Raw genomic sequence first — 56,539 nt, 5'->3', positions numbered from 1 at the left:
TGGCCGCCCTCGACGGCCGCGACCCCACGGCGAGCGCCCGCGCCGGCGAACTCCTCGTCCTTCAGGGCGTGTACGAGACCACCCGCCAGGCACAGGACGCCCTCGACCGCACTCCACGCGCCGCCGGTGCGCCCGCTCGCTGGAGACGATGGTCGGCCCTGTGGACCGTCACCCTGCGCATGGCCCGTCTTCTCGGCATTCTCGCGCCGCCCGCAGAGAACCAGGAAGCGGGCCGGCGCCTACGGGGGCTCGCCGTTCAGGCTTGGCGGTGGCTGCTCCTCGGTATGGTCTTCCTGGTCGGACTGGTCGCACCCCTGGTCTGGCTCCCGTACATGGCGGTGGTCTACCGGCGTGCCGACGCCCGCCTGGCGGACCGTGTCCTCGCCTACTACTTCGGCGCCGCCGTTCCCGCCCCGCGCCGGGCCTCCCGCCTCGAACCGGAAGTGCTGGGGGCCGTATTGCGTGCCCTCCTCTCGCTCCTCGTACCGATCGTCCTGACCGCCGTGGCCTTCCTGACCGGCCTGCGTATCGCCCAGAGCCGCTGGCCGGTCCTCGGTATCACGCTGGCCACGGCGTCCGCCGGGGTCGGTGCGCTCTGGTACTGGCGCCGCCACCGGCGCCCTTGACGGCCCGTCAAAGCACCGTAGGGCGGGCGCCGGACGCTCTTACCGACGCTTGCGCACAGCCACCGGAGGTGGCGTGCGCGGCGCACCGCTTCGCCCGGTCGCCGCCGGCTTCGGCATCCTGACGTTGCCCGGCGTCCTCGCCCCCGCGATCGGGTCCGTCGGGCCGCAGGACAAGCCCCAGCTACTGGCCGCAATGGCCAGGGGTTCCGGAGGTGGCGGAGCGGCCTGAGAGGATGATGCGGACCATCACACGAACTTAGGGTGAAGCATGCTCGCACTCATACTTCCCGTCGTCGTTCTGCTCGCCATCGGCGGTTGCGTCTGTGTCTTCTGGGAGGCCCGAGGTGACGCTCCGCGCTGGGCCCGTGGTGTGGCCAAGGCGACGTTGCTCGGAAGCGAGCTGGCCCGCAGCGCAAGCCGGAGCTCCCGCTCGCCGCGTAGCAGTGGGGACGGGTAGCTGTCTCGCCCGGGGTTGTCTCGCACCGGCGGGTACACGACCGTCATGCGGCCCAGTGGTCAAGGCGATGCGAGCTCGCCCGCCGTCCTGGGGACCCAAGGCCAAGGTGCTGGACGAGAAGCGCAAGATCGAGCGGCTGAGTGCGGCGGGAGAGGCCGCCAACGCGCGGGCCATCACGTTCGAGGTGCCCGCCGGCGGAGACAGATGGACGGGATTCTGGCTGGGGCCTCAGCCCTTGGACCAGGCGCGCAGCTGCGCGGCGAGCTCTTGGACGCGGGCCCCCTTGTGCTTCGCGCGCATGACGAGCGCGAGGGCTTCCTCCTCCCTGGTCCCAGGTAGTGCCGTTGATGCCAAGGAACGTCTCGGCCATCAGCCGGGCATGAGCGGCGCGTCGACTCCAAGACGCTCTTCGAGCTGGTGAAGTTGGCGTTCGGGGTGGCGGGCGGGGCGCTGGTCGCCGTGGAGATGGCCTACCGCAGGCAACGCGTCGGCCGCGGCCATCGGGTGCGACCCCAGGATCCCGCGCCGCTGGGCCTATCTCGTCCCGAACCAGGACTCCCCCGTGCCCGCCGGAACCTGACATGGCGTCTGCAGGCACCAATCTCCGGTGCCGCCAGGCGGCGCGTGAGCGCCATGAGGTCGTCGGGCGGGGAGATCCGGCTCCCCCGGCTTTCCTCATCGAAGTGCGTGGTCGATGTCAGGGTGCTGGCACGCCACCAGGGCACGCCCACAGAACAGCCGGGGGGGGACAGCCGTCCGCGATCTCCCCACCCGGGCTCCGTGCGTTTCCAGCCCGTCTCACCGTTCGGCGCAGTCGCGGACGGTGGCGGTGCCAGACCGGACGATCCAGATGCCGCTGCCGGGTGGGCCATGGTCCGAGCGGACCTTGAGGTCTTCGCTGTCGATGACCGGCGGCCACCGCGTGGTGTGTTCGGACCAGCGGACACCACCGAGGTCGATGCCGGTCAGGTCGATATCGCTGAGGTCGGCAGTGGTGAAGTCGTCCAGGAGCGCGGACAGCCGGTCCGCATCGGCCTTGAGGGGTTCCCGGTCGAGTGCCAGGCCGATGGCCCGGCCCACCTCGGCGGTATGAATGGCGACGATGACGCCGCGCGCGTGGTCCATGTCGCGGTTGCGGCCGAAACCGAAGGCGAGGGCGAGGTCAAGGGCACGGACGAGGTCGCGGGCCCGACCGCGGGCGCGGGCGAGGTCGTGGGCACGATCGAGGTCTCGGGCACGGTCGAGGGCGCGGGCGAGGTCGCCGGCGCTCTGGTGGACGCGGGCAAGCTGAAGGGGAGGTGGGCCTGGGAGGTCGAGGGATTGGGCGATGGCGAGGGCGCACAGGATAACGCTGTCGAAGTCGTTGTATCTGTCAAGGGCGCCAGGGACTTCGAGGGCACGGATGATGGCGAGTTCGAGGGTGAGGTATCGGGCGCCTAAAAGGTCTCGGGCGATGCCGTGGCGGAGATCGAGGTCGAGGTCGAGCTGCAGTGCGATGGCGAGGTCCAGGGCGATGGCGCGGGCGAGGTGTCGGGCGAGACCAGGGGCGAGATCATGGACGTTGGCGATGTCGTGGGTGTGCGCGAGTGCTTTCCTGGCCGCCTCGACGTCGCGGTTGTTGCGAAGGGCCATGCGCTCTGCGGGGCTGAGCGCGCGCGGGTGGACCGGCGTTTCGATGAGGTGGTGCGGCGTATCGGGGGTGTCGGCTGGTGGGGTCCGGGGAGTGGGGAGGATGGCCGCAAGGCCTGCTTCGGCGTCGAGGACGGTGTCGAGATTGTCCGTGGCGGTGTCGTGGTGGGAGTGGAGGAGGATTTCACGCAGGCCCGCCTCGGTGTCCAGGAGGTCGTCGAGAGCGCGGGTCAGGGCGTGCTGGTGCTGGACGAGCCACTGCTGCACGGCCTGGTCGTGGCCGTGGGGCTCGGGGCGACGGGTCACTGGTCCTCCTTCCGCGTTTTGAGGTAGGCGGCTGCGGTGCGGCGGGCCTTTTTCAGGTTGGCGCGTACGTTGTCGACGGGCAGACCGAGGTGGTGGGCAATGTCGGTGGGGGTGAAGCCTGCCAGTGTCCAGGCCATGACCTGACGCTGCTTCATCGGCAGGCTGCGTAACAGGGACAACGCGTCATGCCGGGCCTCCCATTCCGCGATGGCGTCGGGACGAGGCACCAGGGAGGTGGGTTCGGGCATGTCGTCGACCGGCTCTTCGACGGAGGCAACGCTGCGCACGAGCGCGCGTGAGGCGGCTTTGTGGACCCAGGCCCTCGGATGGGTGAGGCGCGTCCAGTTCCGGTAGGCATCGGTCATCACCTCCTGGGCGATATCCGCGGCCGCCTGCACGCAAGCACCGTGGTTGATCAGGAAACCGGTCAAAGGGCGGATCTTCTCGCGGTAGAAGGCGGAGAACTCCGTGTCCGTCTGCTGTCGGACACGGTCGCGTTGGACGGGCGGATCAAAAGGCCCTGGCGCAACTCCAGGTCGGTCACTGTCCGCCGGGTCGAGGGTGCTCACGCTGCCGGGTCCTCCCCCGCAACTGGAGTGCGGGTGATCTTCACGTGCAGACGGTGCCCGTCACCGTCTTGATCATCGAGCTCCACCTGGCCGCCCGGAGCCACCGCCGCGGTGACCTGAACGAGGTAGCGCTGCCGCTGCTGTTCACGCCCTGCCCGCCCGCGCAGGCGAATCCAGAGTGCCAGCACCGTGCAGACCTTGGCGATAGCGGCCGCGACGATGACGGCCATGGTCGGGTCCACCAGGGGTCCCCCTTGCTCCTCAATACGGACCCGTCCTTGAGGCCGGGCACCAGCTAAGGGGGCGAGAAGCGCATGATCGTGAACTCGTGGACCGAACAATTGATACCGCAAGTCTTCGGCGCCCTCGCCGCCCTCACGCTGCGGCCATACTGCCGCTCCCGCTCGTCCTGCCCCGCCTACACGGGCCCGACCGCACATCCTTTCCCGTACTGGGCGCACCTGGTCGACACCCAGATCCAGGCCTGCGTGGACGGCAACGCTTGAGCACTGCTCGGCGCCCGGACGAGCGGGCCCGCGGTGCCGGTCATCGGTACTGTCCCCTTGCATGGGGGTAGACATCAGTGTGCTGATCGCCGACTGGTCATGGCTGGGCGAGGTTTCACCCGAGGCGAGGCTGACGCGGTTGCGGAACGCCTGGTACGCCGACGAGACCGGGCTGTGCAACCACGACGCACCGGTGATCGAAGGCGGCTGGTGCCGGCCACGAGGACCTCGCAGTGCCTCCTTCGCCGTCTACGAGTTCCGGGGCACCCTCGGTTCGTTCAAGGCCCACTTCTGGGCCGGGGAGCGGTGGGAGTCCGTACGCGATCACGCCGATCCGCTGCTGCGTGGCGAGTTGGACGCCTTGCTGCTCGGACTGATCTGGGCAGGACCGGACGGTGGGGCGGAGCACGTGGATCCGGGCTTCTTCTGCGATGACCCCGCCCTCACCTGCGGCGTGCTGCTCGCGCGCTCGCCGGACCGCGTGCGGGACCTGGCCGGGGCATGGGAGCGGGTACGGCCGTGGCTCGGCGGGCTGCGTGCGGCCTACGGCGAGCACGCAGCCGTGCCCCAGGGATGGGTCGGGGATTTCGACACGTTCGCCGGTCTGCTGGACGACTGGGGCCGTGTCTTGTCCGAAGCCGTCCGGCGGGGCTGGGGCGTCGTAGGGCTGAGTGAGTAGGGCGGCGCCGGCGGCTCTCCCCCGTTGTCCGGGTCCCTCTCCACGTCGCGCCGCCGGGCTTGATCCACGTCACGCCGGCGTCGGTGCGGGCATCGTATGTGCCGCGGCGAAGGCCCCGTCATGGTGCACCAGTGCCGGTGCGTTGCGGCGCACGGTCCCCGACTCGACCTCCCCGACGATCAGGAGATGGTCGCCGACCCGCTGGCGCAGCGTCACCCTGGCCGTCAGCCAGGCGGGGGCCTCATCGAGTACCGGGAGGCCGTCTTCGCCGTACGCGGTCCATGCCACGTCCTGGAAGCGGTCGACGCCGCTGCGCGCGAACTGATGGGGCCAGCGCGGCGTCCTGCGTGCCCAGCACGTGGACGGCGAACCGGGTGGCGTCGTCGACCGCCCGTGCGGTGGAGGCGGTGAGTCCCAGGTAGAAGGAGACCAGGGGCGGCCGCAGGGACACGGAGGTGAAGGAGGTGGCCGTGAAGCCCGCGGGGCCGGGGACAGTGATCACGGTGACCCCCGCGGCGTGGCGCCGCAGCGTGTAGGGGGCACGGGTGTGCGCGGACACGTCCTTGATGAAGCCCTCGTACCAGCGGGCCTCGGCAGCGGGGTCCGGCGCCGGATCGTCGCCCTCGTCGAAGAGGATCCCGCACACGCGACGCCATTGCACGAAAGGCCGCAGTCCGTGCCGCAGCAGCCGGAAGACGGGCTCGGAGCCCCAGGCCCACGGGCAGGCGGCGTCGGTGAACTCGGTTGCCGTGACGCGGGGTTGGACCCCGGATGCCGACGGCGTGAGGGTGCCCGCGTCCGACGACGGGATGCTGGCGTCCGGCAGCGGAACGCTGGCTTCCGGCGGCGGCGCGCTCACGCGGGGACGCCCGCGGAGACCTCGTGTTCCGCTGCGCCGCCATCGGCACCATCGCCTGCGGGGTCCGTGCGCTGGCCGTCTGCGGGCTTCGTGCCGCGCTCGGCGAGCGCACCGATGCTCGTACCCTCCAGAAGCGCCCGCGCTGCCGCCTCGGCGGCACGGTACAAGTCCGGCAGCGCGCTGGCTGCGGCCGGATAGTCGAGCCCTTCGGGGCGCTCGCCCCGGACCGTGAAGAACTCGCCGTCGACGGCGGTCATCACCTCGCCGACCGTGATCGAGTGGGTGTCGCGCGCGATCCAGTATCCGCCCTCACAGCCACGCTGGCTGCGTACGAGACCGGCCGACCGCATGTTCCTGAACACCGACTTCAAGAAGCGGAACGGAATGTCCTGTGCCGACGCGATGGCCTCACACGTCAGTGGCCGCGCGCTGTCGGCGGCCAACTCGACCAGCGCCCGCACCGCATAGTCCGCCTTGGCAGAAATCTGCATGTGCACCGTCTTCCCGAAGTATCCGTACGTGCCGACCGCCCCGCGCGGACCGCTGAACGGCCGCCCCGGTGACACCCCGGCGACAATGGACACATCTTTGACATCCATTCACCCGGCTCTCTACGGTCGCCCAAGGATCTTGGGCACGCCGTCGGCCAAGCACCCCCGACACGGCCCGCCACGGCCGTCGACGGTGACCGACACCGCCGAGCGCCCGCGCCCTTCCGTCCAGGCCTCACGGCCCGCCCCGACGAGCAGGATTCCCATGGCCCCGCACCCCGCGCCCACGCCTCCCGACGACGAGTCGGCCGCCAGCGCCCATCGCGACGCGTTCCACCCGGACCTCCCCGACCGCGAGGCCGGTGCGCTGCCCCTGAGCGCCCGCCTTCACCACATCCGCGCCGATGCGCTCGACGGCGACACCGCACAGACGGGCGGCATGCGGCGCTTCGCCGCGATCAGCGGCGGGAGCGTCGGCTCCGAGCGCATCTGGATGGGCCAGACCCACGTGGCCCCGGAGACCGCATCCTCCAACCACCACCATGGAGCGTCCGAGACCGCCATCCATGTCATCAAGGGGCACCCGGAGTTCGTCTTCCTGGACGACTCCAGCGGGACACCCCAGGAGATCCGGATCCGCACGGCTCCGGGCGACTACATCTTCGTTCCCCCCTACGTGCCGCACCGCGAGGAGAACCCCAGCCCCGACGACGAGGCCGTCGTGGTCATCGCCCGCAGCACGCAGGAGGCGATCGTGGTGAACCTGCCGGAGCTGTACGTCCTGGGCAGCGCATCCGGCACGGAAGGCTCACAGGGCACGGCAGGCTCTTAGGACACGGCAGGCTCGGAGCGCACGGCAAGATCGGAGAGCCCGGAGGCGCCGAGTACACCAACGGCCCACTGGGGTGGCGGGCATGTCTCGGCAGTCGCAAAACCCTTTCCCCCGTGCCGACTTCACCGTTCCGCCGGCCCTTTCCGGCGAGGGGTTCCGAGGCTCCGCCAGTGGCACGAGGATTCCTCCGGACCCGAGGTCACTGGCGCGCACCCGGGGCGCCGCACGCCGGGTGCCTGCCCCCACCCGGAGCGTCCGGCGCACCTCACCCGCCTCCAGCTTTCCCGTCATGGGCGAGCCAGGAGGGTTTCGACGCCCGGGACCGTTCCCTCTGGCCAGTGCACGCGACGCAGGGGGACAGCAAGGCCGCCCACCGTGGCGTACTCCCCCTGCTCTTGCCCCTCCCCCAAAAGGCCACCACCTGGCCGCCTTCGGGCAGCGGCTGCTCCATCTGGCTCGACACTCTCGTGGCCGGGGAGTCCTCCCCTTCCAGACCTCCAGCCACCTTCACCCCGTCGGCTACACGATCCGGGATGGCATGATTGATCGACTGACGGACCGGATACTCCGCGTCCGCGCTGGGGGGACTTTCATGCGTACGCGTACTGCTGCTGTTTCGGCCTTTTTGATCCTGTGCACGGCGATGGGCTCGGCGGCGTGCTCGTCACCGCCGGACGACAACCCGTCGTCGCGTCCCTCGGCCCCTGACGTCCAGCGCACGAGCCAGCGCCCAGCGGATGACGAGACCCCCCACGCCGATGCCCCGACGTGCGCGACGTCCAGCGAGAAGATCTCGGAAGACTGCGTGGTCGACATGGATATAGCCGAGATGGACGAGGCAACTCCCGCCACCAAGCCGCCTGCGACGCAGGTACCCCCGACGAAGTGACCCGACCGCTGGGAGCCGGGGACCCGGCTCGACCGGGCCAACGTCGCAGGCACCAGAGCTGAGAGCGCCGTCGGCAGTTTCGTCGGCGGCTCCCGCACGCGCGGTTCACCACGCGGCTCTGTCACGCCTGGGAGCGAGCGAAAGCTGATCTCGTCAGCGAGGCTGATGTGCCTCGGGGGCGGGGCTGGCGGGCACCTCACCGGGCGTGCTGTTGGATTACCTGCGTCCCGTCGGGTGCGGCGCGGACGAGTTCCGCGTCGCTGTGCAGTGCCTGTACCAGGGTCCGCACTGCCTGCTGGAGGTTTCCGGCGGGCGGCATCGGCGGCGCGGTGCCCTCGACTGCACGGTCGGCGAACCCGGTATCCAGATGCCCGAACCGGACGTCGAGGACGTGGATCCCGGCGGCGCGGGTTTCACGGCGGACGGCGTCGAGCCAGGCGCTCAGTGCCGCTTTGGACGCACTGTAGTCGGCCATGCCCGGCTGCGGGCGTTCCGCAACCACTCCGGTCACCGCGGCGATGGTGGCTCCGGGCTGCATGAGGCCGAGGGCGGCGCGCAGGAAGGCTGCGGGTGCCAGGGTGTTGACGGCCGCCAGGTGTTCGGCGGCGGCATCACTGATCTGCTGGGTGGCTCCGAACGCGACCGCACCGAACGCGGTGATCACTGCATCGAGTCCGTCCAGCGCGGCCGCGCAGCTGTGGACGGCGCGGGCGCAGGAGTCGGGAGCATAGGCGTCGAAAAGGGCGGTGGCGGCACTGGGGTGGGCCGCTGCCACCTGTGCCAGCCGGTCCGGGTCTCGCCCCGCGAGCGCCAGGCGGGCCCCGCGCCCGCCGAGTTCGGCGGCAAGGGCGCTGCCGATGGCTCCGCTGGCCCCGGCGATCAAAATACGTGCCCCGTTGATGTGCACTGGTCCTCCGGTGAGTGTGGCTTTTGCGCCCTTTTCTGCGGACCGGGCCGTCGCGGATGCGGCAGTGCCCTGGAGTTCACCGGTGCGGGTGCCGCAGGTTGCTCGGCGTCGCGCGAGGTACGAGATGGGGCTGTGGCCGGACGCGACTGCGGTGGGGCACGCGGGTCAGGGCCGTTTACCGTGCGGGCTCATCGTGTCTGAAGGCCCCCTCGATGTCCGGGATGGCACCGTGCACCGAGCTCAGCCCGCGTGCTCTTGGGCAGCCGGTGACGGTTGTTCAGGGCCAGGGCCCGGAGCCCACCCGCCGGATAGCCAACGGGAAACCGCACCGGAGCTGCATCAGGCCCGCAGCCGGGACGGACACCCTCGATCAGACGAGGGATCGACTGCGCACCGACGGTGCGCTGCGCAGTGCGCAACCTTCACTGCCGAGCTGCCCACGCGTCCAGGGCCGTCAAAGCGGCGATGTGCCGTGGTCACCCGCGGGGCCAACACTTTGTGCACTGGTGGTAGATGGCGACCACAGGGTGCCGTCCGTTACCCCGACCACCGCAGGTCACAGCGTTGCGCAGCCGACGACGATGAGGTCGGCCGCCGGATGCGCACTCGCCTTGTCCGGCGACCGCCAGCAGGGTGCGCACTGGCCGGTGGGGGCCATACGACGGGCGCCCGCCATCGACCGTCACCGCCAGTGCGCACCGAGGTCTCGAAAGGCGAGTGCGCACCGCCGGCCATGGGTTGCATTCAACGCTGCGCAGGGCCGCGGTGCACACGCCGCCGGCGGTCACTCCCCCATGATCGCCCGCCCCTTTGGAGATGCGCATCGCCCCGCTCGCGGTGGGGCGAGTCGCTGTGGTCGGGAGGGTGGTGCGGCCTACCACCCCGACCACTCATTCGTGACCCGTTCGCCACCATGGTCGGGCCAGCGTGGTCGGCAAACCGGTCGAGGCCGTGGGCTATCTCCAGGTAGCGCCCCGCCCTCGATCGCAGGGAAATCCCCTCGTGTTCCGCTCCCAGGCATCACCACCAGGCGCCGCGCCACCGCGGGTGACGCCGTCCAGCCGATCAGCGGTGGGTGCTCGGGCGGTAGACGCTGAGGTCGCCGTAGGCCGACAGGACATGGGCCAGGTCGCCGGGTTTGTCCCGCAGGGTGGCGTCCAGGAAGGCGAGCGTGGTTTTGGCGACGACGCGGGGGCTCTCGGTGCGGCCCAGGGAGCCGACTATCGAGGGCACAGGCGGCAGGTACAGGGGGCCGTCCATGAAGGTGAGGTGTGCGGCGCCGGGGAGGGTGAGCCGGTAGCTCGTGGCGGTGTTGAGCTTGAGGGTCTGGGTGAGGCGGGGCAGGTAGTGGGGGTCGGTTGCGGGCGTGATGGCCTGGGTGAGCGCGAGCGCCGGCCGATGGAGAGCGGGCGAGGTGGGGCCGTGGGGGTAGCCGTCCAGATCGATGATGGCGTCGAACCGGCGGTCCTGCCGGGCCGCTTGCAGGGCGGCGGCACCGCCCATGGAGTGGCCGGTGACCGCGGCCCGGCCGGTGTCCAGACGTCCGGTCAGCGGACCGGCGATCTCACCTCCGCCCAGACGGTCCAGCTGAGTGAGGACGAAGCTGAGGTCGGCGCGGCGAACAGTCGTCCAATGGGCCGCCAGCTTGTTGTCCTTGTCCCGATCGCCGGTGGAGGTGGTCTTGGTGTGCACTGTTCGGCCGTCGGAGAGGACGACGGCCGCCGAGTCGTACGGGTGGTCGAGGGCGGCGACCAGATAGCCGTGGCTGGCCAGTTCCTCGGCCCAGGCAGTGTTCTGGGTGCGTACTCCGCCCGATCCCGGAGAGAACAGTACGACCGGGAAGCGTCCGCCTCCGTCGGCCACCGGGGCGTTGAAGACCGAGCGGGTGTGGGCCCGGGGGATGCCGTCGACCAGGACGCCAGGCAGGCCGACCACGCGGGCGAGGGCGTCGGAGACGGTGCGCGCCTCGTGTTCGGTGCGTCCCAGGTACTGAGCCCGCTGTGTGCCTGCGGGGCTCTTCTGCGCGGGGTACCAGAGCTGGACCACGACCGTGCGCCGGTCGTGCCGATCGGCGGTGAAGGTCTCGGGACGGCGTGGGTCGGTCCACTGCACCACGCGGGTGCCGACCGCGAAACGGCCCGACGGCTCGGGGAACTCGGGTACGGGAAAGGCCCAGGCGGCCACCGGACCTGTGGCGATCAGGCCGACGCAGGCCACCGACCCGGGCAGGGCCAGCCACCACCGGGCCCGCCACGCCGGCCGTCCGGTGTGGCGTCGCAGCAGCGGGGAGAGGGCGAACGGCAACGCGAGGACCGTGCCTGCCAGTACGGGCAGCAGCTGCCAGCGGATGCCCGCGATACTCAGCGCGATCATGGACGGCACGAACACTGCCGCCGCCGCGATCGTGACGCGTGGGCGGAGCGCAGGGGGAAGCCAGCGAGCCATCACCAGCGCGATGGCACCCGGCAGGACAAGGACTTCCAGAAGGGACATGTGCAGTCCCATGAGGTTCTCGGTCACCGGGCCATGCTCGGCGCGGGGCACACGCTGCCACATCACCCTGGGGTCGCCATCGCCTACAGCCGAAGTCGCAATCCCCGGCACGCCCGTGTGCGAGATCTTGCCACCGTGGGGGGTGGCCGGGCTCCTCCTGTGGTCGTACCTGCGCGCATTCCCTTCCGACGGTGGTCTCATGCGTACCGCTGGATCGCGACCTACCGTGGCAGGTCTGCGGTACGTGCGGGCGGCGCGGGTCGGACATCGCTCCCGTACCCGACCCGGCTTCGGCTGTAGGCGGGGTGGCCCCGGCCCGGGGCCACGGTGGCGCTGATATCGACAGGGGCGTGGGATGACCGAGGCGGCCGTGGACACCGACAGTGCCCACTCGGTGCGCTACCGGGAGCGGGTGCCGGAGGCGAGAACAGCCGTATGGCTGACGCGGCACGCCGACCTGGCCTTGGCACGCACAGCGCGACCGATCAGAGCCGCGCGGCGCTGGATCTCCCGGCTGCCGCCCGTGGTGCGAGCGTCGCTGTTGCCGGCGCTGCTCCTGGTCAACGTCCTGACCACGCGCGCACCGCAGGAGCTGGCGGTGGCCGTTGCTCTCACCGCCGCCCTCGCGCTGCCGCTGATATGGCGGCGCCGGGCCCCGCTCACGGTGTTCGGCGCCGTGGCCGCCGCGGCCTTCGTCCAGTGGCTGACGGGCATCCAGCTGCCGGCGGACATCGCCTTGCTGATAGCTCTCTACACGGTGGCCGCGAACTCGGGCCGGCGCGGCATGCTCGTCGCCGGTGCCATCGTGGAGGCCGGGGCCCTGCTGGCCTGTCTGCGCTGGGCGGCGGAAGGCGCGTTCCTGACTCTCTTCGTCGCGCTGACCGCGATGATCGTCGCCGCCGCCGTCCTGGGAGTGAATGCGCGGACCACCCGCGCCTACCTCGCGGCCTCGGAAGAACGGGCCGCACGACTGGAACGACAACAGGACCAGCAGGCGCGGCTGGCCGTCGCCGAGGAGAGGACACGCATCACCCGGGAGATGCACGACATCGTCACCCACAACCTGTCCGTGATGGTCGCGCTCACCGACGCCGCCGTCTACGCGCAGCACCGGTCGCCCGACAAGGCCACCACCGCGATGCTCCAGATCTCCGAGACGGGCCGGCAGGCCCTGACCGACATGCGGCGCACCCTGGACATCCTGCGGGCCGACGAACCGGACGCGGAGCGCCATCCGTTGCCCGGGATCGCACAACTGGCAGCCCTCGCCGACCAGATGTGCGCCGCCGGCCTGCCGACCCGCGTCGAGGTCCAGGGCAGCCACACCCACATACCCGCCACCGCGCAACTGACCGTCTACCGTCTGGTACAGGAAGCCTTGACCAACACCCTCAAGCACACACACCCCGGCACCCACGCGAAGGTCCGGATACGGTGCTCGCCCAAGAGCATCACCCTGGACGTCACCGACAGGGGCCCCCGCCCGCCCCTTCCCGACGTCAGCCCATCCGGTCACGGCATCCCCGGCATGCGCGAGCGCGCGGCCGCCTACGGGGGGACATTGCAGGCCGGGCCGCTCCCGGGCGGCGGCTGGGCAGTCCGCACCCGCCTCGACCTCGGCAGCAGCGGAGCGGCGTCGGCATGACGATCCGCATCCTGATCGCCGACGACGAAGCGCTGCTCCGTATGGCCTTCAGCACGGTCCTGGAGACCCAGCCCGACCTGGCGCCGGTCGGCGAAGCCGCAGACGGCATGCAGGCCATACGCCTCGCCCGGAGCCTGCGCCCCGATGTCGTCCTCATGGACGTCCGGATGCCCGGGACCGACGGGATCGAGGCGACCCGCGAGGTCATCCGGATCTCCCCGCAGAGCAAAGTACTGATCCTCACCACCTTCGACCTCGACGAATACGCCTTCGCCGCGCTCAAGGCCGGAGCCTCGGGTTTCCTGCTGAAAAACACCAGGCCCGAGGAACTGCTCACCGCGATACGCAGCGTGGCGGCGGGCGACGCGGTGGTCTCCCCGCGGATCACCCGCCGCCTGCTGGAGAATGTCCGCCCACACATCCCCGACGGCAGCAGCGCCGACCACGACGAGCGGCTGAGCCGGCTCAGCGCCCGCGAGCGCGAGGTACTCCTCAAGGTCGGCTGCGGCCTGTCCAACACCGAGATCGCGGCCGCCCTGTACCTGGCGGAGGCGACCGTGAAGTCCCATCTGGGACGCGTACTGCAAAAACTCGAACTCCGCGACCGGATACAGGCCGTGATCTTCGCCTACGAAAGCCGCCTCATCCACCCGGCGTGAGGTCGGCAGGGAACGATTCGGCGCCGCGTTCACCTGACGGATCTACCCCCCGGCCTGCCGCCGGCAGACTCGTGCACAGGGCACCGCCGCCGATGGTGGGACCAACTGGGGTGTCTGCGTGTGCGTTCGCCGGCGAACCCGAGGGGGGCCAGGGACATAGGGTGGTTCAGCGCTATGTCGTGCTTCACACCGCCCGTCGGCGGATGCGGAGCACCAGCACGGCCAACAGGGCGGCGGTCAGCGCGAGGAACAGGCCGGCTTCCATGGCCTGCAAGGTCCAGAAGCGGCCACCGGGCTGGTATTGGTACCAGTCCTTGAGACCGTGCCGGTGGAGGTAGCCGGGCCAGTCGTCGCGGGGCATCCCCGCGGCCAGGGTGTCCGCCTCGACCTGGCTCAAGCGGCGCCCGTCCGGGGCAATGAGTCCGCGCGCCAAGACACGGTCCTGCGGGCCCGGTTGCAGCGCGCGGACATTGCTGGCCGTGGGATCGAGCGTCATCTGCCGGGGTGGCAGCAGCCGCATCCGCAGCTGTGTCTCCACCGGCACGCGCACGACGAGATACGCGGCGAGCGCCAGTGCCATCGCCGGGAACGTCCGGCGCAGCCAGGCGCCTGCCACGGCCCCGGCCGCGAACGCGAACAGCGCGTGCGCGGGAAAGACCAGGCCCTGGACGGAGAAGGCCATGTCGAGCCGGCCTTTGATCTTGGCGTCGGCCGAGAACCACCATGTGACCAGCCGGGACAGAGCAGCGGCGGTGACCACGACGGACGCTCCGACTGCGATCAACTTCCCGCACAACCAGCGGGCGCGCGGCACGGACTGGGCCCAGACCAGCTGCCAGGTGCCCTGTTCGTACTCACGAGCCAGCAGGGGTGCGCCGAGGAACAGCCCGGCGGCCGCGGGCAGGGCCACCAGCCAGGGGACCACGTTGTTGATGTAGGGCTGGTAGCCGTCGGCGATGTCCTGGAGGAAGGGGCTCCGGCAGCCGGTGCGTTGGGTCTGAAGACAATCGCCGACGCCGGAGGTGGCGAACAGGTGGTGCATGTCCAGGGCATGGGGAACCAGGGCCATCGCTGTGAGCGTGAACACCGCAAGCAGCAGGGCTGCGTCGGCACGGTGCTGGCGCCAGATGAGCCACCTCACCGCGGACTCCCCTCCTGGAAGGGGCGGGCTTGCGTGCGCGCCCGCTGGGAGTTTTCCAGATAGGCGTGCACGAGGTCCTCCAGACTCAGCGCATGCGCCTGCCAGCCGGGAGCGGTCGGACCTTGGCCGGTCCGGGCGACGACGTTGACGTGCCGCTCGCCGTGTACGACGGTCAATACGCCCTCTGCGGCGCGCAGGGTCTCCACGGTGTGGCCGTTGCGCGGGCCCACCAGCAGCCGGTGTCCGGCCAGGAGGCTGTCCAGGTCGTCCGCGAGCCGGATGCGTCCCTCGTCGATGAGGATCAGGTGGTCGCAGACCCGCTCCAGTTCGGTGACGACATGCGAGGAGAACAACACGGTGATCGTGTCGTCGGCCACCGCGGTCATCAAGGAGCGCAGGAACTCGCGCCTCGCCAGCGGATCCAGGCTTGCGAGGGGCTCGTCCAGAACCAAGAGGCGAGGCCGTTTGGCAAGGGCGAGGGCCAAGGCCACCTGGGCCTGCTGTCCGCCGGAGAGTTGAGCGGCCCGACGGTGCGGCGCGATGCCGAGGTCGGCGAGTCGGCGCTCAGCGTATGCCTGATCCCAACCGGGATTCAGTTCGCGCCCCAGGCGCAGCAACTCGCCCACCCGGAACCGCTTGTAGAGCGGATGTTCCTGGGCCACGAAACCAATTCGGGACAGGGCGGCGACCGTGTCCGTCGCGGCATCCTGCCCCAGCACGCTGACGGAGCCCGTGGTGGGGTGCAGTAATCCGGCGATCAGTCGCAACAACGTGGTCTTCCCGGCACCGTTGGGGCCGACCAGAGCCACCACACGGCCGCTGGGCAGGTCCAGGTCACAATCGTCCAGGGCAAGCAGTTTGCCGTACCTCTTGCTCAGACCTCGCGTACTGACGACGACGTCGGTCCTCATGCCACACCCTCCCCCCTGTCGTCGGTGCCCTTCCGCCGTCGAACAGCGGTGATCAGTGCGGTGACATCCGCGTCATCGAGGCCGGCCGCAGCAGCCTGGTCGAGCCAGTGCTCAAGACCTCGGCGCAGGACGGCGTAGCTGCCCGAAGACACCGCCGTACGGGGCGCCGCGGCGACGAAAGTACCCAGGCCGGGACGGCCGTGCACCAACCCTTCCTGCTCCAGCTGGCGATACGCCTTGGCCACCGTGTTCGGGTTGATCGCGAGGTCGGCGACCACTTCACGAATCAGCGGCAGACGGTCGCCGGGCAACAGATAGCCCAACAGCAGTGCGCCTCGCACCTGATGGACCAGCTGGAGGTAGGGGGGCACGCCCGAGGCGGAGTCCTGACGGAAGACGAACATGGCTTCCCCTCCATGGCTCTACTGCTTAACTAGGAAGCTAGTAGAAGTAGGCAACCAAGGAGACGAAGCGTCAAGGGGGCGCGTAGCAATCCCCCTTGAGCAAGACGCGGTGAGAAGCGGCCGCCGACGAACCGAGCCGCGCCGCGGCCGATCGCAGCAAGATCAGCTGGGGTGACGCAGGACAGCAATGTCACGCCGGCCACGGTGGCCAGGACCCCGCTCAGCGCGAGGTCGTTCTCTGTGGCACCTCTTGCGCAGGGCGCTGAAGTCTGGCCGAGCGGTCCGATGTCTCAGCAGCCGCAGCGCATCTGCGTGAGTGCGCGGGCGGTCGGTATATCCGGTCGCGCGGTGACGCCGATGGGGTAGCCTGTCTGGGATTTCGCGCGGCAGGTCGTCTGCCGCCCCGCTCGACGTGCTCGGCGTCGACACGCATCGCGTGCCCTGCCCGGAAGGAGGCGAGAGACATGGACCGTGCTGAATGCGTTGCGGCCATAGTTGCCTTCGGCCGTGTGCCCTCCCTCCCTTGCGGCGCGCGGTAGTTCTTCCCCCTTCTTGTTTCTTGTCCGCGGCATCTTCCTGAGATGCCGCGTCGTGAGATGTCCTGGCCCGCGCGGTTCGTCACCGCACTGGCCGCGGGGGCGCGCGCCCGTCGACGGGCCCTTCTTTTGCTGGTCAGCGTGATCTCGGCACTCTGCGCCGCACGACCAGCACGAGCACCGGCGTGAGTGACACGCATGTGGTGCGGCAGGCCCCGGGTGCTGTCCGCGGTTCCCGCTGCCCCGCCGCCCTGCCGTGTCCCCGTGCTGCGTACACCGGCCCGTCGTCACCACTGCGACCGTCCCTGGCCGGCTGTCTCGACAGCACTTCGACACGAAACGTGCGTGATCGCCATGAGCAAGAAACGTCCCGGAGAAGACTCTCTCCCGCCCGCCCTTTCCCCGGCCCCCGACCGCTCCCCCGGCCGCGAGGTTCCCGCCGCGCCACCGGCACCGGCACCGGCACCGGATCCGCAGCGTTGGTGGGCGCTGGCCGTCATCGCCCTCGCCCAGCTGATGGTGATCCTTGACGGCACCGTCGTGAACATCGCGCTGCCCTCCGCCCAGCACGCTCTCGGCATGTCGGACGCCGACCGGCAGTGGGTGATCACCGCCTACACGCTGGCCTTCGGCGGGTTGCTGCTGCTCGGCGGCCGGATCGCCGACCTGGTGGGCCGCAAGCGTGCCTTCGTCGTCGGCCTGGCCGGGTTCGCCGCGGCCTCCGCGCTGGGCGGCGCGGCCACCGGTCCCGGGATGCTGTTCGCGGCCCGAGCCCTGCAAGGGGCGTTCGCGGCGCTCCTGGCGCCCTCGGCGCTGTCCCTGCTGTCGACGACGTTCACCGACCCCAAGGAGCGGGCCAGGGCGTTCGGGGTCTACGGCGCGCTGGCCGGCGGCGGCAGCGCGGTCGGGCTGATCGTGGGCGGCCTGCTGACCGAGTACCTGAACTGGCGCTGGTCCCTGTATGTCAACGTGCCCATCGCGCTGGCCGCCCTGCTCGGCGCACCGGCCTTCCTGCGTGATCGCTCCGGCCGCCGAAGCGGTCGCCTGGACGTGCCGGGCGCGTTGCTGGGCTGCGGCGGGCTCGTCGCCCTCGTGTACGGCTTCAGCGAGGCCGAACCGCGCGGCTGGAGCGATCCGGCGGTGCTCACGCTGCTCGCCGCCGGCGTGATCTTGCTTGCGGGCTTTGTGGGGTGGCAGAGCCGTGCGGCCAGCCCGCTGCTGCCGCTGCGCATCGTCCGGGACCGTGTCCGGGCCGGGTCACTGGCGACGATGGCCCTGGCCACCATCGGCATGTTCGGCGTCTTCTTGTTCCTGACGTACTACCTGCAGGTCGTCCTCGGCTATCCCCCGGTGCGAACGGGTCTGGCCTTCGTGCCGATCTCGGCCGGCATCGTCATCGGCGCGACGCAGATCGCGGCGCGCCTGCTGCCCCGCACAGCGCCGCGCACCTTGATGTCGTCCGGCATGGTGCTGGCCGCCGTCGGCATGGTGCTGCTCAGCCGTCTGACCGTGCACGCGCAGTACGTGCCGCACGTGCTGCCCGCCCTGCTGCTGCTCGGTCTGGGCATGGGCCTGACCTTCATGCCGGTCTACGCGACGGCCACTGCGGGCGTGCCCGCGCAGGACGCCGGGGTGGCCTCGGCGGTCCTCAACACCGTTCAGCAGATGGGCGCTTCGCTGGGCACCGTACTGCTCAACACCATCGCCGCCGGCGCCACCACCCGCTACGTCCGCGCGCACGGGCACGATCCGTCCTCCGGCGGCGCAGCCCGCGACGCGGGCATGGTGCACGGCTTCTCCGTCGCCTACGGGTGCGCGGCGGGCGTCCTGCTGCTCGCCGCCCTGGTCGCGGCCCTCACCGTGCGGCACACGACGCCCAAGCAGGCCGGCGGCGACGCGCCGGCCTAGCCCGCCGAGGCCGTGTCCCGCCACCGTCCACCTCACTTTTCGAAGGATCCTCGATGAAACCCCTGACCGAGCACGACATCCGTACCTCGTTCGTCAACTGCTCCAAGGGCGAGGCCAAACGCCTGCCTCTGCCCAAGCACCTGGCGGACCTCGACCACTGGGACGACCTGGACTTCCTGGGCTGGTTCGATCTGTCCGCGCCCGATCGCAGGTATCTCGTCGTCGAACGCGCCGATGAACTGATCGGCCTGTCCCTGCGCTCCGCTTCCCACAGCCGCGGCTTCCTGCGCCGCAGCCTGTGCTCGCTGTGCCTGACCACGCATCCCGGCAGCGGGGTCAGCCTCATGACCGCTCCCAAGGCGGGACCGGCCGGCCGCGCCGGAAACTCGGTGGGCCTTTACATCTGCGCCGACCTGGACTGCTCGCTGTACGTGCGGGGCAAGAAGAAGGCGGCTCCGGGCGGGCGCATGGAGGAGTCCCTCACCCTCGAGCAGCAGATCGAGCGCCTGCGCGGCAACCTCGACGCGTTCGTGGAGCGCATCTTCCACTGAGCCCGGCAGGGGCGGGGCAGGGCTCGACGGCCGGCGTCGAGCCCCTGCCCCGCCCCGTGCAAAGTGGCGCTGGCCGGGCTTCCGTGATCGCTCCGGTAGGTTGTCCCGCACTCGCGTGGGCGGGTTATCGGCGGAGGCAGGAGGGTGTGACCGTGGCCGATGAACGGCTCGATGCCGAGTGGCTTCGCGGCTGGTGTCAGGAGGCGGACGCGACGCTCGCGAAGCTGATGGACTCGTTCCAGGCACGGCATGGCTTCGCACCGGGCAGCAATGAGGTCGTGCGCGCCTCAGAGGCGAGCCGTCCGGCCACCGACGCGCTCGTGGAGCTGACACCCGTTCCTTCGGACCTGACCACGATGTATTGGGTCATCGGCGAGGTCTCCTTGCCCGATGTGGCACACGGCTACTTCGTTCACCCGGCATCGCTGGTCGCGGACCACTTCCGCGCCTACGGAGCCGTGCAGATCGAGGGTGAAGAGCCTGCCCTGGTATTCGCCAGCGACGGGGGCGGCCATCTGTTCGCCCTCGCGGGTTCTGGGCGGGTATGGAGGTCGACCACCGCCTCGTGGTTCGATCAGTTCGACCTCGCTGCGGCATGTCTCCAGGAGTTCTTCGAGGAGCTCTCCCGGCAGATCGGCAAGCAGATCGGCAACCAGCTCTGACGGGCTTGTCGAGGGCAAGCCGGCCAGTCCTCGGCTTCGCCAGGTCGCTGCCGCCGTGCGGCCCACCAGCCGGCCATGGCGGCCGGCGAGACCTCATTCCCTCCCGGTGGACCCCAGGGAGGCTGCCGTACTTCAGTGCTGGCGGCCCCGGAACCGGCCCCATCCAGCTGAACTGTAAGCGCTGGGTGTGACAACCCCGACGGAAGAACAACTCATGCCGCGGGGTCTTCGCGCGCGGCAACCGCTGATGTTCCAGATGTGCAGGTCCCGCCGACCTGACGGTCAAGAGGCCCTCAAGCATGCTCGTACACCCCGGCGTTCCCGCACCATGCGGAACGCGGCCATCTCAGCCCTGGATGTATTGACCACGAGCGTTGTTGAACACTTGGTCTTCAGGTGCCGAGGTGGAAGCGCTCGCCGTTGTGGTCGAGGATGATCAGGATCTCGGCGGGGCCCCGGTCGCTGCGCAAGGCGTGGGGGGTCATGGTGCTGAAGGACGCGGCCTGTCCTGCCTCGACGCGGAGGACGCGTTCACCGAGATACAGGACGACGGTGCCGGACAGGACGGTGAACCAGTCCCGGCCGGGGTGAACCCCGAAATCATCCGGACCGACGTCGCCGGCCTGCTCGGTGATGCGCAATTTGCCGACGGTCAGGCCCTGCGGTCCGTCGTCTTTGCTGAGCAGCCAGGTGGTCAGGCCGCGGCGCTCGTCTCGCTGGGGGCGGATGACGACGTCGGAGTCGTCGGGTGACTCCACGAGCTCGTCGAGGGTTTTGTTCAGGGCGGTGGCGATGGCCGTGAGCTGGTCCAGGCTGAGGCGGCGGTGGCCTGTCTCGATGCGGCTGAGCTGGGAAGGACTGATGCCCGCGCGTTCGGCCAGGTTGTCCAGAGACCAGCCGCGCGCCTTGCGCAGGGACCGGATACGCATCCTGACAGTGGTGTCCAAAGTCGATTCTTGCTCCACCGGCAAGAGCCTATGCCACCGGAGTGCGGATCGTCCTATCGTCGAGGCATGAACGCACACCACGACACCACTGGGCATGTAGGGCACGAGCGGGCCGGTGAAGCAGACAGGGCGATGGCCCGGTTGCTGGAACTGGACGCCGAGGTTCTGGCTTCCTACCTCGCCGAACTGACGGGGCTCCTCGCCCAGCGCGTCGCCCCCGGGCCGACCCGGATCCTGGATCTGGGCAGCGGTCCGGGTGCCGGCAGTCTGGCCCTTGCCCGGCAGTTCCCCGCCGCCCAGGTGACGGCAGCGGACATCTCTACGCAGCTGCTCCACCGGCTACAGAAGCAGGCGGCCGCACGCGGGGTCGCCGACCGCATCAGCACGGTGGAGACGAACCTCGACGAGCCCTGGACGAAGATCACCGAGCGGGGTCCCTTCGATCTGATCTGGGCCGCGTCCTTCATTCACCACGTGAGCGACCCGGTCCGCACCTTCACCCGGGCCTTCGAGCAGCTGCGGCCGGGCGGGCTCATCGCGGTCACCGAGATGGACTTCTTCCCCCGCGTTCTGCCCGAGGACACCGGTGCGGGCCGGCCCGGCCTCGAAGCCCGCCTGCACCAGGCCACCAACACCCAGCCACCGCACGAATGGACCGGCCCGCTGGCCGATGCCGGTTTCGTCGTCGAGGAACGTCGCCCCTTCGAGATCCATCTCGACACCACGCAGGCTGGTCCGGCTCTGAACGCCTACGCCCACCTTTTCCTGGCCAAGCTGCGCTCCCACGCCACCGACGTCCTGGAAGCGGACGACCTGGCGGCGCTGGACGCCCTGCTGGATGAGACGCATCCGCAGAGCATCATGCGCCGGGGCGACCTGAGCGTGCGCACCACCCGTACCACCTGGCTCGCCCGCCGCCCCTGACACGCGCCAGCGCCGCCGCACCAGGGCCCGACCCTCCTGCCGGACGACTCCTCATCCCCCTGGGCACGGCCACCCCCACGGAAAGCGGCAGAAGGCTCCGCCCCCACATCTCGCTGTGCCCGTCCGCCCCAGGCGCGGGTCTGCGAGCAGTTCCGCAAGGCCCGTTGAGTCTCATCGCGGTGCCCCGCGGATTGCGGAACCAGGATGAAACGAAACCACTGGTCGCTCGCGGTTCGCGTACCTATCCAGTACCTGAGCCGCGAGCTTCGTCCAGGACGTCACGCAGAGCCCAGTAGGCGGGTTTCGCCTCGTACGTCGCGTCCCAGGGAAGAGCGTTCCCCGGACTCGGGGGATAGTGTCGCAGGTCAGCCGTGGAGCCGTACTTGTCGGTGAAACCCCAGGTCGAGAACGAGGTGCAGTTGGGTTCTTCGCCGCAGACTGCGAGTTTCCCCGCCAACTGGCGTGCCTGGATGTCCTCTTCGTCCTCGTCGACCAAGACGTCCGCCTCCGAGACCCGGGCCTTCAGGCCGAGCCGGGCCAACGCCCGGACCTTGCGTCGGAAGACCTCGGGGTCGGTACGGTCGCCGACGGCGTATTCGTGGTCCTGGAAACCGACGCCGTCGATCGGAACGCCCCGCTCCTTCAACCGGATCAGCAGTGCGTAGAGGGCATCCCAGCGGGGGCCGTCCTCCTCCACACCGTACTCGTTGAGGTAGAGCACCGCGTGCGGATCGGCCTCGCGGGCAGCACGGAAGGCGATGTCGATGTACTGCTCGCCCATTGCTTCGAACCACAACTGTGGCCGCACGCCCCGGTTGCCGTTGGAGTAGTCCTCATCCTCGTCGGACATGGGCTCGTTCACCACGTCCCATTCCGCAACCTTCCCCCGGAAGTGGCCCGCTACCGCGCGTATGTGCTCCACCATGACGCGCCGGCGTTGCGCGTGGGTCATCTCGGCGCGCATCCATGCGGGCAGGGCCTCAAACCAGACCAGGGTATGGGCGTGCACCTTCATCTTGTTGGCCTCGGCGAAGTCCACCAAAACATCGCCTTCCGCGAACGCGAACACGCCGCGTCGAGGCTGGACGAACTGCGGCTTGAAGTCGTTCTCCGGCGTCAGCATGGAGAACTCCTCACCGGCCGTCCGGCGATAAGCGCTGTCAGTCAGCAAGGGGACCGCGGCCAGGGCGGTTCCCATCCGGATCGGGCGTGGGAGAGCCGCCGCCAGATCGCGCATCGCATCGCTGGAGCGGGGCACTCGCAGGCCCGGTGCGTCCACGACGGACATCCGGCCCCGCCCCAGTGACCGCGCGTGGAGATCGCTGAGGGTCCAGCCCTTCCCGTGGGCTCCCGCATCCGCGCCGAACCAGATGCGGCCGCCGCCAAAGACGTCCTGTGCGGGAACGGTTCCCACGGCCCTGCCGTCGGCCTCCAGCACAAGCCTGTTCGCGCGGACTTCGACGGCGAGGCGAACTTCGCGCCCCAGGCCGCTGCCGAAGGTCCGGGTCATCGCAGGTCTGTCGGAGTCCCCGTCCCAGCGGTCGATGCGGAGCCTCCCGCCGACCAGGCCGATGCGCACGCCGCGCCGTTCGTAGCGCCATTCGTCGTAGATGACCGGCGTCTCACCGTACAGATGCAGGTAGGCATCGGTGTCATCCGCGCGCCGCAGGCCGGCTTCGATCCGGACTTCCCCTCGGAACACCAGGTGGGGACCGCGCAGGTTCACCGGTGGGTTCGGCTGTCCGCCGGTACCGTCCTGGCGTGTGATGCGCCGGTCGAGGGGGGTGACCCGTACCCCCGCATGCGTGGGCTTCCCGCCGGCGAAGTGAGCCCAGTCCCTGCCGTTCAGGAGATCCTGCACAGGTCCCCCTGCGGGCGCGGAGGTGCCGGCACGGTCCCCCGAGACACCAGCGACCAGGGCACACACGACCGCGATGGCAGCGCTCTTTCCAAACCGCATGAACAGCAGCACTCCGTATTCTCAGCCCGTCTTCCGACGGCGGGCATCGCTCTCCACCACACCGTCGCCGAGCGCCGTCCTCCCCAGCCGCGGCAAGAACGGTGCACAACCGATCGCGCCGCCCCGCTGGGACTGATCGCCATTGTTCCAGGTGCGGGTGAGGCACCGTCAGCCGAGGACCGTGGGGGACCGACGGCCGCAGAGCGGTCGGTGCGGTCGGCAGTGGGATCGTTTCATCCTGATTCCGCAGCTCGCGACGATCACGTGCTGACGCTCTCGCCCCAGACCAGCCGGAGCCCACCAGCCACGGCCCACACCAGGACCCATGACCGGCCAGTTCGCGACCGGCCACCAGGATGGACGGACAGTCAGGTGCCGCAGGCGGCAGGATATCGCTCACGTGAACGAGGTGCCCCGCAGTCGATTTGAGGGCGCTGGCAGAGCAGGGCACGCGGCAGCACGGAGGGCGGGAGGGGCTCGGTGAAGGCACGAAACTGGGACCGGTTACGGGTGGTCATGGGCGTCGTGGTCCTTACCGGCGCATACCTGCATCCGTCGGCGAACGCGGGCCCGGCGCCGGACTCCTACGGCTACGATCCCGACGCGCGAACCGTCCGCGGTAGTTCCAGCTTGCTCAGCGCCCCCGTGCTGGCCAAGGGAGCGCCGTATCGCAGCACGCTCTCGGGCAGCGAGCCGGTCTACTTCCGCATCGCGCTCGATGCCACGTCACACACGTACGTGTCGGCGGTGGGCATCCCCGGTCCGGGAACGGCGCCCACACGCACAAACTCGCTGCAGGTGAAGCTCCTCGACGCTGACGGCAACCGCTGTGATCGCCAGGGGGCAGGGTTCGCGATCGGATTCGCCCAGCCGCTCGCCGCCTCCACAAGCCGCATGATCGCCCCGGCCGGGGGCGCGACGGAGGCGAAGTGCCAGCGGGCCGGCACGTATTTCGTGGCGGTCTCCCGCTCCCGTCAGCCTGCCGGGACCGCCCCCTGGGGGCTTGATCTGCGTGTCGACGCCGAGCCTCCCTTGAAGAAGTCGAGGGGCCAGGCTCCTGCTGCGCGCACGCCCCGTCCCGCCGCGCCGGACGGCACCCCGACCCCGGTGGAGGGCGGGGCCGGATTCGCGGTCGCGGCACGGGTACCGGAGGTCGCCGCATCCGATGAGATCACCCCGGGGCAGTCCCGGTTCTACCGGGTTCCGGTCGACTGGGGGCAGCGGCTGACGGTCACCGCAGAGCTCGCCGGACGGAAGAAGGGGCCGTACGTGGCGAACGGACTGTCCGTCACGGTGTACAACCCGGCCCGGATGAAGGTGGACAGCGCCTCGACGAGCTACCACGGCAGACCGGCCACCGCCGATCTGGACGCGCTGCCGGCCGTGGCCTATGAGAACAGGACCGACAAAGAGCGCACCACGGCAGCGATGCGGTTTCCCGGCTGGTACGTCGTGCAGGTGACCGCCTCCCCTGAGCTTGCCCCCACCTGGGGCAGGGCGCCGCTGCGGCTGACGGTGCACCTGGGCGTCAAGGGCTCAGCCCGCAAGCGCCCCGTCTACGCCGGCGATCCAGGTGTCTTCGAGGTTCCGGGGACGCGGCCTCCCGCGCAGCAGACCAGACGCCCCGCGGCCACCGAGACCGCCGACGGCGGCGGGAGGAAGATACTGGCGATCGGCTCGATCACCGCGGGTGCGCTGCTCCTGGTCGTCTCTGCCGGCCGCGTGCTGCGCGCACGGCGCCGGACGGCGTAGCCGCCTGCGCCACGGCACCGCGTTCCTGTTCGTGTTCTTGCCGAGCAGATCTTCTCCGGGGGCGGCGCCGTCGTGGGCTGCTGCGCATCTGGGGCCGGACGGGCTCGGGGCGCGGTCTGGTGCCGCGCCGGTTACGCCGCGGTCAGCCCAGGCCCGGTTCGGTGGCGCCGCGGGGCAGGACCACGGATGGCGGGCGCGTCCCCAACGAGCCTTCGGCACCTGACGGCGCCCGCCGAGCGTTCGGGCTTGCTGCGCCGTGGGGCCGGCTCAGGCGAGCCAGGCCCAGATGCCCAGACCGATCAGGAGCAGGCCGAGCACGGTGAGCAGGCCCGTCCCGGACGGCACGCCCGCGGGGCGAACCGCGGGGCGGAGGGCTTCGCCCGCGTCGGGCGCGAGGGGCGGGTGCGGTGGCGAGGGCGGTGGCGGTGGCGTGGTTGCTGCGGTCGGCGGGTGTGCCGGGACGGGCTCGGACTGCGGCGGCGAGGTGGTCACGGGGGCGCGCCGGCGCAGGCGGGCGGTGGGGGTGGTGGGTTGCGGCAGCGAGGCGGAGGGCGGCGTGGGCACGGTGCTGACCGGACCGGTGGGGCCGAAGCCGTCGGGCAGGGGCGGGAGTTGGTCGAATACCTCGATCATGCTGTCACTGTCCGGCGCTGACAGCCGCGGCGCGATCGCGGCCAGGGCCTTGCGGGCCCGGGCCGCACTGGCGATCCGCAGCTGCGGATCGGGGTGCAGGAGCAGGGAGAGCACTTGCCACCACGGATCGGGAACGTGCTGGGGGGCGGCAGATGGCGTGCCGTCGCCTGTGAAGGCCTGCGTGAGGGCGGGGGCGTCCAGGCGTTCTCCCTGGAGCAGATGGAGGGCGACCACTCCCACGGCGAAGAGGTCACCCTGGGGGGTCGGCTCGGCCCCGTCGTATTGTTCGGGGGCTATGTAGCCCGGGGTGCCGATGACCTGGTGGGCCTGGGTGATGCGGGCGTCGCCGGCCTGGTGCGCGAGACCGAAGTCACCGATGCGCACCTGCGGTTCCCGCAACCCGGTGGCTTCCAGCAGGAGGTTGCCCGGTTTGATGTCCCGGTGCACGATCCGCTGCGCGTGGACGGCTTCGAGTCCGGCGAGCACCTGGTCGATGAGCGTGAGCACGTAGCGAGGCGGCAGTGGGCCGTAGTCACCGAGCAGATTCTCCAGCGTGCCGCCACCCACGAGGTCCATGGTGATCAAGACTTTGTCGTCAGCCGCGGCCCAGCCGGACGGCGCCACGACATGAGGATGCTCGATGCGCCGGGCGCCCTCGCGGACGAACCGGAGCAGATTGTGGGCCCGGGACTGCTGGAGCATCTTGGCCGCCACGTACCGCTGTTCACGGATGTCCCAGGCGCGATGAACCAGTCCGAAGGCACCCCGCCCGAGCTCATCGACCAGCACGTAGCGTCCCGCGAACCGTGTGCTCCCACTCATCCTCTCCCCCAACTCCCCAACTCCGCTGCGCCCGTCACTCGGCCTTGCGCGGGCGCCTCACCCGGGATGCAACAGTGACGTATGCCCAGACGATGCCATGGCATTCGGGGGCGAGTGCCGTCGGTGACTTCGGTCGGCGTCGCTCAATGGGTCGAGCGCCATGTCGCCTGCACCGCCTTTTGACCGCTGGACCTCTGACGCAAGCGTCCGCCACAGGGAGCCCGGCGGATGGCTCGGGCTGGTGGTCGTGGTGGTGGCTGCCTCGATCCGGGTCGGCGGCTGCTCGGCCTGGTAGACGAGCCGGCCCACCTATCCGTCGACTTACTGCTGGTCGGCGGCTCGTTGGTCGGCGGCCCGGTTGGCATGGTCGATCTCGGCCATGTGCTCCTCGGCCCAGCTTCGCAGCCCCGCGAGCGCGGCCTCCAGTGACAGCCCAAGTGCGGTGAGACGGTAGAAGACTCGCGGCGGCACGGTGGGTTCCACCCGGCGCGCCACCAGTCCGTCGCGGGTCAGGCTGCGCAGCGTCACGGAGAGCATCTTCTGCGAGACGCCGGGCATCCGGCGTCGCAGTTCCGCGAAGCGCACCTCCTGGGGTGCGGCATCAGCGAGCGTCTTGACGGCCATGGACGTCCACTTCGTCCCGATGCGGTCCAGCAACTGCCGCGTCGGACAGAGGGGATCGAAAAGATCACCGCGTGCCCCGTGATCGGCGGACCGGGCTTGTCGGGCGGTCACCTGTGGCTCACCACCTTCCCTGAAAGTGCCCTCTGGGCAGCAGCCCTACGGTTACCTACCGTTGGGTGGTCACCAATGGTAACCACTTGGAGGAGCCGTCGTGCCCGCCGCCATCCCCCACGCACTGCACCGCATCACGACCAACGGCATCGACCTCAACGTCGCCATCGCCGGGAAGGGGCCTGCCGTTCTCCTGCTGCACGGCTTCCCGCACACCTGGCAACTGTGGAGCGACCTCATGGGCCGGCTGGCCCGAAATCACCGGGTCATCGCCCCGGATCTGCGCGGCTTCGGCGCCAGTACACGAGCCGTCGAGGGGTATGACGCAGGCACTCTCGCCGCCGACGCCGAAGGGCTGCTCGACGCGCTCGGCGAGCCCTCGGCGGCCGTGGTCGCCATCGACGCCGGCACCCCGCCCGCCGTCCTGCTCGCGCTGCGCCGCCCCGGCCGCATCCGGCGCCTGGTCGTGATGGAGGCACTGCTGGGCCGCCTGCCCGGAGCCGAACACCTCACCGCGGGCGGCGCTCCGTGGTGGTTCGGTTTCCACGCCGTCCCCGGCCTCGCCGAGAGGGTCCTGGCCGGCAACGAGGCGCCGTACGTCGACTGGTTCCTCGACGCCGGCACGCTCGGGCACGGCGTGCCCGAGGACATCCGGGCCGCCTTCGTCCAGCCATACACCGGAAGCCAGGCCCTACGCTGCGCGTTCTCCTACTACCGCGCCCTGCCCGCCAGCGCCCAGCAGATACAAGACGCCGTCACCACGGCCCGTCTGACGATGCCCACCATGGCCATCGGCTCCCACCCCGTCGGCACCGGGCTCGAACGCCAGCTCCGACCCCACGCCGATGACCTGGTCGCACACCACATCCCGGACTGCGGCCACATCATCCCCCTGCACCGCCCCGACGCCCTGTACGAACTCCTTGCTCCCTTCCTGGCCGCCGACCTGCCCACCTGACCGCAGATGGCCCGAAGGACCACGGCCGGGGTGGATGGATCGATACCGGCAGCAGTGGACCGTCGTTTCCGGCTTGTGGCGCAGTGCCATCCCTGGGGATCATCTGCACATGTTCGAGTTCCTGCCCGACGTCGGCCTGCGGCTCCCCGGCCGTGCGGGCACTCTGCGCTTCGGGATGGAGGAGCGCACCGCCCAGTGGGCCATCGCCACGATCGCGGACGTGCGCGAGGGCTGGGTCTGCGGCGCCCGCTGGGCCTTCAGCGCGCACTACCAGGGCCTGACGCTGGAGGCATACGGCGACACCGCCGATCCCCACGGACACCACCAGGACACCCTGGGCCTGGCCGGCATCAGCCTGTCCCGCCACCCCTCCACGCTCACCGGACCCTCGGCCTGCCCCGTCGTCCTGCGCGGCATCGACCTGTTCGGCTACCCGACCACCGAAGTCACCGACGCCCTCGGCCACGACCTGCCGCCCACGCTCCGGCTCGACGCCGACAACCGCTACCTCACCGCCATATCCCTCCACGCGAAACCCGAACCCGCCGAACGCTGATCACGACAGTGGGCCGGATCGACGCCACTCGACACGCCGGCGGGCCGCACGGCGAAGCCTGGGGGCGTTCTGTCCACCAGGGGTGACCTCTGGAATCGGCGAGGCGGTAGGCATCGCGGGGAGCGACCTGCCGCATCTTGGTGGGTGTCGTGTTCCTTGACCGGGTACGTCTGCTGTCTCCAAACAAGTCCGGCGCGGTCGACTTGCGCGTTGCTACCAGGAAGCCGGAGGCGCGATACGGGTGATCACCGCTGGCAGGCGCCCGCTCTCGATGGTCTGCCGCGGCAGGGACAGGCCGAAGTGCTCGGCGATGACCGCCAGCACCCGGCGTCGCTGTTCATCCGTCGACATGTCCTCGTCGCTGCCCAGGAGGTCGTCGACGGAGTCTTGCCGAGGGATGACTCCGGTCGCTTCCAGGGCCGGGCGCAGCAGATCGGGATGGGCTCCCGCGGGGTCATAGCCGGCCCCCAGCTCGAAATGCAACTGCACCTCGCCATCGGCGAGATAGCGGAAGAAGGCGGGCGGATCGTCCGGGCGTGGATCGAAGATCAGGACCTCGGCGCCGCGGGAGACAGTCGGGTTCAGGGCCCAGCCCTCACTGCCTCCGCTCTCGACGATGAATGACCACTCGCCGGCTTGGCCGATGCGGCCCACGCAGTAGACCTCAGCCATGTCGACCATGGCGGTTGTTTCCTGCAGGGTGGCCGCGGATTGGATGTCCACCGGTTGATGGTCGGCCATGCGCTCAGCCAGCTGCTGCGGGCTGAGGCCCCGCGCGCAGGTGATGTACAGGGCGTCAGCGCGCCAAGCGTCGGCGATCCACTCAAGACTGTCAGACACGGCCACGTTCTCTCTGGGCTGTAGCTCCAGCGCTGGGAAGTGTACGGGTCAGGTCGTGAGCTGGTCGGGGACGGGGTAGAGGCGCTCGTGTTCTTGGGCGAGGGGGAAGTTCCAGCAGTCGTCCAGGTCGTCGTTGTCGGTCAGAGCGCAGGGTTTGCGGACGGCTTGGGAGCCGGGTGGGCCCCGGCGGGCGCCGGTGATCTCGAGGCGATCGCCGATCAGGTGGCGGAGGCTCCTTCGATGGCGCCTGGCGGCTCAGTCCTTCCCTGTCCTGCGGAGCAGCTGGATCCTAATCAGTTGACCGTGTGGGCGAGTGCTGGATAGATGCCGCTCATGCGAAACGATGAAGACGAGGACGAGGACCTGGTTGCGGACACCAGCCCTTTGACACCCGAAGAGGCTGCCGAGATGCAGGAGCTGATGCATGACCTGTTCGGGATGATGCTGTCGGTGACCATCGAGACCGACACGCCCGTTCCGGGCATGGCCGAGGAACTGGCCCAGCAGATCCGCGTCGGGATCGGCGAGCCGGAGTGCCGCATTCAGATCGACGACGGCACCCACGACGCAGTCGTCGGACCGACCGGACTCCACACCGACGACCCGCACGGTGCTTTGCAGCTCGCCGTGGCGGCACTCGGCGGCACGTGGGAAGACCCCGACATTACCGACACCTCCATGGGGCCGGTACTCCACACCAGCCGACCAGCCGACGCGAACACCCACAAGACCAGCGCGCCGCGAGTCCATCTGTGGGCCGGGACAGCTTTCTCGCTGATCGAATATATCGAGGAACACGCCTGAAGGTTCTGCCCGCGGGCGCCGCTGCCGGTCCCTTCGTTCACTGTCACGGGACCAGGACGGCCCGCCAACGACAGCCCCGGTCGACGAACCGACAGCTCAGCGCACACCCGCCCAGGAGCTCCACCCTTCGCTCTTGCGGTCGATGCAGGGCAGGCAGGGGCGCGGCAGCCCGGCACGGTGGTGGCCCCTGCCTGCATGTGGCAACCCGAAAAATCCCCACCGCGCGGACCATGGCCATCTCGGGCACCGCGCCCGCGCGCCCCGGGCAAACTCCGTCCGACAAGCGTCCAGTGCGCGCAGCTAGGTACGCGGGCCGAGGGGCCTGCCCCGACCGCGCGGCTCAGGGCCCGACGACCCCGTTTCAGATAACACTCCAGCTCTTTTGCACCATCTCTGCGCCTCCTGGCCCGCAGGCTCCGCCCGTCCAGAGCTGCCGGATCAGGTGAGCGTGACGAGGGCAGTGATGTCCTTGCCCGCGTTGTGACAGGTGACGGAGACGCGCGCGGCCAGGCGGCGCACCAGCGGCCAGCCGTATCCGCCCACCCGGGACGCGCCCTCCGCATCGTCTTCGGGGAGCACGGGCGTACGGGTGCTGGCGTCGCCGACGGCGATGTGCAGGCCCTCATCGGTGAGTTCGGCCGAGAAGCGGGTCAGGCCCCCGCCATGGCGAAAGGCGTTGGTCACCAGTTCCGAGGTCACCAGCAGAGCGTCGGCCACCACGACATCGTCGGCGGCTTCACCCTCCAGGTGGCCGAAATGAGTCGTCAGCAACTTGATGACCTCGGCACGCGCGGCGGCGGGGTCGCGGGGCACCGATGACTTGGCGCATGCGGTCCCTTCCGTCTGTCTTGAGGCGGCCGGATGCGCCTCGGTCGGCGCGTCTTGCGGACGAGGCTTGGGCTCCGGCACTTCGTGGTCGATGCTCATTGCTTCGTCCACCTGCCCTGGAGCAGGCGGCTCACACTCCCGCCGCGGCCGTGCGGTCCTCGTGCACAGCAAGTCATCGCCATGTGCGTGCCTGCTCGACGCTGTCGGCGAACGTGAACGTCTCGTGCAGTCCGGTGACTTCAAAGAGCCGGGTCACCGTAGCGCTGAGGGGTCCCGCCAGGATGAAGGGGATCTCGGCGGCAGCATGATGGCGCTGGCCGTCCATCAGAACGTGCAGGGCGGCGGAATCGGCGAAGATCACACCGGACAGATCCACGACCGTCCGTGTGCCCTCACCTTGCGCTGCCCGGGTCAACGCCTTGCCAAGGTCACCGGAGTCCGACCACCCGTCCAGGCTGCCCCGGACAGTGATCAGCACCAGGTTGGCGGCGGTAGTCTCCACGTCCACCGTCAGATCGTCATTCCACATGGCTCGTATGTTGCCCATCTCTCGTGCGCCCGGCAGCGCCGGGGGTGTGCGTTGATCACCGAAATCCAGCAAGCCGGCTCCTGGCCGACGTGACCGTGCTGGCCGTGCGGCCCTTCGCCGGCGGGCGTCGGCCCGGGAAAAAGCGCGCCGGGCCGGCGTACCGTTCGGCGCGCGCTGGGCGGGCCGCCGCCCACGCCCCGTTACTGATCCAGTTGCCATGCACGTCATCTGCCCCCAAGGGGGTATGCGATGCCTGGATCCAATACTCCGCAGTTCTGTCGCCCCGCCCACCCTTCAGGAAGGTGCCCCCATGCCCCGCACGCAAGACGCCCCCGCCGCCACCGCCCCAACCTCCGGAGCCACCCGGCCCTCCCCCTCGACAGAGGCCGGGAAGAGGGATGAAAGAGACGTCCTTGATGAGCGTGCCAGACGTGCCCGCCGCCGGTTGGAAAGACTCATCGGGGTCGCGGCGACCGAAGGCAACGCCTTGGTCCCGTTGCGCAACGGCGACGAGATCTTCGCAGCGATGCTGGACGGCATCCGCTCCGCCCGGCACACCGTGGACATGATGACGTTCGTGTACTGGAAGGGCGAGATAGCCCAGCGGTTCGCCGAGGCCCTGGCCGAGCGGGCCCGGGAAGGCGTGCGGGTGCGCCTCATGCTGGACGGTTTCGGCAGCCGGCTCATCGAGAAGGATCAGCTGGCGATGATGGAGCAGGCCGGTGTGCAGGTGGCCTGGTTCCGCAAACCGCTCTACTTGTCCCCGTTGAAGCAAAACCACCGCTGTCACCGCAAGGTCCTGGTCGTCGACGAGGAGACCGCGTTCACCGGAGGAGTGGGGATCGCCGAGGAGTGGTGCGGTGATGCCCGCAATCCCGACGAGTGGCGCGACACCCACGTCCAGGTCAGCGGTCCCGCCGTGGACGGGCTGGCCGCCGCGTTCGCCCAGAACTGGGCGGAGTGCCACGACGAGCTGTTCGACGACCGCGACCGATTCATCCACCATGCCCCGCAGGGGGAGGCCGTCGTACAGGTGGTGCGGGGCTCGGCGAGTTTCGGCTGGCAGGACATGCAGACGCTGCTGCGTGTGGTGATCGAGTCGGCCGAGGAGCGGCTCCGGCTCGCCACCGCCTACTTTGCGCCGGACGACTACTTCATCGAGCTGCTGTGCGCTGCCGCGCGCCGCGGGGTCGAGGTCGAGATCCTGCTGCCGGGCCCGCACACCGACAAGAGGGTCTGCCAGCTGGCGGGCCAGCGTTACTACGAGGACCTCACCGCCTGCGGCGTGAAGGTGTACCAGTATCAGCCGACGATGCTCCACACCAAGGTCATCACCGTCGACCGGACCATGGCACTGATCGGTTCGACGAACTTCAACCGCCGCTCCCTCGACCACGACGAGGAGGTCATGCTCGCCGTCCTGGATCAGACGTTCACCGCCACGCTCGACGGCCATTTCGCCGAGGACCTCGAGCACAGTGTGCTCATCAGCCCCGGACGTTGGAAGCGCCGCTCGATCCTTCAGCGCGCCAGGGAAGCTTCTGTCGCGCCCATCCGGCGCTTCCTCTGACCCCTCAGGCCGCACTCGTACGGCAGTACAGACCCCCTACTTCCGCAGAGGCCCTCGACAGCCAGGCCAGTCCCGAGGGACATCTTTGAGGCCGGGCACGACCACGCCCTCGGCTGCCTGAGGGGTGCCCATCTGCTGGGGGGCGGCCATTGGGACGGGGCACGCGGCCGCCGCTGTCCGCCGTCTCTGTGGCGGCTGGCGGGGCCGCCACAGGACCACAGTCTCCCTGGGGGTCGTGCCCCGGTGCACTCCCTTGGCGTGAGCGAAGGCCGCGGGAGTTGCCTCGCCAGCCGGTGCGCGTGGAGAGCGGAGGCTGGGGCCGTGTCGTCGGCGGTGCGGCTCCAGCTGGCCTCGGTGATCACGCCTCGCGGCTGGAGGTTTGTGATGCGGGGCAGAGCCCAACGTCACCTGGTCGGAGTTCAAAGGAACCCAGGGTTGATCGGAAGTGGAAAGCGGTGACGTTGTGGGCGGTGCAGTCATCGTTGTTCAGTTCGAGCAGGGGCTCGGTGTGGGCAACTGATCGATCCGCCCCGTGAGCGCGAAACGAGGCGAGCCCCACGGCGCCGGCCTCGGCCTCTTCCGCTACGCCGTCGAGCCCGCCATCACCCGGCTGCACGGCTTCCGCCGCCTGCGCATCGGCTGGGAACAACGCGACGACACGTGCGGAGTCTTCCTCGGTCTCGCGCCCTGTCTCATCACTCACCGCCACGTTCAACGGCTGGCTGCGTAGGTGACAGCGCAGAGCACTTATCGGTGGGTTTCGAGAACGACCATGAGGCAGAAGCATTGGAAATGTTCGCGAGAAGCAAGAGCAGTCGCGTGGTTCGTGTCGCCTCGGCGGCAGGTCTGCGACGCTGATGGTTAGGGCAGCCCGATGGGTGCTGCCCTCAGCGGGTGCCCGTTGAGTTCCTCGCAGCCGTCTTCGTCCCACCACAGCTCACCTCGGGTGGTGAGGTAGGGACGCAGCCCGCGCACGTCACTGCCTTCGTGAAGCGCATGCGCGACTGCGTGGAGAAGGCTTGCCAGATCAGGCCAGGAATCGGTGAAGTCGCCGCCACCGCTGTGGCCTGCCCAGCCGATGCGGCCGGTGTCCGGGCCGGGACGTTGGTCGATCACCTGCGCCCCGCCATCGGCGCTCTCGGCCCAGGGAACCCAGAGAGGGTGCCACCAGGGCTCGTCGTCCCAGGGGCGACGGGTCAGGCCGTCGTTGTCCGCCGCGACATCCATGCAGGTCTGCCAGTGGTCCACGATGCCGCTCACCGTGAGGGGTGACTGCTCCGGCAGGAAGGTCGCCCAGGTGCTCACCCCGTCATGGCATTGCAGGGACTCAGCAAGGTCACCGGGCAGCGGGGTGCCGAGAAGCTGCTCTGCCTGCTGGATGTCGTTCCGTGTCGCAGGTGGATTGAGCAGCGCGAAATCGGACGCCGAGTGGGTCGCCAGCCAGGCGTCGATCCGGCGCCAGGATTCCGATGGGGGCAAGATCTGCTGTGCCATGACGTCATCCTGCCCCACGCCTGTGACGAGACGGATCGGGGCCCTGTCCCCGATGAAGCGAGGTCAGCCGACGGTCTGCTGTTCGGCGCGTGCTCGGGTGGTGGCGAGTCGGCAGGAGTCGGTGCCGGTCTCGATGATGTTGCCGCCGACGGTGAGGTGGTCGACGGTGCACGCGCAGAGGCGCGGGTCGAGTTCGGCGCCGCGGCGGTCGAGTTCCATGTAGCCGAGCGCGTCGATGCACAAAAGATCCACGCGGCCGTAGCGGGCGATGGTCTTGGTCAGCTGCTTCTCGTCTGCGGCCTCGACCAGCTCGTTGACCAACTTGGTGGCCAGGACATACTTGACCCGAAAGCCGGCCATAGCGGCTTCGGTGCCGAGCGCGACCAGCAGGTAGGACTTGCCGGTGCCGGAGCTGCCGATGAGGCAGAGCGGCAGGCTCTTCTTGATCCATTGGCACTTGGCAAGGGTGTGGATCAAGGCGGCGTCGATGTTCGGATTGGCGTCGAAGTCGAACGGGCACCACGCCATGGTCGATTACGTCATGTCACGACCAACGCAGGAAGCGGGACTGCCTACCAGCGCCGACCGCAGAAGCGGCGCACGGCGCTCCAGGAAATCCCACAGCTGGTCGGCGACCGGCCCGTGCGGCCGGTCGCGCCGACGGGCCGCGGAGAGTTCCTCGACCACACCGGGAAAGTGCCGTCCGGCGATCGACAGCAGCCTGCCGTCACGCAACTCGGTCTCGATCAGGAACCGCGGCACGTGTCCCCACGCCATGCCGTGCAAGATCAGTTCCTTCTTCATGAGGTGATCCGGAACCGAGCAACGGGGCGCACCGTCGATCAGGAAGTGGCCGGGCTCGGCCGGGTGCCGCGCCGAATCCCGGACGACGCACTGGGTGAAGGCCTGCATCCGCTGCGGTGTGATCTCGGTGTCCGGAGCAAACGGCAGGAAGCCGGGCGCCACGACGGGCACCAGCGCGACACGGCCGAGATCGATCCATTCCATGCGTACGTCACCTTTGGGGACGCGGTGCACCATGAGGTCGGCTTCGTCTTCCAGCAGCCGCTCCCAGGGGCCGGTGACTGTCTCGAACTGCAGGTGTAGCCGTGTCTGCGGGCACTGTGCGAAGAACTCGCTGAGCATCTCCAGCACCGGCGGAAGCGGGCACAAGTCCCCCAGAACCACTCGGAGTTCGGCCTCCTCGCCCATCGCCAGCTGCTCGGCGAAGGTCTGCAGTTCCTCGGCCTCGTGCAGCAAGACGCGCACCTTGCGGTGGAAGGCGTGGCCCGCCTCGGTGAGTTGGACGCGATAGCCCGAGCGGTCCAGCAGGTCCAGTCCCAGCTGGCGCTCCAGCTTGGCGACTGCCGCGAACACAGAGGGGTGCGAGCGGTGCAGCCGCTCGGCGGCGGCCTGGAAGCCACCGTCGAGCACCACGGCGTTGAAGCACTGCAACTCGTGGAGCGTGAAGTTCGACATTGTCCAGGCAACCTACAGGGCTCATCCGTTCTTTGTAATAGCAATGCGCCGGACGGTGTTCCTAGGCTGAGCGCATAGCCGCTGAATCACTGGATCACTGGAGCTGACATGACTTCCCAGACCCTGACCGCCATCACCACCGGCGACGGCGTACGCATCGCCTACCGCTTCGACGGCGACCCGAGCAAACCGGTGCTGCTGCTCTCGAACTCCATCGGCACGGACCTGCACATGTGGGACGGTCAAGTGCCGGCTCTGACCGAGCACTTCCGGCTGCTGCGCTACGACGCGCGCGGCCACGGCGCCTCCGACGTCCCGGACGGGCCGTACTCCCTGGACCGGCTGGGGCGCGACGTGGTCGAGCTGCTGGATGCCCTGAGCCTGCAGCGGGTGCACGTGCTGGGCCTGTCCCTGGGCGGAATCGTCGCGCAGTGGCTGGGGATCCACGTCCCCGAGCGCGTCGACCGCCTGATCCTTTCCAACACCGCCGCCTCCCTCGGCCCGGCCCGTCAATGGGACCAGCCGATCGCCGATCTGCTGCAAGCCCCCGACATGCGGGCCACCGCGGAAAACTTCCTGCACAACTGGTTCCCGGCCCGCATGCTCCAAGGCGACAACGAGATCGTCGAGGGCTTTCGCCGTACCCTGCTGGCCACCCAGCGCCAGGGCGTGGCCGGGAGCTGGGCCGCGGTACGCGACTACGACCTGCGCCGCACGGCCACACTCATCCACAGCCCGACCCTGGTCATCGCGGGCGAACACGACACCGTCACCTCCGCCGAGCACGGTCGGGAACTCGCCGCAGCCGTCCCCGGCGCACGATTCACCCTCCTGCCCACCGTGCACATGGCCAACATCGAGGCACCGGCGCAGTTCCTGGACGCCGTGACGACCTTCCTCACCGAAGAGACCTGAGCGAACCCCTGGCCGTGCCCGGATCCGCCGTCCTGCCGGCCTGCTGGTGCGCGGACCATCCTTCAGCCATGGGTAAGTTTCTCGCTGTCCTGAACGGCGCGGCCGACCACAACGACAAGGCGACGTTCACCGAGCAGCAGCAGAGCGAGTTCATGAACGCGTGGGCGGCGTGGGCTCAGAAGCACGAGCACGCCCTGGTCGATCCCGGGACACCGCTCTTTCGCAAGAAGCTGGTGACGACCCAAGGCGTGGAGGACTTCACTGACACGAAGACCGGATACGCGATCGTGGAGGCCGAGACCCCCGAGGAGGCGGCCCGGCTCTTCAGTGACCACCCTCATATCGCTGTGATGTCAGGGAACTCGATCGAGGTCCTCGAGTGTCCGCCCCTGCCGTCCTGAGTTCCGTTTCTTCGCTCCTCTTCGGCCGGGCCCTCGGTCCTTCCGGCGCCGCTGCGGACTCGCCCGTGGGACCCGCACGTATCCACAGGCGCGCCGTTTCGTAACAAGAGGCCTTGGTCGTCGGCGGCCGACTATCTCCTGCGCTGAGGACGGATGTTGTCTGGTCCGGCCGTGGAAGTGAAGGAGATCCAGACGTCAGGTGGCACATCCGGCCGATTCGGCACCGCTCTGCGTTCCTCGGTCCAGGCGTCACCAGCGATTTCTGCGGCGACGCACCGCCAAAACCGCACCGCGCCCGGATTGGCCTCCTGAAACGCAACCTCCCAGGGCCCCGGACGCCGGGCCACGATGGCCTGAGCAGCACCCATTCCGGTCCCCGCCCGTCGTGCCTCGGCGCGCTCATGGAGTGCGGGGAGGGGCCGATGGCAGAGATGTGCACGGTTATGGTGCTCGGGCGAAGGGATATGGCACAGAGTCGGAGCGGCACGGACGAGGAGCGGCATGGTGGGGGCACCGGAAGCGCACGACACGGCTCGGCGGCTGCGGGCGATCAGCGGTGAGTTGTCGGAGCGTTTTTATGAGCGGGCCGATGTGGTGCGGACCTTGGTGGTGGCGCTGTTGGCGGGGCAGCACTCGTTGGTGCTCGGTCCGCCCGGTACGGCGAAGTCCGAGTTGGCCCGGGAACTGACGGGCCGGGTCGAGGGCGCGTGTTACTGGGAGATCTTGCTGTCCAAGTTCACAGCTCCGACGCGCATGTTCGGCCCCATCGATGTCGCCGCGCTGGCTCGGGGTGAATACCGTCAGGTGTTTGAGGGCCGGGCCACGACCGCGCATGTGGCGTTCATCGACGAGATCTTCAAGTGTTCCACGGCGGCCCTGAACGAGACCCTTGGCTTTCTCAACGAGCGGATCTATCACCCCGAGAGCGGTGGCACGCCCATCCGCTGTCCCTTGATCGGCGCCATCACGGCGAGCAACGAACTGCCTGCGGGCGAGGACTCCACCGCGATCTTTGACCGGCTGTTGGTGCGGATCGAGGTCGGCTATCTCGCGGACCCCTCGAACTTCGCCGCACTGGTGCGCTCCGCCGCCGGACGCCCGGCGGCCGCGCTGCGCACGACGGTCGACCTGGGCGCGTTGCAGCATGCGGTCGCCACAGCCGTCCCGGCCGTCGAGGTCACGGACACGATCGTCGATGCGATCTGTACGCTCAGAGCCGCGCTGCGCCGCAAGGAGCTGGTCGCCTCCGACCGGCGCTGGCGCCAGGCGGTGCGCCTGCTGCAGGCCTCGGCCTACCTGGACGAGCGGGCAGCGGTCGCCGAACCCGATCTGTCGATCCTGACCCACGTGCTGTGGAGTACCCCCGCCCAGCGCCCGATCGTCGAGCGCGAGGTTCTGCACCTGGTCAACCCCGACGCGACCGAGGCACTCGAGCTGGCCGAGACCATCGAGGGGATAGAAGTCCAGCTGGAGGCCATGGCCGGACAGTCCCGCGAGGCGCTGAGCGACTGGGTCATCAAGGAGGCCCACCACCAGCTCGCCAGGGCGGGCACCCGGCTTCAGACCTTGCGCGCCGAAGCGGCGGGCGCGGGGCGTTCCACCACCACCATCGACCGCGTCAGCGGCCGCCAACGCGCCGTACGCGCCCGCGTGCTCACCGAGGCGCTCGGCGTGGACGCCAGCATGGTGCAAACCCACCCCTGAACACCGAAGAGGGAGGGACGAAGGGGAGCGTGAGGAAGGGGAGGGTGGGGAACATGGACGAGGCTCCGGGCCGCCTGCACGAGCGCGCGGGCAAGGCCGGATACGAGCCGATTGGGCCGGATGGATCGAGCAGGCCGAATGGGTCGGCCGGGTCAGGTACTGAAGGACATACCGCAGCCGTGCTCGCGCACGAGTACGAGTACGAGCAGATCGTGTGGCGCGACACCTACGCGCAGTCGGCCGCGCTGCGCGAGTTCGCCGCCGAACTGGACCAGCGCCACGAGTACGCCACGGACCTCCTGAACGACGTGTTCCTTGCCGCCCACCAAGCCCAGCCACAGTTGCGCGAGCCCTCGCAGATGGCCCCCTCCCGGCGCCCCAACCACCGGGTGATGGCCGCATTGCTGGCCTCTGTCGAGTTCGCCGAACTGCACCGGGCGACAGTCGGCGACCGCTACGCCGCCGCCCTGGCCGTCCTCGCCCAAGCCCCCGCCCTCCGCCGGCTCCTGGCCCGCACTCGCACTCCCCCACCTCAAGCCCAGCAGGCGACACAGGCCCAACAGGCCCAACAGAACAGCCCGAACAGCCCGAACACCCAAGACGCTCAGAACACCCACGACACCCGGCACGCCCAGCACGCAGCATCCGCAGCCGCCTCCGCATCCGGTCAGGCGCTGCAAGACGCCCAGGTCGCGGCGTCGGCAACCGCGGCGGTGGCCCCGGGCATCCGTGGGGGCGCCTGGAACGCGGCCACGGCCGGCGCGCCAGCGGTGGGAGAGGAAGCCGCGCTGCTGCGGGCCTGGGGGCTGGGCCCCGGCGAGCTGGAACGGATGCCGTTCCACGAACGCGCCCGCCTCGCCCAACGGCTTGCCTCCAGCCGGCTGGCGCAGTGGACCCAGCTCATCGGCCGCTTCCGGCAGATGGCCGAGGGCGAATGCGCCCGCAAGGTCCAGAACGCCAGCGGGGAACTGTTCGACGTGACTCTCGGCGACGACCTCGCCCGCCTCATCCCCTCCGAACTGGCCCATCTGGGACTGCCCCAGATGCGCGCGGTGTTCGCCGCCCGCTACGCCGCCGGAGAGCTCATGCTCTACGACAGCCAGGCCGAACAGCCCACCGGCCAGGGCGCCATCATCGCCTGTGTCGACACCTCCCACTCGATGCTGATCAACGGGCCGGGCCACGTCACCCGGGAAGCCTGGGCCAAAGCATGCGCCCTGGCGCTCCTCGACCAGGCTCGCCGCGCGAGGCGGGACTTCGTCGGCATCTTGTTTGCCGCCACCGACGCGCTTCAGGTCTTCCGTTTCCCCGCCGACCAGGCCGCCGACATCCCCCGCGTCATCGACTTCACGGAGACTTTCCTCGGCGGCGGCACCAGCTACGAACGCCCCTTGTCGGCAGCCCTCGACCTCCTTGCGCAGGAGTACGACGACACCTCCCGGCCACGCGGCGACATCGTCATGCTCACCGACGGCGAATGCGACCTCAGCCAGAAGTGGACACACGCCTGGAACGAGGCCAAACAGCGGCTGGGCTTCCGCCTCTTCGGCGTGACCATCGCCACCCCGCCCGTCACCGCAGCCGGCACGGTACTTAAGACCCTCAGCGACGACCACCGCACCATCGACGACCTCACCGACACCCACGCGGCAGCCGACCTCTTCCGCCTCATCTGACCCCCACCAGACGCCAGAGTGGACCCTCTATGCTGACGGCTCTATCCAATTCAACGGCGGGGGTGGGGACTTGAAGGTCACCTTGCAGATCGTCGGCGACACCGGCGAGGACGAGGCTCGGTCCCTTCATGAGTGGCTTCTGATGGACCGGAAGGTCCGCGGCGGCGCGCAGATGGGCCTGACGTCCTCGTCCCCGCCCGTGCCCGGGCAGCAGGGCTCGGTGTTCGACATCGTGTCGCTGGCGCTGGGCAGCGGCTTCAACGCCGCCGCGCTGGGGGTATCCATCGCCTCGTGGCGCGCCACCCGGCCCCAGCAGCCAACTGTCACCGTGGAGCGTGAGGGCGGCACCAAGGTGACCATCACGGGTACGTCACCACAGGAGGCGCAACGGCTGGTGGAGCAGTTGCTCGGCGACCGGTAGGAGGTGCCATGTCCAGGCTTCCCGTGCCCGAGAGGTCTCAGGCACTGTTCGTCGGCGTCGACCGGTTCGACGCTCTGGAGGATCTTCCGGCGGTGGGGCGGAACCTGACCACCTTGGCCGACCTCTTCGCCGGCGAGGTGTGGAACCTGGGATCGTCGCGATGTCATCGCTTGCTCAACCCCGCCTCGATGCGCGAGGTCGACGAGGCCATCTTCCGCACGGCCCAGGAAGCGTCGGACACCTTCCTGCTGTATTACGCCGGGCACGGACTGCTGGACCTCAAGGGACGCCTCCATCTGGCCATGCCGGGCAGCGACCAGGCGTCGGTCCATTCGACGGCCTTCCCCTATGACTGGGTGCGCATGGGCCTGTCGGCGAGTCCCGCCCAGCGCTGCATCGTGATCCTGGACTGCTGTTTCAGCGCTCGCGCCATGGGGGTGCAGGCCTCCGGCTCGAGCATGGTGGAACTCGCCGAGGCCGAAGGCACCTACGTGCTGGCCGCCGCGGCCGAGAACGCTTTCGCCCTGGCCCCGCCCGGTGACTCGTACACGGCATTCACCGGTGCTCTGGTACGCGTGCTGACCGACGGCATCTCCGATGCGCCGGAGTTGCTCGATCTCGACTCCGTCTTCATGGGCATGCAGTCCATCCTGAAGCGGCAGGGCCGCCCCGACCCCCAATGCCTGGGCCGCAACCAAGTGGGACGCACCTTCTTCGTCAAGAACTCCGCCTACGTGGTGGACGAGGAAGAGACCTACAGTCTGCCTGGTTCCTTCGAGGACCTCCACCAGGCCCGGAGCCTGGCGGACACCCTCCAGGCCGTCGCCGACGGTGTGGTCAACGGCCTCGGCTACGAGCTGGCCGGCGTGCATCTCGTGCGCCCCGACGGCGATCTCGTCGTCGCCGCCTTTGCCGGCGACAAGGCCACCGAGGCCGTCGTCACGGGCAGGGTAGGCTCCCGCGAGGCATGGGAGATCTGGCTCGCCGCAGCAGAGCGATGGGGCACGCTTCGCTTTGTGCCGCACACCACGGCCGGCGAGCTCGACGCACACGCCATCTGCCTGTGGCACCCAAAGGAGCAGCCTGCACTCTCCGTCGAGAACGCGTGGCAGCCGACTGATCGGCTCTTTGCCCCCCTGTATACGACGGGCACGGCGGGCGGCGAGTTGCTCGGCGTGATCTGCGTGGGTCGCCCCCGCAGCGGTCGCAGACCGACCCCGGACCAGCGGGCCGCCCTGCAGGCCTATGCCTTCCAGGCCCAGATCGCGATCACCAACGCGCGGCTGCGATCCAACATGCAGCGCGCCCTGGTCCGCCTGGAGCGCGAGCAGCAGGCACTGCGGGCCAGCGAGCAGTCCTTCCGGCAAAGCTTCGAGTACGCGCCCTCCGGCATGGCCGTCGCCGAGATGGGCGGCGACCAGCACGGGCGGATCTTGCGCGCCAACGACGCGCTGTGCCGTCTGCTGGGCCGCCCCGCGACCGCGATGCGCCGCTACTCCTTCTCCGACCTGGTCCACCCCGAGGACATCGGCACGCTCCTGCGGACCTCCGCCGAGGGCGGCAGTGCTGAACTGCGCCTGGCGCGCCGCGACGGGACGTATGTCTGGGTGCTGTTGCGCAACTCCGTCGTCGCGGACGCCGCCGAGGGACCGCGCTTCGTGCTCACCCACGTCGAAGACATCGAAGAACGCAAACTCCGCGAACTGCAGCTGCTCCATCAAATCAGCCACGACCCGCTCACGGATCTGTCCAACGCCACCGATGTCCGCAATCGTCTCGGCGCCCGGCTGTGCAGCGACCCGGGCAAACCCACCGACGCAGACCCCGTGGACAACACCTTGCACGCGCACCTGTCCCCACCCTCAGGAGGCGGTGACCGGGACGGCCAAGGCTTCGCCGTCCTCATCGGTGACCTCGACGGCTTCAAAAAGATCAACGACCGCTTCGGACGGCGCACCGGCGACGCCGTCCTCATCGAAGTGGCCCGACGCCTCAGCGACAGCGCACGCGACAAGGACACCGTCGCCCGGCTCCGCGGCGGCCAGTTCGCCGTCCTCGCCGACGAGATCAGCCCCGCCGATGCCGAGGATCTCGCAGTGCGGCTACAGAACGCGATCATCCCCCCGATCCGGCTGGAGGGACATACGGTCCGGGTGGGCGCCAGTTTCGGTATCGGCTGGGCCCACTGCGGGATGTCGGCCGAGGAGGTCTTGGACTCCGCCGAGCAGCAGATGCACCTCAAGAAAGGCACGTATACCCGATAGCGCCCAGGGCCGATGATGTTCCGCGGAAGCGCGTAGGCACCCCAACACGCTTGACCTCGCGTTCGGTTGAGGTCTCATGCTGATGTGCATGAACACCACCGCAGCGACAGAAGACACCACCGCACGCTCCGCCGACCTCCAGGCGATCGAGCACGTCATCGCCACGATCGAGCACTCCCAGGTCAACGAACTCCCCGAGGAGTTCTTGAGCCTGTTTCGCCCCGACGCGATCTGGACGACGGCCCACGGAAAGCTGCTCACCGGGCTCGAGGAGATCGCTGCCTTCACCCACCGGGCCCTCCCCGGCTCCATGGCGAACGGCTCGGTGCGCTACGAACTCATCGACGTGCTCTTCATCCGCCCCGACGTCGCGGCCGTCAAAGCCCGCGGTCAATACCTCACCCTGGACGGCGAGCCGACGGGCAACCCGACCTCGCCGCTGTATGTGATGGCCAAGGAAGACGGACGCTGGCTGCTGACCGCCAACCAGAACACCGAACAACTCCCCCAATAGACGGCTCGCCCCAAGGGCCCGCGCAGCGCCCTCTCCCCCTGGCCCCGCGCCCGCGCCTGTGCCTGGCTTCGGGCTTCGGGTCAGCACGTCCTGCGGTACGGGATGTCGGGCAGGTATGTCTTCCAGTTTTCCGGGGAGAGGCCGGAGCCGGCCCGGGCGCAGGCCTGGTGGACCAGACGGTCGGGGGCGATCTCGTAGCGCTGGAGCCGTACGTTCCTGCCCGTGGTGTAGAGCGTGTCGCCGTCCTCGGTGAAGGCCACGGAGCGGATGGGATCACCCGGCGTGGGCAGGGCGGAGCCCAGGAGGCTGCGGGAGGCCGTGTCCCAGAGTTGCAGGGTGCCGGAGAGGCCGGCGACCGCCAGGGTGCGGCCGTCCGGTGAGAAGGCCAGTGCGGTGACGTTGCTTTCGGCCTCGGGGAACGGAGCCCCGGTGTAGGTGCCGGCCAGCACGCCGATGCGCGCGTGTACGTCGCCGTCCCAGAGGGTCACCCGCCCTGCGCTGTCCGAGGCCGCGAGATACGCGCCGTCGGCGCTGAAGGCGAGCGCCTCGGTCTGGTCCTCGGTCAGCGTACGCCGCACCACCCGGCCCGAGCCCGGATCGGCGACCGCACCGCTCATGTCCACGACCTTGCCCACGTCGGGGCGCACGATCATGCCCAGTCCGCTGATGCCGGTCAGGGACCTGGCCTTCCTGGCCTGGCCCTGCTCGCGCAGGTCCCACACCTCGGTCACTGTCTTCGGCAGCTCACGGGCGACGAGGAGCCTGCCGGCGTCCGGGCTGAGAGCGATGCCGAAGATGTCGGAGAAGCCCTCTTCCTGGGGAGGGATGTCGACGGTCGCGTGCGCACGGCCGGCCCTCACGTCCCACACGATGATCCGCTGGCGGCCCGCGCGGACACCGGAGGAGTCTTCTCCGACCCTGCCGACCGCGACATAGCGGCTGTTCGCGCTCCAGGCCACCATGTCGTAGCAGTCGATGTCCTCCGGGGCGGGCGGATCGAGCGCGTCGACGGCGCACGGGGCCACGGGCGGAGTGGCCAAGGACCGGCCGCTGCGGGTGTCCTGCAACCGTAGCCGTGTCGTTCCGCCGGACGAGGACTGGAAGAGGGCGAGGGTGCGGCCGTCCGGGGCCAACTGCGCCAGGGGATAGTCGTGGTCGGTGGCCTGCCAGCGTGTCGTCACCGCGGGCCCGAGCCGCACGGTTTGCACCGTCGTGCTCAACTCGGTGCGATAGCGCAGGCTGTGCGTGGGCAGGTCGAACTCGAACTCCTCGGGCTGTTCATTGACGAGGACGTGGCGGTAGACGGGGGCGTCGGGAACTGAGAGCCGCCACATCAGGATGTGGCCGTCGACCACGGCCGCGAGGAATCGGCCGTCCGGGCTGAACCGCAGCCAGTAGGGCGAGCCCGCCACGAGGCGGGGGAGTTCACGCCCGGAGCGGATGTCCCAGCGGCGGATTCCCGTGTCGGACGCCATGGCCAGTGAGCGGCTGTCGGGTGAGAAGGCGAGGTCCTGGGCGTGGCAGGCGTCACGGCCGAGTGCGGCCAGGCGGGGCAGATCCAGTTTCCGCCGCTTCACCAGGTCCCAGATCGCGGGCGGACGGTTGTCGCTGCACGCGTACAGCAGACGGTCGTCCGGGCTGATAGCCGTCTCCCCCGAACTCATGGCGTCGTCGAATCCCAGGTCCACTGTGATGCGCAGCCGGTGAGTGCGCACATCCCACACGCGCAGGCGGTGCGACGGACCGATGTCCTCCGCCACCAGGGTGCGGCCACTGGGACCGAAGCGCACCTCTGACTGCGCTTCGCCGTCACGGCGCCACGCGATCCGCTCCGCCCATATGTCCCACAGCAGTAAGCCCTCGTCCTGCACGAGCGCGAGCGTGCGCCCGTCCGGGGACAACTCCACGGTGTCGGCCCACTCGTCGGCCGCCTCACCCTCCTCGTCGAGTGCGCCGGGTGCCTTGTAGGTGTGGGTGAGGCGGCCAGTGCGCAGATCCCAGGTACGGATGTTGTCGGGGTACACGGCGAGCAGGGTGTGCCCGTCGTCGGCCAGCCGCTGCGTGATGGGCTGGGAGGCGGTGTCGGGGAAGGAGAACTTGTCCTCCTGCTGCTGGGCCGTCGCCCCCAGCAGCGCCGACCGGGTCTCCGCGGTCTCGGCCAACCGCCAGGCGGCGATGCTCAGTTGCATGGCCCGTACCGGATCGGCGAACCGTACGCTGTCGGCCACGGCGGCGATCCGGCGTGCCTCGGCCTCCAGATGGCGCCGCTCGCTCGTCCGTGACTGCTGCCAGGCGATGACGCCCGCGATGAGGGCGAGCACGAGGAGAGTGGCAAGGCCGGTGAGCAGGCCGCGCCGTCGGCGCAGTTCGTGGGTGTGCGTGGTGCGGCTGGCGGTGAGGAAGGCCCGTTCCAGAGAGGTGAGGGCCTGTTCCACGTCGAGGTGTTCCTCCGCCATGGCCAGCCGCGTCCCCCGGTACAGCGCCCCCGCGTCTCGCCCCAGCTCGTCCCAGGCGTGTGCCGCCTCGGTCAGCCTGCGGTGGGTGCGCAGGCGTTCGCGGGCCTCGTCGATCCAGCCGGACAGGCGGGGCCAGGAGGTGATCAGGGCCTCGTGGGCCAGGTCGACGCTGTCGTTGTCGAGGGTGAGCAGCCGGGCCCGGGCGAGGCGGTCGAGGACCACGGTGACCTCGTCGGCGGGCGCGAACCCCAATTCGGCCCGGTCGACCGGGCGTCGGGTGTCCTGGGAGCCGTCGCCGGGGGCGATCAGCCGCAGCAGGATCAGCCGGGCCAGCTCCGCGTGGTCGGAGGAGAGGCCGGTGTAGATCTCCTCGGCGGTCTGCGCGATCGCGCCGTGCAGTCCGCCCGCCGCGTCGTAGGCGTCCATGGTGAGCGCCCGGCCTTGGCGGCGGCGCCAGGTTTCCCGCAGGGCGTGGGAGAGCAGCGGCAGGCCGCCCGGCTCACCGTCGGCCTCCTGCACGAGGCGGGCGGTCAGCTCGCGTTCGACGATCAGTCCGGCCGACTGCGCGGGCCTGACGACGGCCTCGCGAAGCTCGGCCGGGCTCATCGGCCCCACCAGCAGGTTGGCCTCCCGCAGGGCCTCGGCGAGTTCGCGGTGCTCGGCGCAGCGTCCGTAGAAGTCGGCGCGTACGCCAAGGACGACGCGCAGTCGGTTCGCGGGCTCGGCGGCGGCCAGCAGGCGGGCCAGGAAGCCGGCCCGCTCGCCGGGGTCGCGGCAGAGGGTGAAGACCTCCTCGAACTGGTCGACGACCAGCCAGGTGTCCCCCGGGCCCGGGGCCGGTGCGCACACCGTGTCGTGGGTGCGCAGCGGATGCTCGCCGGGGGTGAGGATCCGTACCGCCGCCGGCCGCTGCGGGCCGTCGAGGCCGCGCAGGCGGGGAATCAGTCCCGCCCGCAGCAGGGACGACTTGCCGCTGCCGGAGGGCCCGAAGACCGCGAACACGCGGTGTTGGGCCACCGCGTGGACCAGCGCGTCGGTCACCTTGCCCCGGCCGAAGAAGAGCTCGGCATCGCCCACGTCGAACCGGGTCAGGCCACGGTAGGGAGAAGGGGCGGTCTCCTCCGCCCCGAGGTCGGCTGCCCGGGCCTGGTCGCTGACCGCCTCGCGCCAGCGTTCCTCCCAGGCCTGCTCCTCGCCGTCGCACGCGCGCACATAGGCCAAGGCGACCGGCAGGGAGGGCAGTTGCTCTCCGTTGGCCGCTCTCGACAAGGTGGAGACCGAGACCTCCACTCGCCGCGCCATCTGCCGGTAGGTGATGCCGCCCGCTTCTTGACGCAGCTTGCGTAACTCGAACGCGAAACGCTGAACCGGCCCCAGCCCCGGATCGATGTCCGTCTCCGGACGCCCCATGTCGCTTCCTTCCCCCGTGCCGCCGCCCTGAGCTGCGGCGGCGTCTCATCTCAGCACGCGCCCCACGGCCGTGAAAGGCGCCATCGCGCCAACCCGGGCCTGTGACCTGCTTTGTTTCATGGCCGGGACACGGCTGAGCAACAACCTCCAGCCCGGTGAACTCAAGGCCGAACCACCCGAACGGCACGCCCCGGGATCCGGTGGCGTGCAGCCGTGGGCACACGCCGTGCCCGTGAGTCGAAGGAGAAATATGCGGAACATGCACAAGGCCGCGATCGCGGTGGCCGGGACGGTATCCGCCCTGGCCGCCCTCGTCCCCGCCGCCGGAGCCTCGGCCCCGGCCGAGGAGGTTCCCGAGGTCGCCACCTCCCAAGAGGTAGCCGGCAGCGTGGAGGTCGGGGACGGCGCGGAGATCCAGAGCTGCTACGGCGGTACCTACTGGGGGCACAGGGCCCGCGTGAAGTGCGGCAGCCACGTCCTGAAGGTCAACTGGAACGCCCACCAGGACCGCACTGTCGACGAGGTCTTCGCGGTTGGTGCAAGTCGGAAGATCTACCACATCTGGAAGAACTCCGGCGGCTGGAAGGAGATGCCCAACTCCGGACGCGCCGTCGACACCGTCCACGCCTACTGGGGCCACGGGGGCCGCACTGTCGTCGTCAGGGCCGCCGATGGCACCCACTGGCGCAGCACCTACAAGTCCAATGCCTGGCGCGGCTGGTACGCCGCCTAGAAACCCGACCGGCGAGGGTCCCCGCGCAGTCGGCGGATTCTGGCCGCGTGCGGCCCATGCAGGCGCTCGGCCGGGTTGCCCGGTCGAGCGCCTTGCGCGGCCACTGCCGTGTTCGGCGGTTCGGGCGTCGAAGTCCTCGCGGGTGGGCATCGTGAAGTCGGTGATCGGGGATGGTCCGGTACGGCCGGCGCGGAACGCCCGGTTCCACACGCACGGGTCCACACGCACGCTTCCCAGGCACCGATTCATCGACCGCGCACTGCACAGTGCGCACCACTCTGGGGGATCTGCCCATGTGCGCCAGCCGCACGACGATGAAGCTGTACGTCCTGGCCGTGGCCGTCGCGGCGGCCCTGACCACCACCGCCTGCGCGCCGAGCCAGGCCGAGAGCAAGGCCGACGGCAAGACGGGCCCGTCCGCGAGCGCCCCGAGCAAGCCGGCCGCCGATTCCGGCGGCACGGACACCGGCGGTTCGGGCGACGAGGACGGCACATATGAGTACGCAAACCGGCAGGCCCCGCCCCAGGGCTCAATCTGCGACAACGGCGGTCAGGGCCCCTACGGACTGATCGAGTCCGTCACCTTCGGCGGCGAGGCCCCCCACACGACGGTAGGGCTCGTCCTCGGCCGATACGAGTGCGGCAACGAGGGCCCCGCCTTCAAGCCGACCAGCGCAACCGGCGCCGCGACGGACGTACTCCTCGACGACAGCCACCTCAAGGTGGTCGTGGGCGGCATGCTCGCGAGCGATCTCGGCACCAAGACACCAGATGCCGACACGTTCGTCGAACAACTCGCGACGATGCAGGACGACGGCGAACTCGGCACCCCCAAGTCCCCCGCGTTCTACTTCCGGATCGACGGCGCGTCCGACCACGTGAACGCGATGCCGGACGACGCGTCCCACATCATCTACCTGTATCAGATCATCGACGGTGACTGAGCTTTCTCAGGTCAAGCGGCTTGTGGCCTCCCCGATCCCCCGCAGTTCAGGCACCGGCTGTCACGAGACCTGCGGTGACTTCTCCCGTCCGTCCATGGGCCTGGTCACGGTGTCCAGGGTCGGCCAGGGAGGACCCTGGCGCAGTACCCGCAGGAGCTCCTGCCCGAAGCGCATGCCGTCGGGGAACTGGTCGCCCCGCTCCCACCGCCAGGCGGCGACCATGGCGATCACGAGCTGTCGGCACTCCTCCAACAGCCCCTGGTCCGCGCCTGGGTAGTGCGCGCACACCGCCGCAGGCACGTGGGCGAGATCGAACTCGACGGGCCCGCGGCAGCACGTCTCCCAGTCGATGAACAAGGGGCCTTGGTTCGTGTTGAGCACATTGCCCGGGTGCGGCTCTCCGTGCAGCAACTGCTCCCCTGCGTCCCTCGCCGCGATCGCGCGGCGCAGGTCGGCCAGCGTGCCGCCGAGGAACACCCGGTCCGCGTCGGCCAGTTGCGGCGAGCGGTCAGGGTCGGCGACCACCTCTTGTGCCTCGGTGATCCGGTCGGTGAACCTGGGGCCCGGCATGTCGATCGTGCGCAGGCCGGTGTGCAGTCGTTCCAACGCCGCCGCGTAGGCGGCGGGCGACAGGTGTGAAGTCGCCGGCGCGTGGTAGGTCCACAGCGTCACGGCGAAACCATCGCGCACGAACACCCGCGCACCCGCCGAAGGCTCCACCGGACCCACCGGGCCCCCGATCTTGGCCAGCCCCTGAGCAAGCTCGACTTCGAACGCAGCAACCTCCTGGCCCACCACCGCCACGCGGGCCACCACGTCACACGGCAGCAGCCGCAACACCACCTTGTTCGAGTTGTGGAGGACCCGCGCATCGTCGGCCGGAAGGCCCAGCGACATGGCGACCGACCTCGCCGCCGCGACCGCACGCGTGACCTCGCCCCACTCCATCCCCGCATCCTGCCACAGGCCAGCAACAGCAATCCCACTCCAGCCTGCCCCACCTGCGAAGGCACGGCCCCCACACACCTGCGCACCAGAGACCGCCGTGGCCCGCGCCGCCGCGCCTTCGCTCGTCCGAACAACCCTCATCGGTGCCCGGGCGATGTCGTGACACGAGGCGACGTGGACCGGTTGGGCGGGTGGTGTGCGGTGCGGTGGGCAGGAGGGGCCACGGTGTCGGGTTCGGCCGTGCGCCAGGGGCCGGCGCAGGCCAGTGCGGCACATGCGCGGCGGGACGTGTCGCGCCACGTGTGCGCGGGCCCTGTGTCGTCGCCGGCTTTGAATCGCGCCTCGGCCTCCACCCACCGGGCCAGGCTGTCGTTCTCGGGCGGCAGGTGGACTTCGCGGGGCAGGGCGGTCGTCCGGGTGGGTGACGCGCGCTGCGCCGAGGGGAAGCGGCGGTGCACCAGTTGAGGACGGGGCACGCGGCGCTCCCACGGTTCCACGTCGACGCCGATGCTGCCGTGGCCGACAGCGGCCGCCGCCAGTCCGTCCGCGTGGCTCAGGCTGACTCCCAGCTGCGAGTGTGCGGGCAGGAAAGGGCGGCCGTGACCGGCGCGGCCGCAATCGGGGCAGTGCTGACGCAGATCCACCTCGTCCGCCGCGGCCCCGGTGGCCTTGGCGACGCACCAGCGCAGGAGCAGGCGCGCCGCCAGGACGTCGTCGCGCCGGGCGGGCACCCGTATGCGGGTGAGTCTGTCCCGTTCCCATCCGGCGAGCACCTGCTCGTCCGCTGCGGACGCGCTCAGCACTTCGTACGTGCGGGCGATCACGACGAGCGCCGGCGTGCCCGCGTTCACGCAGAGGGGGTGTGCGACGGGCTCAGGAAGCGGTCGCGGATGCGTTCCAGGGTGCGGAAGTCGTCGATGGTCGACGTCTGCAGGTCGATGGTCTCGCCGCTGAGCGACTCGAGCAGGTCGATGAATTCCAGGAAGTCCATGGAGTCGATCAGCCGGGCTTCGATCAGGTCCTCGTCGAGGGCGAGGGTGCCGTCGAGCTCGGGGTTCTTCTCGTGGATCCATGCGATGACGGGTTCCATCGTGCTGTGCGGTCCTTACTGTGCGGGTCCGGCGGTGGAGGAGTCGAGGGAGGTGGTGGTGGCGGGCGGCAGGTTCTGTACGGCGTCGAGCGCGGCTTCGGGCGAGCCGTGCGCCAGGATCAGTGCGTGGATCCAGCGTTCGACGCCGAAGGCGACGCACGCGCTGTAGGCGTCGCCGTGTGCGCCGGCGCCGATGGCCAGGCGTTGGCCGAAGAAGTTGCGGTGCCGGTTGACGGAGGCGATGGCCGTGCCGTCGGAGATGCTGTACTCGTGCTTGACGGGATCGAGTGCCATGAGCTTGGCCCGGGAGCCTTGCCGGTCGTAGAACGGGTCGTCCGCCGCTGCGCGGGTCACGGACAGGCCCAGCCGCTGCGCCATGTCGACGATGAACTGCGCCCCGTGGTCGAGGTGTTGGACGCTGCCGTCCTTGGTGCCGACGTAGAGCACTTCGCGCATGTGGAAGCCGTGGAGCCTGCGCAGCCCCTCGTAATGGCTCTCGTTGCGGAAGCATCGGCCGGTCGCGGAGATGAGCAGCCCGTCCTCGCCGATGTCTTGTCCTTGCAGCGCGATCAGCAGGCCGTAGCACGTGGCGGAGGGAAGTAGCTGGCCGGTGGCGTGCAGTGGTGCGTTTTGGGGTGGGGCGCCATCGGCCAGTGCGTCGAGTGCTTCGGGGGCGAACCGGCCGGCGGGGACGCCCAGGTGCGGGAAGTTGCGGAAGTAATCCAGGCGGGCCAGGTCCTCTGCGGGGAGCAGGGGTGGGCCAAGGACTTCCGGGGCCGCCAGCTGTGCGGCCAGGCCGCTCAGCAGCGTGTCCAGCCGGCGCAGGAGCGCCGTGTGGACGGGGTCGAATGCGAGCAGGCCGGGGCCGGGGCTGCGCAAGGGCGGCAGTGCGGGTGCGGAGGTCGTGGTCATGCAGGGGCTTTCTGGGAAGGAGGCTGGGCGCGCAGAGGCGATGGGCATGGCGATGGGTGCGGTGATGTGTCGTCACGCAGGTGTCCATGGCGTCGAGTTGTGGACGATAGAGCGCCACGGCGCAAGATGTCTAGACCAGTCTGGTGAACGGCGAGTGACGCATCGTGGCGACGGTGGCGGCCTCAAGACCCCTGCGGGTGGCGGAACTTGACAGCGACGCTAGGTCTAGACCAATGTTCCGGGTGCTGTCTCGCACTGCCGAACCGACAGCCCACGGCGATGCACCGTGCTGCCTTCGCCGTGCTGAGCCGCGCTCAGCCCACCCCACCGCCAGACGCCCCCGAAGGGTCCGCATGGCCACCACCAAGCCCTCCCGCCCCGCCCGCCCCCACCTGTACCGAGCCGCCACCGACCGGCCCTACTTCAGCGCCGACGGCGAGTCGTACCTGGCCCAGACCACCCTGCGCGAGCTGGACAAGACGCGGCCGCTGAGGGTGCTCTCGGACGAACAGTTCGCCCACTGGCAGACGTATGGCTACGTCGTCGTCCGCGAAGCGATCCCGGCCGCGTCGGCCCAGCGACTGCTGGACTTCACGTGGGACTTCCAGGGGCTCGACCCCGACCGCCCGCAGACCTGGTTCGAGGACCGCCCCTGGCGTTCCCAGCTCGACCGGCAGCTGCACATCTACGGTTTCGTCGAGGCGTACCACCATCAGCTGCTCTGGGACAGCCGCCAGAGCAGCCGGGTCTATGACGCCTTCGTCGACGTGTGGGACAGCGAGGAACTCTGGGTCACGCTCGACCGGCTGAACCTCAACCCGCCCAACCGCGGCAACCGCGACCGCGCACTGATCGACCCGACGGACCGCGGGTTCGACATCGAGCTGCACTGGGACATCGACACCACGCTCGGCGTTCCGCCCCAGCGCGTCCAGGGCATCATCGCCCTCAACGACACGAGCCCCGAGACCGGGGGATTCCAGTGCTGCCCCGAACTGTTCCGCCGGTTCGACCAGTGGGCACCGCTGCAGTCCGCCGACCGCGACCCGCTGCGCCCGGACGCCGACCGCGAGGAGTTCCCCGTCGTCCGGCCGGACCTGCACCCGGGTGACCTCCTCATCTGGAACGGGCTCCTCGCGCACGGCGTGGCCCGCAACACCTCCCAGCACGGAGTTCGGGCGGTGCAGTACCTCTCGATGATGCCCGCGCTGGAGGAGCACGACCGCCTGCGCACCTCACGGGTCGGCTCCTGGCGCCACCTGCGCACCCCGCGCTGGAACCGCACGCTCGTGGGCGACCCGGTGCTGCACGAGTCCAAGCGCTATCCCACGGCCGAACTCGACGCACTCGGCAGCCGCCTGCTCGGGCTCACCCCCTGGCACGAGCCGGCCCGGACCGCGAACGCCGGGGAGCGCGCGTGCGCCGCATCTGCCTGACCCTGCCCACCAACCGGCCGTGCGCGCCCGCCATCGCCGACGTCGCCCGGGAAGCCGCCTACGGGGCACGCGCCTTCGACGTGGAGGTCCACGTCCTGGTCCTCGACTCCGCCCCGCCGGCCGCACGGCACGAGCACCGCCAAGTGATCGAGAACCTGGCGCCGGCCCGCGACGTCGTCGTCCACCACCTCGACGAAGCAGCGCAGCGCACCCTGCTCCACGACATGGCCGCCGCGGCCTCGCCCGCACACGCCGAGCGTCTGCTCGGCCTGCTGCTGCCCGACGACGTGTCCTACGGCGCCTGCACCGACCGCGCCTTCCTCCTCGCGGAGATGCTGGGCTGCGCCTCGGTGCACCGCCGGGACTCCGACAGCCGCTACCAGGAACACGCCGGCCACACCCTCTTCCCGCTCCACCACGAACTGGCCTTCCTCGGCGTCAGCGCATCCGAGGCCGCCGAGCACGTCACGGTCCGCAGGCTGGACCCGGCCGTCGCCGACCGCCCCATCGCCCTGGTCGGCGGGTCGTTCATCGGTGCCATGTCCGTCGACCTGGACGCGATACGACGCAGCGACCCCGGCACCTACGAGCGCGTCCTGATGCTCACCGTGCCCGACGACTACCCGGCCCTGTGGCGCACCACCCTCGTCGCGGACACGTTCCGCGGCGCCAAGACCACAGCGTTCAGCGCGGACCACACCACCCTCACCCGGGTACCGCCCACCCGCGTCGACATGTGCAACATCGCGCTGTCCCGCGCGGTGTACACCCGCGTCCCGCTGCCGCCGGCCACCCACACGATCGGCAGCGACTACTTCCTGCTGAACCTGGCGCACACCGCCGTCCTGCCCGGAGTGCACCACAACCGGCACATCGTCAACCACCACACACCGCACCGCCGTACCGATGCCGGCTTCCTGGCCTACCAGGTCAGGCTCGCCAAGTACGTCCTTGCCGTGCCCCGCCTCCACGAGATCCACACTGCGCTGCGGGCGCCGGAAGCCGGCCTGGTCGACCACGAGGGCCGCCTACGGACCAGCGCCGTCACCCAGGCCGTGCGCCGCAGTGCCGCAGACATCCGCCCCGCCGATGCCCACCGGCTCGACACGCTCGACTCCGTCTACCGCGACCTCGGCGGACGCTGGGCCAAGGCAGCGGACCTGCTGGCGGCGCGCAGGGACCAACTGCTGGCCGAGGCCCGGACGGACATGGCCGACTTCGCCTTCCTCCTCGACGCCTGGCCCGCACTGATCAAAGCCGCGCGCACCAGGGAGCCCGTGACCCGATGACGACACCGCACCCGCACACGACACACCCGCCGCACCCGCCACACCCGCACGAACAGCTACCGCCGTGGACCGAGCACACCATCAGCGTCCACTACGCCGCCGGCACGGCCCGACGCGGCCCGCTCGCCGCCGGGCAGACCAACATGATCCGCTGCATCCTGCGCGACGACCCCGTACAGATCAACATCCACGACGTCTGGCCCGCACCACCGGGCACCCTGGTCGAACATGCCGTCAGCGCCCTGCGCACCCTGGTGGAGCGGCACGAGGCGCTGCGTACCACCTTCCCGCACCAGCCCGGCGAACTGCCCCGGGAGCAGCAGGTGGCGGCTCACGGCTCCTTCGACATCACCGTGCGGGCGCACGCCGCCTATCCCGACGAACCAGCCGACTACGCCCAGTTTGTGGCCCGCGACGCCCGCCGTGACCGATTCCGCCTCGACCGGGACTTCCCGCTCCGGCTGACGCTGCTCACCCGAGGCGGGGACCTCACGCATCTGGCGCTGGCCGCAAGCCACGCCGCCACCGACGGCACCGCGCTCGCGATCCTCCACGAGGAATGGCGTGCCCTGGTGACCGGCACCGCCCTGCCCGCACCGGACGCCCTGGCCCCGCTCGACCTCGCCGCCCAGGAGACGTCGCCCGCGGGGCTGCGCAAGAGCGCGGCATCGCTGCGCTATTGGGAGCGGGTCCTGCGCACCGCACCCCAAGCCATGTTCGCCGAACCACGGCTGCGCGCGGGCGACCACCGCACCGCACAGCTTTCACTGCACTCCGGGCGCGCAGGCCGCGCACTGCAAGCCGTCACCGCACGCACCGGCAGTCCCGCCCCCACCGTCTTGCTGGCGGCCTGGAGCACGTTGGCCGCGCACCGGGCAGGTCAGACGACCTGCGTCACCGCGGCACCGACCTCCAACCGCAACCGGTCCCACCAC

General features: G+C 69.9%; 53 protein-coding genes and 3 pseudogenes (2 of these 56 only partly in view). 29 read left to right on the top strand and 27 right to left on the bottom strand.

Translation table 11 applies throughout. From position 1 onward, the window contains the following. Positions 1–626, top strand: the 3' portion of a protein-coding gene (locus QBL25_RS42900; protein WP_409062412.1) for a hypothetical protein. The gene continues 337 nt to the left of window position 1, outside the view; only the last 626 of its 963 coding nucleotides appear in the window; its start codon lies beyond the left edge, outside the window; the stop codon is at positions 624–626. 1,255 nt (positions 627–1,881) lie between these two features. Here QBL25_RS42900 and QBL25_RS42895 read toward each other — a convergent pair. Genes QBL25_RS42895 through QBL25_RS42885 form a run of 3 tightly spaced genes read right to left on the bottom strand, consistent with a single transcriptional unit; the run spans position 1,882 to position 3,817 of the window. Continuing rightward, on the bottom strand, positions 1,882–3,018 hold the full coding sequence (locus QBL25_RS42895; protein ID WP_409062411.1) for a hypothetical protein: 1,137 nt from the start codon (positions 3,016–3,018) through the stop codon (positions 1,882–1,884). Beyond that, positions 3,015–3,587, bottom strand: coding sequence for an RNA polymerase sigma factor (locus QBL25_RS42890; RefSeq protein ID WP_409062410.1), 573 nt, complete (start codon positions 3,585–3,587; stop codon positions 3,015–3,017). The genes QBL25_RS42895 and QBL25_RS42890 overlap by 4 nt, the downstream gene beginning before the upstream one ends. After that, positions 3,584–3,817 carry a hypothetical protein gene (locus tag QBL25_RS42885; RefSeq protein ID WP_409062409.1) on the bottom strand — a complete coding sequence of 78 codons (234 nt, stop codon included), beginning with the start codon at positions 3,815–3,817 and terminating at the stop codon, positions 3,584–3,586. The genes QBL25_RS42890 and QBL25_RS42885 overlap by 4 nt, the downstream gene beginning before the upstream one ends. A gap of 84 nt (positions 3,818–3,901) precedes the next feature. Here QBL25_RS42885 and QBL25_RS42880 point away from each other — a divergent pair, with 84 nt between their 5' ends. Together QBL25_RS42880 and QBL25_RS42875 are read left to right on the top strand one after the other, a co-directional pair. Continuing rightward, a complete protein-coding gene (locus QBL25_RS42880; protein WP_409062408.1) occupies positions 3,902–4,093 on the top strand; it encodes a hypothetical protein in 192 nt (63 codons plus the stop codon). 61 nt (positions 4,094–4,154) lie between these two features. Next, positions 4,155–4,772, top strand: a complete 618-nt coding sequence (locus QBL25_RS42875) for a hypothetical protein (protein ID WP_409062407.1) — start codon at positions 4,155–4,157, stop codon at positions 4,770–4,772. Between the two features lie 69 nt (positions 4,773–4,841). Here QBL25_RS42875 and QBL25_RS42870 read toward each other — a convergent pair whose 3' ends face one another. The 3 genes from QBL25_RS42870 to QBL25_RS42860 are packed head-to-tail and all read right to left on the bottom strand — an operon-like array spanning position 4,842 to position 6,122. Further along, a complete protein-coding gene (locus tag QBL25_RS42870) occupies positions 4,842–5,060 on the bottom strand; it encodes a flavin reductase family protein (RefSeq protein WP_409062406.1) in 219 nt (72 codons plus the stop codon). Further along, complete coding sequence (locus tag QBL25_RS42865; RefSeq protein WP_409062405.1) at positions 5,014–5,631, bottom strand: flavin reductase family protein; 618 nt, start codon at positions 5,629–5,631, stop codon at positions 5,014–5,016. Before QBL25_RS42865 ends, QBL25_RS42870 begins: the two co-directional genes overlap by 47 nt. Further along, positions 5,628–6,122: an RrF2 family transcriptional regulator gene (locus QBL25_RS42860; RefSeq protein WP_409062967.1), complete on the bottom strand. Its 495-nt coding sequence runs from the start codon at positions 6,120–6,122 to the stop codon at positions 5,628–5,630. The genes QBL25_RS42865 and QBL25_RS42860 overlap by 4 nt, the downstream gene beginning before the upstream one ends. 265 nt (positions 6,123–6,387) lie before the next feature. On the opposite strand from QBL25_RS42860, the gene QBL25_RS42855 reads away from it, so the two are divergent. Then, the gene (locus tag QBL25_RS42855; protein WP_409062404.1) at positions 6,388–6,954 is read left to right on the top strand and encodes a cupin domain-containing protein; all 567 of its coding nucleotides are present in this window, start codon (positions 6,388–6,390) and stop codon (positions 6,952–6,954) included. Positions 6,955–8,039: 1,085 nt separating this feature from the next. Here QBL25_RS42855 and QBL25_RS42850 read toward each other — a convergent pair. Together QBL25_RS42850 and QBL25_RS42845 are read right to left on the bottom strand one after the other, a co-directional pair. After that, the gene (locus QBL25_RS42850) at positions 8,040–8,750 is read right to left on the bottom strand and encodes an SDR family NAD(P)-dependent oxidoreductase (protein ID WP_409062403.1); all 711 of its coding nucleotides are present in this window, start codon (positions 8,748–8,750) and stop codon (positions 8,040–8,042) included. 1,065 nt (positions 8,751–9,815) lie between these two features. Continuing rightward, a complete protein-coding gene (locus QBL25_RS42845; protein WP_409062402.1) occupies positions 9,816–11,306 on the bottom strand; it encodes a hypothetical protein in 1,491 nt (496 codons plus the stop codon). A 292-nt stretch (positions 11,307–11,598) separates the two neighbouring features. Between QBL25_RS42845 and QBL25_RS42840 the strand changes: the two genes are divergently transcribed. Next, positions 11,599–12,888, top strand: coding sequence for a sensor histidine kinase (locus tag QBL25_RS42840; protein WP_409062401.1), 1,290 nt, complete (start codon positions 11,599–11,601; stop codon positions 12,886–12,888). Then, on the top strand, positions 12,885–13,547 hold the full coding sequence (locus QBL25_RS42835; RefSeq protein WP_409062400.1) for a response regulator: 663 nt from the start codon (positions 12,885–12,887) through the stop codon (positions 13,545–13,547). Before QBL25_RS42840 ends, QBL25_RS42835 begins: the two co-directional genes overlap by 4 nt. Positions 13,548–13,731: 184 nt before the next feature. Here QBL25_RS42835 and QBL25_RS42830 read toward each other — a convergent pair whose 3' ends face one another. Genes QBL25_RS42830 through QBL25_RS42820 form a run of 3 tightly spaced genes read right to left on the bottom strand, consistent with a single transcriptional unit; the run spans position 13,732 to position 16,003 of the window. Next, entirely contained in the window at positions 13,732–14,688 is a 957-nt protein-coding gene (locus tag QBL25_RS42830) for an ABC transporter permease subunit (RefSeq protein ID WP_409062399.1), read from the bottom strand. Beyond that, the gene (locus tag QBL25_RS42825; protein WP_409062398.1) at positions 14,685–15,599 is read right to left on the bottom strand and encodes an ABC transporter ATP-binding protein; all 915 of its coding nucleotides are present in this window, start codon (positions 15,597–15,599) and stop codon (positions 14,685–14,687) included. Before QBL25_RS42825 ends, QBL25_RS42830 begins: the two co-directional genes overlap by 4 nt. Beyond that, on the bottom strand, positions 15,596–16,003 hold the full coding sequence (locus tag QBL25_RS42820) for a GntR family transcriptional regulator (protein ID WP_409062397.1): 408 nt from the start codon (positions 16,001–16,003) through the stop codon (positions 15,596–15,598). The genes QBL25_RS42825 and QBL25_RS42820 overlap by 4 nt, the downstream gene beginning before the upstream one ends. Before the next feature lie 890 nt (positions 16,004–16,893). On the opposite strand from QBL25_RS42820, the gene QBL25_RS42815 reads away from it, so the two are divergent. The 3 genes from QBL25_RS42815 to QBL25_RS42805 all read left to right on the top strand — a co-directional run bounded on the left by QBL25_RS42815 (position 16,894) and on the right by QBL25_RS42805 (position 19,660). After that, positions 16,894–18,447: an MFS transporter gene (locus QBL25_RS42815; protein ID WP_409062396.1), complete on the top strand. Its 1,554-nt coding sequence runs from the start codon at positions 16,894–16,896 to the stop codon at positions 18,445–18,447. Positions 18,448–18,500: 53 nt separating this feature from the next. Then, entirely contained in the window at positions 18,501–18,998 is a 498-nt protein-coding gene (locus QBL25_RS42810) for an FBP domain-containing protein (RefSeq protein WP_409062395.1), read from the top strand. A 152-nt stretch (positions 18,999–19,150) separates the two neighbouring features. Further along, a complete protein-coding gene (locus QBL25_RS42805) occupies positions 19,151–19,660 on the top strand; it encodes a hypothetical protein (RefSeq protein WP_409062394.1) in 510 nt (169 codons plus the stop codon). A 392-nt stretch (positions 19,661–20,052) separates the two neighbouring features. Here QBL25_RS42805 and QBL25_RS42800 read toward each other — a convergent pair whose 3' ends face one another. After that, positions 20,053–20,589, bottom strand: coding sequence for a helix-turn-helix domain-containing protein (locus QBL25_RS42800; protein ID WP_409062393.1), 537 nt, complete (start codon positions 20,587–20,589; stop codon positions 20,053–20,055). Positions 20,590–20,673: 84 nt separating this feature from the next. Between QBL25_RS42800 and QBL25_RS42795 the strand changes: the two genes are divergently transcribed. Continuing rightward, a complete protein-coding gene (locus tag QBL25_RS42795; protein ID WP_409062392.1) occupies positions 20,674–21,531 on the top strand; it encodes a class I SAM-dependent methyltransferase in 858 nt (285 codons plus the stop codon). Between the two features lie 241 nt (positions 21,532–21,772). Here the strand turns inward: QBL25_RS42795 and QBL25_RS42790 are convergent, their stop codons facing one another. Further along, positions 21,773–23,392, bottom strand: coding sequence for an endo-1,4-beta-xylanase (locus tag QBL25_RS42790; RefSeq protein WP_409062391.1), 1,620 nt, complete (start codon positions 23,390–23,392; stop codon positions 21,773–21,775). Positions 23,393–23,971: 579 nt separating this feature from the next. Between QBL25_RS42790 and QBL25_RS42785 the strand changes: the two genes are divergently transcribed. Then, positions 23,972–25,243, top strand: coding sequence for a hypothetical protein (locus tag QBL25_RS42785; RefSeq protein ID WP_409062390.1), 1,272 nt, complete (start codon positions 23,972–23,974; stop codon positions 25,241–25,243). 267 nt (positions 25,244–25,510) lie between these two features. On the opposite strand, the gene QBL25_RS42780 is transcribed toward QBL25_RS42785, so the two are convergent. Next, complete coding sequence (locus tag QBL25_RS42780) at positions 25,511–26,698, bottom strand: serine/threonine-protein kinase (protein WP_409062389.1); 1,188 nt, start codon at positions 26,696–26,698, stop codon at positions 25,511–25,513. Positions 26,699–27,019: 321 nt separating this feature from the next. Then, positions 27,020–27,433 carry a winged helix-turn-helix transcriptional regulator gene (locus QBL25_RS42775; RefSeq protein ID WP_409062388.1) on the bottom strand — a complete coding sequence of 138 codons (414 nt, stop codon included), beginning with the start codon at positions 27,431–27,433 and terminating at the stop codon, positions 27,020–27,022. A 100-nt stretch (positions 27,434–27,533) separates the two neighbouring features. Between QBL25_RS42775 and QBL25_RS42770 the strand changes: the two genes are divergently transcribed. Together QBL25_RS42770 and QBL25_RS42765 are read left to right on the top strand one after the other, a co-directional pair. Then, positions 27,534–28,391: an alpha/beta fold hydrolase gene (locus QBL25_RS42770; protein ID WP_409062387.1), complete on the top strand. Its 858-nt coding sequence runs from the start codon at positions 27,534–27,536 to the stop codon at positions 28,389–28,391. Between the two features lie 109 nt (positions 28,392–28,500). Then, positions 28,501–28,947 carry a hypothetical protein gene (locus QBL25_RS42765; RefSeq protein WP_409062386.1) on the top strand — a complete coding sequence of 149 codons (447 nt, stop codon included), beginning with the start codon at positions 28,501–28,503 and terminating at the stop codon, positions 28,945–28,947. A gap of 213 nt (positions 28,948–29,160) precedes the next feature. Here QBL25_RS42765 and QBL25_RS42760 read toward each other — a convergent pair whose 3' ends face one another. Further along, positions 29,161–29,787, bottom strand: a complete 627-nt coding sequence (locus QBL25_RS42760) for a DUF6461 domain-containing protein (protein WP_409062385.1) — start codon at positions 29,785–29,787, stop codon at positions 29,161–29,163. Between the two features lie 333 nt (positions 29,788–30,120). Here QBL25_RS42760 and QBL25_RS42755 point away from each other — a divergent pair, with 333 nt between their 5' ends. Further along, on the top strand, positions 30,121–30,591 hold the full coding sequence (locus QBL25_RS42755; protein WP_409062384.1) for a hypothetical protein: 471 nt from the start codon (positions 30,121–30,123) through the stop codon (positions 30,589–30,591). Positions 30,592–31,029: 438 nt separating this feature from the next. On the opposite strand, the gene QBL25_RS42750 is transcribed toward QBL25_RS42755, so the two are convergent. Beyond that, complete coding sequence (locus tag QBL25_RS42750; protein WP_409062383.1) at positions 31,030–31,518, bottom strand: ATP-binding protein; 489 nt, start codon at positions 31,516–31,518, stop codon at positions 31,030–31,032. A 73-nt stretch (positions 31,519–31,591) separates the two neighbouring features. After that, a complete protein-coding gene (locus tag QBL25_RS42745) occupies positions 31,592–32,020 on the bottom strand; it encodes an STAS domain-containing protein (protein ID WP_409062382.1) in 429 nt (142 codons plus the stop codon). 238 nt (positions 32,021–32,258) lie between these two features. On the opposite strand from QBL25_RS42745, the gene QBL25_RS42740 reads away from it, so the two are divergent. Together QBL25_RS42740 and QBL25_RS42735 are read left to right on the top strand one after the other, a co-directional pair. Further along, positions 32,259–33,518 (top strand): phospholipase D-like domain-containing protein, encoded by a 1,260-nt coding sequence (locus QBL25_RS42740; protein WP_409062381.1) that lies wholly within the window; start codon positions 32,259–32,261, stop codon positions 33,516–33,518. Between the two features lie 532 nt (positions 33,519–34,050). Beyond that, positions 34,051–34,248, top strand: coding sequence for a hypothetical protein (locus tag QBL25_RS42735; RefSeq protein ID WP_409062380.1), 198 nt, complete (start codon positions 34,051–34,053; stop codon positions 34,246–34,248). A 131-nt stretch (positions 34,249–34,379) separates the two neighbouring features. Here the strand turns inward: QBL25_RS42735 and QBL25_RS42730 are convergent, their stop codons facing one another. From QBL25_RS42730 to QBL25_RS42720, 3 genes and pseudogenes are all read right to left on the bottom strand, one after another. Continuing rightward, the gene (locus tag QBL25_RS42730) at positions 34,380–35,012 is read right to left on the bottom strand and encodes an SMI1/KNR4 family protein (RefSeq protein ID WP_409062379.1); all 633 of its coding nucleotides are present in this window, start codon (positions 35,010–35,012) and stop codon (positions 34,380–34,382) included. 63 nt (positions 35,013–35,075) lie between these two features. Then, positions 35,076–35,525 (bottom strand): annotated as a pseudogene (locus tag QBL25_RS42725) (ATP-binding protein); the annotation flags it as partial. Between the two features lie 21 nt (positions 35,526–35,546). Next, complete coding sequence (locus QBL25_RS42720; RefSeq protein ID WP_409062378.1) at positions 35,547–36,491, bottom strand: LysR family transcriptional regulator; 945 nt, start codon at positions 36,489–36,491, stop codon at positions 35,547–35,549. A 108-nt stretch (positions 36,492–36,599) separates the two neighbouring features. On the opposite strand from QBL25_RS42720, the gene pcaD reads away from it, so the two are divergent. Together pcaD and QBL25_RS42710 are read left to right on the top strand one after the other, a co-directional pair. Further along, positions 36,600–37,406 carry a 3-oxoadipate enol-lactonase gene (pcaD, locus tag QBL25_RS42715; protein WP_409062377.1) on the top strand — a complete coding sequence of 269 codons (807 nt, stop codon included), beginning with the start codon at positions 36,600–36,602 and terminating at the stop codon, positions 37,404–37,406. A 68-nt stretch (positions 37,407–37,474) separates the two neighbouring features. Continuing rightward, the gene (locus QBL25_RS42710) at positions 37,475–37,807 is read left to right on the top strand and encodes a hypothetical protein (RefSeq protein ID WP_409062376.1); all 333 of its coding nucleotides are present in this window, start codon (positions 37,475–37,477) and stop codon (positions 37,805–37,807) included. Between the two features lie 131 nt (positions 37,808–37,938). Here the strand turns inward: QBL25_RS42710 and QBL25_RS42705 are convergent. Further along, positions 37,939–38,196: pseudogene (locus QBL25_RS42705) on the bottom strand (GNAT family N-acetyltransferase); the annotation flags it as partial. Between the two features lie 112 nt (positions 38,197–38,308). Between QBL25_RS42705 and QBL25_RS42700 the strand changes: the two are divergent. The 6 genes and pseudogenes from QBL25_RS42700 to QBL25_RS42675 all read left to right on the top strand — a co-directional run bounded on the left by QBL25_RS42700 (position 38,309) and on the right by QBL25_RS42675 (position 44,386). Continuing rightward, positions 38,309–39,511, top strand: coding sequence for an AAA family ATPase (locus QBL25_RS42700; RefSeq protein ID WP_409062375.1), 1,203 nt, complete (start codon positions 38,309–38,311; stop codon positions 39,509–39,511). Between the two features lie 53 nt (positions 39,512–39,564). Then, complete coding sequence (locus QBL25_RS42695; protein WP_409062374.1) at positions 39,565–41,187, top strand: VWA domain-containing protein; 1,623 nt, start codon at positions 39,565–39,567, stop codon at positions 41,185–41,187. 70 nt (positions 41,188–41,257) lie between these two features. After that, positions 41,258–41,608, top strand: coding sequence for an effector-associated constant component EACC1 (locus QBL25_RS42690; RefSeq protein ID WP_409062373.1), 351 nt, complete (start codon positions 41,258–41,260; stop codon positions 41,606–41,608). Positions 41,609–41,616: 8 nt separating this feature from the next. After that, a pseudogene (locus QBL25_RS42685) lies at positions 41,617–42,255 on the top strand (caspase domain-containing protein); the annotation flags it as partial. 87 nt (positions 42,256–42,342) lie between these two features. Continuing rightward, positions 42,343–43,872 (top strand): diguanylate cyclase domain-containing protein, encoded by a 1,530-nt coding sequence (locus tag QBL25_RS42680; protein ID WP_409062966.1) that lies wholly within the window; start codon positions 42,343–42,345, stop codon positions 43,870–43,872. An 88-nt stretch (positions 43,873–43,960) separates the two neighbouring features. Continuing rightward, complete coding sequence (locus QBL25_RS42675) at positions 43,961–44,386, top strand: SgcJ/EcaC family oxidoreductase (protein WP_409062372.1); 426 nt, start codon at positions 43,961–43,963, stop codon at positions 44,384–44,386. Positions 44,387–44,466: 80 nt separating this feature from the next. Here QBL25_RS42675 and QBL25_RS42670 read toward each other — a convergent pair whose 3' ends face one another. Continuing rightward, on the bottom strand, positions 44,467–48,252 hold the full coding sequence (locus tag QBL25_RS42670; RefSeq protein ID WP_409062371.1) for a helix-turn-helix domain-containing protein: 3,786 nt from the start codon (positions 48,250–48,252) through the stop codon (positions 44,467–44,469). A 250-nt stretch (positions 48,253–48,502) separates the two neighbouring features. Between QBL25_RS42670 and QBL25_RS42665 the strand changes: the two genes are divergently transcribed. Both QBL25_RS42665 and QBL25_RS42660 read left to right on the top strand, forming a co-directional pair. Then, positions 48,503–48,985, top strand: coding sequence for a hypothetical protein (locus QBL25_RS42665; protein WP_409062370.1), 483 nt, complete (start codon positions 48,503–48,505; stop codon positions 48,983–48,985). A gap of 293 nt (positions 48,986–49,278) precedes the next feature. Beyond that, complete coding sequence (locus QBL25_RS42660) at positions 49,279–49,929, top strand: hypothetical protein (protein WP_409062369.1); 651 nt, start codon at positions 49,279–49,281, stop codon at positions 49,927–49,929. A 60-nt stretch (positions 49,930–49,989) separates the two neighbouring features. Here QBL25_RS42660 and QBL25_RS42655 read toward each other — a convergent pair whose 3' ends face one another. From QBL25_RS42655 to QBL25_RS42640, 4 genes are all read right to left on the bottom strand, one after another. Beyond that, positions 49,990–50,877 carry a phosphotransferase enzyme family protein gene (locus tag QBL25_RS42655; protein ID WP_409062368.1) on the bottom strand — a complete coding sequence of 296 codons (888 nt, stop codon included), beginning with the start codon at positions 50,875–50,877 and terminating at the stop codon, positions 49,990–49,992. A 137-nt stretch (positions 50,878–51,014) separates the two neighbouring features. After that, positions 51,015–51,728, bottom strand: a complete 714-nt coding sequence (locus QBL25_RS42650; protein WP_409062367.1) for a 4'-phosphopantetheinyl transferase family protein — start codon at positions 51,726–51,728, stop codon at positions 51,015–51,017. Beyond that, on the bottom strand, positions 51,725–51,967 hold the full coding sequence (locus QBL25_RS42645; protein ID WP_409062366.1) for an acyl carrier protein: 243 nt from the start codon (positions 51,965–51,967) through the stop codon (positions 51,725–51,727). Before QBL25_RS42645 ends, QBL25_RS42650 begins: the two co-directional genes overlap by 4 nt. A 15-nt stretch (positions 51,968–51,982) precedes the next feature. Then, the gene (locus QBL25_RS42640) at positions 51,983–52,879 is read right to left on the bottom strand and encodes an aminoacyl--tRNA ligase-related protein (RefSeq protein ID WP_409062365.1); all 897 of its coding nucleotides are present in this window, start codon (positions 52,877–52,879) and stop codon (positions 51,983–51,985) included. Positions 52,880–53,232: 353 nt separating this feature from the next. Here QBL25_RS42640 and QBL25_RS42635 point away from each other — a divergent pair, with 353 nt between their 5' ends. The 3 genes in view from QBL25_RS42635 to QBL25_RS42625 are tightly spaced (each overlapping or abutting the next) and all read left to right on the top strand, a layout consistent with a single transcriptional unit that may run on beyond the window. Beyond that, complete coding sequence (locus QBL25_RS42635) at positions 53,233–54,315, top strand: phytanoyl-CoA dioxygenase family protein (RefSeq protein WP_409062364.1); 1,083 nt, start codon at positions 53,233–53,235, stop codon at positions 54,313–54,315. Next, positions 54,297–55,604, top strand: a complete 1,308-nt coding sequence (locus QBL25_RS42630) for a DUF6271 family protein (protein WP_409062363.1) — start codon at positions 54,297–54,299, stop codon at positions 55,602–55,604. The genes QBL25_RS42635 and QBL25_RS42630 overlap by 19 nt, the downstream gene beginning before the upstream one ends. After that, positions 55,601–56,539, top strand: the 5' portion of a protein-coding gene (locus QBL25_RS42625; RefSeq protein WP_409062362.1) for a condensation domain-containing protein. 915 nt of this gene lie beyond the right edge of the window; 939 of the gene's 1,854 nt are visible here — the first part of the coding sequence; its start codon is at positions 55,601–55,603; the stop codon falls past the right edge of the window. The genes QBL25_RS42630 and QBL25_RS42625 overlap by 4 nt, the downstream gene beginning before the upstream one ends.

Source organism: Streptomyces sp. SYP-A7185, from assembly GCF_046103685.1.
Lineage (GTDB): Bacteria > Actinomycetota > Actinomycetes > Streptomycetales > Streptomycetaceae > Streptomyces.
The sequence above is the reverse complement of the archived record's forward strand: the minus strand, read 5'-3'. Positions and strand labels throughout refer to the sequence as shown.

Coding starts and splice junctions, on each gene's coding strand:
- QBL25_RS42885 (WP_409062409.1), bottom strand. CDS start 3,817: ATGGCCGTCATCGTCGCGGCCGCTATCGCCAAGGTCTGCACGGTGCTG.
- QBL25_RS42880 (WP_409062408.1), top strand. CDS start 3,902: ATGATCGTGAACTCGTGGACCGAACAATTGATACCGCAAGTCTTCGGC.
- QBL25_RS42875 (WP_409062407.1), top strand. CDS start 4,155: ATGGGGGTAGACATCAGTGTGCTGATCGCCGACTGGTCATGGCTGGGC.
- QBL25_RS42860 (WP_409062967.1), bottom strand. CDS start 6,122: ATGCAGATTTCTGCCAAGGCGGACTATGCGGTGCGGGCGCTGGTCGAG.
- QBL25_RS42855 (WP_409062404.1), top strand. CDS start 6,388: ATGGCCCCGCACCCCGCGCCCACGCCTCCCGACGACGAGTCGGCCGCC.
- QBL25_RS42845 (WP_409062402.1), bottom strand. CDS start 11,306: ATGTGGCAGCGTGTGCCCCGCGCCGAGCATGGCCCGGTGACCGAGAAC.
- QBL25_RS42840 (WP_409062401.1), top strand. CDS start 11,599: ATGACCGAGGCGGCCGTGGACACCGACAGTGCCCACTCGGTGCGCTAC.
- QBL25_RS42835 (WP_409062400.1), top strand. CDS start 12,885: ATGACGATCCGCATCCTGATCGCCGACGACGAAGCGCTGCTCCGTATG.
- QBL25_RS42825 (WP_409062398.1), bottom strand. CDS start 15,599: ATGAGGACCGACGTCGTCGTCAGTACGCGAGGTCTGAGCAAGAGGTAC.
- QBL25_RS42820 (WP_409062397.1), bottom strand. CDS start 16,003: ATGTTCGTCTTCCGTCAGGACTCCGCCTCGGGCGTGCCCCCCTACCTC.
- QBL25_RS42815 (WP_409062396.1), top strand. CDS start 16,894: ATGAGCAAGAAACGTCCCGGAGAAGACTCTCTCCCGCCCGCCCTTTCC.
- QBL25_RS42810 (WP_409062395.1), top strand. CDS start 18,501: ATGAAACCCCTGACCGAGCACGACATCCGTACCTCGTTCGTCAACTGC.
- QBL25_RS42800 (WP_409062393.1), bottom strand. CDS start 20,589: ATGCGTATCCGGTCCCTGCGCAAGGCGCGCGGCTGGTCTCTGGACAAC.
- QBL25_RS42795 (WP_409062392.1), top strand. CDS start 20,674: ATGAACGCACACCACGACACCACTGGGCATGTAGGGCACGAGCGGGCC.
- QBL25_RS42780 (WP_409062389.1), bottom strand. CDS start 26,698: ATGAGTGGGAGCACACGGTTCGCGGGACGCTACGTGCTGGTCGATGAG.
- QBL25_RS42765 (WP_409062386.1), top strand. CDS start 28,501: ATGTTCGAGTTCCTGCCCGACGTCGGCCTGCGGCTCCCCGGCCGTGCG.
- QBL25_RS42755 (WP_409062384.1), top strand. CDS start 30,121: ATGCGAAACGATGAAGACGAGGACGAGGACCTGGTTGCGGACACCAGC.
- QBL25_RS42750 (WP_409062383.1), bottom strand. CDS start 31,518: ATGAGCATCGACCACGAAGTGCCGGAGCCCAAGCCTCGTCCGCAAGAC.
- QBL25_RS42740 (WP_409062381.1), top strand. CDS start 32,259: ATGCCCCGCACGCAAGACGCCCCCGCCGCCACCGCCCCAACCTCCGGA.
- QBL25_RS42730 (WP_409062379.1), bottom strand. CDS start 35,012: ATGGCACAGCAGATCTTGCCCCCATCGGAATCCTGGCGCCGGATCGAC.
- QBL25_RS42720 (WP_409062378.1), bottom strand. CDS start 36,491: ATGTCGAACTTCACGCTCCACGAGTTGCAGTGCTTCAACGCCGTGGTG.
- pcaD (WP_409062377.1), top strand. CDS start 36,600: ATGACTTCCCAGACCCTGACCGCCATCACCACCGGCGACGGCGTACGC.
- QBL25_RS42710 (WP_409062376.1), top strand. CDS start 37,475: ATGGGTAAGTTTCTCGCTGTCCTGAACGGCGCGGCCGACCACAACGAC.
- QBL25_RS42700 (WP_409062375.1), top strand. CDS start 38,309: ATGGTGGGGGCACCGGAAGCGCACGACACGGCTCGGCGGCTGCGGGCG.
- QBL25_RS42695 (WP_409062374.1), top strand. CDS start 39,565: ATGGACGAGGCTCCGGGCCGCCTGCACGAGCGCGCGGGCAAGGCCGGA.
- QBL25_RS42675 (WP_409062372.1), top strand. CDS start 43,961: ATGAACACCACCGCAGCGACAGAAGACACCACCGCACGCTCCGCCGAC.
- QBL25_RS42670 (WP_409062371.1), bottom strand. CDS start 48,252: ATGGGGCGTCCGGAGACGGACATCGATCCGGGGCTGGGGCCGGTTCAG.
- QBL25_RS42665 (WP_409062370.1), top strand. CDS start 48,503: ATGCGGAACATGCACAAGGCCGCGATCGCGGTGGCCGGGACGGTATCC.
- QBL25_RS42660 (WP_409062369.1), top strand. CDS start 49,279: ATGTGCGCCAGCCGCACGACGATGAAGCTGTACGTCCTGGCCGTGGCC.
- QBL25_RS42655 (WP_409062368.1), bottom strand. CDS start 50,877: ATGGAGTGGGGCGAGGTCACGCGTGCGGTCGCGGCGGCGAGGTCGGTC.
- QBL25_RS42645 (WP_409062366.1), bottom strand. CDS start 51,967: ATGGAACCCGTCATCGCATGGATCCACGAGAAGAACCCCGAGCTCGAC.
- QBL25_RS42640 (WP_409062365.1), bottom strand. CDS start 52,879: ATGACCACGACCTCCGCACCCGCACTGCCGCCCTTGCGCAGCCCCGGC.
- QBL25_RS42635 (WP_409062364.1), top strand. CDS start 53,233: ATGGCCACCACCAAGCCCTCCCGCCCCGCCCGCCCCCACCTGTACCGA.